This window comes from Bordetella genomosp. 1 (assembly GCF_002261335.1).
Classification (GTDB): Bacteria; Pseudomonadota; Gammaproteobacteria; order Burkholderiales; family Burkholderiaceae_B; genus Bordetella.
Window position 1 is genome coordinate 113348 of record NZ_NEVL01000001.1, and the last position, 55126, is coordinate 168473.

The following is a 55126-nucleotide window of genomic DNA, read 5'->3' on the forward strand; positions in this document are numbered from 1 at the left end:
ACCGCGCGCGCCGCCGCGCAGGCGGCCTCGCCCATGGCGCGGCGCCGTTCCTCGGTCATGCCCGGCGCCGGCGCCTCCTCGATCACCTTCTGGTGGCGGCGCTGCACCGAGCAGTCGCGCTCGAACAGGTAGACGCAATTGCCGTGGGTGTCGGCGAACACCTGGATCTCGATGTGGCGCGGCTTTTGCAGATAGCGTTCGATCAGCACGCGGTCGTCGCCGAAACTGGCGCTGGCCTCGCGCTGGCACGAGGCCAGCGCGTCCAGGAACGCCGCGCCGGACTCCACCACGCGCATGCCCTTGCCGCCGCCGCCCGCGCTGGCCTTGATCAGCACGGGATAGCCGATCGCATCGGCCTGATCCTTGAGAAAGGCGGGATCCTGGTTGTCGCCGTGATAGCCGGGCACCAGCGGCACGCCGGCCGTTTCCATCAGGGCCTTGGCGGCCGACTTGCTGCCCATGGCCGCGATGGCGCTGGCGGGCGGGCCGACGAACACGATGCCGGCCTCGGCGGCGGCGCGCGCGAAGGCCTCGTTCTCCGACAGGAAGCCGTAGCCGGGATGGATGGCCTGCGCGCCGGTGGCGCGCGCGGCCGCGAGGATGGCGTCGGCGCGCAGATAGCTGGCGCGCGGCTCGGCGCCGCCGATATGGACGGCGCTGTCGCAGGCGCTCACGTGGCGCGCGTTGGCGTCGGCGTCGGAATACACCGCCACGGTGCGCAGGCCCAGGCGGTGCGCGGTGGCGGCAACGCGGCAGGCGATCTCGCCGCGGTTGGCAATCAGCAGAGTGGAGAACACGGTGGCTCCTTCAGTTGCGGCGTGCAGACGCCGCGCACGGCATGCGGATGTATGCGGGTTACATGCGGAACACGCCGAACCGCGTGTCCTCTATGGGGGCATTGAGCGCGGCCGACAGGGCCAGCGCCAGCACGCGGCGGGTGTCGGCCGGCGCGATGATGCCGTCGTCCCAGAGCCGCGCCGTGGCGTAATAGGGATGCCCCTCGCGTTCGTACTGGTCGCGGATCGGCGCCTTGAAGGCCTCTTCCTCCTCGCCGCTCCATTGCCCGCCGCGCGCCTCGATGCCGTCGCGCCGCACCGTGGCCAGCACGCTGGCGGCCTGTTCGCCGCCCATGACCGAGATGCGCGCGTTGGGCCACATGAACAGCATGCGCGGCGAATAGGCGCGGCCGCACATGCCGTAGTTGCCGGCGCCGAACGAGCCGCCGATCAGCACCGTGAACTTCGGCACGTTGGCGGTGGCGACCGCGGTCACCATCTTGGCGCCGTGGCGCGCGATGCCCTCGTTCTCGTACTTGCGGCCCACCATGAAGCCGGTGATGTTCTGCAGGAACACCAGCGGAATCTTGCGTTGCGCACACAACTCGATGAAGTGCGCGCCCTTCTGCGCCGACTCGGAAAACAGGATGCCGTTGTTGGCCACGATGCCCACCGGCATGCCGTGGATGTGCGCGAAGCCGGTCACCAGCGTGGTGCCGTAGCGCGACTTGAATTCGTCGAACTCGGAGCCGTCGACGATGCGCGCGATCACCTCGCGCACGTCGTAGGGCTTGCGCGTGTCGGCCGGGATCACGCCGTTGAGTTCGGCCGGGTCGTAGCGCGGCTCGCGCACGTCGGCCAGCGCGAGCTGCTCGGGCTTGCGGCGATTGAGTCGCGCGACGGCATTGCGCGCGAGCTGCAGCGCGTGCAGGTCGTTGGCCGCGAGATGGTCGGCCACGCCCGACAGGCGCGTGTGCACGTCGCCGCCGCCCAGGTCTTCCGCGCTCACTTCTTCGCCGGTGGCGGCCTTCACCAGCGGCGGCCCGCCCAGGAAGATGGTGCCCTGGTTCTTCACGATGATGGACTCGTCGCTCATCGCCGGCACATAGGCGCCGCCCGCGGTGCACGAGCCCATCACCACCGCGATCTGCGCGATCCCGCGCGACGACATCACCGCCTGGTTGTAGAAGATGCGGCCGAAGTGATCGCGGTCCGGAAACACGTCGTCCTGGCGCGGCAGGTTGGCGCCGCCCGAATCGACCAGGTAGACGCACGGCAGGTTGTTCTGCGCGGCGATCTCCTGCGCGCGCAGATGCTTCTTGACCGTGATGGGATAGTAGGTGCCGCCCTTGACCGTCGCGTCGTTGCACACGATCACGCACTCGGTGCCGGCCACGCGGCCCACGCCGGTGATGATGCCGCCGCCCGGCGCCTCGCCCTCGTACATGCCGTGGCCGGCCAGCGGCGACAGCTCGAGGAACGGGCTGCCCGGGTCGATCAGCTGTTCGACGCGGTCGCGCGGCAGCAGCTTGCCGCGCGCCACGTGTTTGGCGCGGGCGGCTTCGTTGCCGCCCAGCGCGGTCTGGGCCAGTTGCCGGTCGAGGTCGTCGAGGGCGGTCTGCATGGCGCGCGCGTTGTCGGCAAAGTCGGCCGAGCGCGGGTCGATGCGGGATTCGATGATGGGCATGGAACCTGCCGTTTCTGCGAGGTTGGACTGCGGCTGCCGCGGCGTGGCGCGGCTTGTCTCGGCGCCGCGCTGACGGACGCAGCCCGTCGCGCGGTGTCTTTCTTTTGCACTGCACGGGCGCGCCGCGCCGGCGTACCGGCACGGCGCGCGCCGCATCACACCATTTCGATGGCCATCGCCACGGCTTCGCCGCCGCCGATGCACAGCGTGGCGACGCCGCGCTTGGCCTTCTTCTGGTGCAGCGCGCCGACCAGCGTGGCGACCAGGCGGGCGCCGGAAGCGCCGATCGGATGGCCCAGCGCGGTGGCGCCGCCGTGCACGTTGACCTTGTCGTGCGGCAGGTCGAATTCCTTCATCGCGGCCATGGTCACCACGGCGAAGGCTTCGTTGATCTCGTAGAGATCGACGTCGGAGGCCTTCCAGCCGGTCTGCTCGAACAGCTTCTTGAGGGCGCCGACCGGGGCGGTCGTGAACCACTGCGGCTCGTGCGAGAACTGGGTCTTGGCCACGATGCGGGCCAGCGGCTTGACGCCGAGCTTCTCGGCGGTGGACGCGCGCATCAGCACCATTGCCGCGGCGCCGTCGGAGATCGACGAGGAGTTGGCGGCGGTCACCGTGCCGTCTTTCTTGAAGGCCGGCTTGAGCGAGGGAATCTTCTCCGGCATGGCTTTTTGCGGGGCCTCGTCGGTATCGATCACCACGTCGCCCTTCTTGCCGGCGACCGTGACGGGCGCGATCTCCCACTTGAAGCTGCCGTCTTCGGTAGCGGCGCGGGCGCGGCGCAGCGATTCGAGCGAGAAGGCGTCCTGCTGTTCGCGCGTGAAGCTGTACTTGCCGGCGCAATCCTCGGCGAACACGCCCATGGCCTTGCCGCGATCGTAGGCGTCTTCGAGGCCGTCGAGCGCCATGTGGTCGTACACGGTGTTGTGGCCGTAGCGGTAGCCCTGGCGCCCCTTGAGCAGCAGGTACGGCGCGTTGCTCATGCTTTCCTGGCCGCCGGCCACCACCACGTCGACCGAGCCCGCGGTCAGCAGGTCGGCGCCGAACATCGCGGCCTTCAGGCCCGAGCCGCACACCTTGTGGATCGTGGTGCAGCCCACCGAATGCGGCAGCCCCGCGCCGAGCGCGGCCTGGCGGGCGGGCGCCTGGCCCTGGCCGGCCTGCAGCACGTTGCCCATGATGACTTCATCGACCTGTTCGGGCTTGATGCCGGCACGCTCGACGGCCGCCTTGATGGCGACGGCGCCCAGCTCGTGCGCGGCCAGGCCGGACAGGCTGCCCAGCATGCCGCCCATCGGGGTACGGGCAACGGAAACAATGACAATGGGATCGGACATGACTTGCTCCTAAAAATCGAGGACGGATGAAGGCGGATCAGGCGGCGTGCGCCGCTTCGGACCGCAGACGCCTGTCGGTATCGTAAGGGAAAAAATCGTCGATCCTGCCGTGCGCGACGCGCGCCTGGCAGGCCTGCCACCACGCCGGCGCGAGCAGCTCGGCATGGTGACGCATGAAGGCGCTCCGCACGCGCGGGTCGCCCAGCAGGAACTGGCTGAACTCCTCGGGAAAGACATCATTGGGACCGACCGAATACCAGGGTTCGTCGGCAAGCTCGGCCTGCTCGTCGGGCGCGGGCGGGATGGCACGGAACTGCATTTCGGTCAGGCGCTGGATCTCGTCGTAGTCGTAGAACACCACGCGGCCCAGCCGGGTCACGCCGAAGTTCTTGTAGAGCATGTCGCCCGGAAAGATGTTGGCGCTCGCGAGCTGGCGGATCGCATCGCCGTACTCGCGCACGGCGCCGTCCACGTGCGTATCGGACGCCTGGCGCAGGTAGAGATTGAGCGGCGTCATGCGGCGCTCGATGTAGACGTGGCGGATGATGATGGTGTCGGCCGACTCCTCGAGCAGGCTGGGCACGGCGGCGCGCAGCGTGTCGAGCAGGCGCGGCGCGAAGCGCGCGCGCGGCAGGGCCACCTGCGAATACTCCCAGGTGTCGGCCAGCCGGCCGACCCGGTCGTGCAGCTTCACCATCTGGTACTTGCGCCGCACCGTGGCCGGCGTCATGCCATCCTTCTCGATACGGTCGCGGATCAGCTTGAACACGTAGGGATACGAGGGCAAGGTGAACACGCACATCACCATGCCCGGGATGCCCGGGGCGAGATCGAACACGTCGTGCGAGTGCGCGAGGTGCTGCAGGAAGTCGCGATAGAACAGCGTCTTGCCCTGCTTCTGCAGGCCGATCATGGTGTAGAGCTCGGCCTTGGGCTTGCGCGGCACCAGGCTCGCCAGGAAGTCCACCACGGCCGACGGCGTTTCGGTGTCCACCAGAAAATAGGCCCGCGTGAACGAAAACAACGCGGAGAGATCGTCCACGCCCATCAGCAGCGCGTCGAGCTCGACCTGGCCGGCGGCGTTGCGCACCAGCGCCACCGCAAACGGATGCACCATGCCCTGGTTCACCACGCGGCCCACGATGTAGGCGGTGGTATTGCGGAAGAACAGCGTCGAGAGCGTCTGGATCTGGCAGTCGGGCGCCAGTCGGGGCGCGCCCCGGCGCGGCAGTTGCGCGCGCAACCGCCGGACCGCGCTGCGCGCCAGCAGCCGCACGTCGCGCGGCAGGTCGGCATAGGGCAGCGCCAGGCCGTACTCGGCCACCATCCGCACCAGGCAGGCCTGCAGGCCGTCGGTGAGCGGATACTGCACCCGCCAGGCCGGCAGCCGGCTGTCGAGGTAATCGGTGGCGACCGCCGGCCGCACGAACAGGAAATCGTTGTGGAAGTAGTCGCGGTGCAGCACCCGGCACGACACCGAGTTGTAGAAGGTCTCGGCGCATTCGGGCTGGCGATGACCGGCCAGCAGGGTCACGTATTCCTGGCGCACCGCCTGCCAGAAGGCCGTGTCGGCGGCCGCATCGGCCTGCGCGGCGCAGGCGGCGAGCGCCTGTTCGGCCTGGTGCGCGCACTCGCGCACGCGCATGTCGTAATACTCGATGCGCTCGCGCGAGAGCTGGGCGATGCCGTGCCAGTCGCCCGACTCGAACAGCGCCTTGGCGCGCTGCGCGCTGTAGCGGAACAGCGCGTAGTGGCGGTCGAAGCCCGCCAGGATCAGGCGCGCCAGCACCGACGGCTCCGGCGCGGGCGCCGGAGCCGGTTCGATGCGCAGCAGGTCGCCCGAGGCGCTCATGGCAGGGTCAGGCCGTCTCGGCGAAGAGTTCGCGGCCGATCAGCATGCGGCGGATCTCGCTCGTGCCGGCGCCGATCTCGTACAGCTTGGCGTCGCGCCACATGCGGCCCACCGGATACTCGTTGATGTAGCCGTTGCCGCCCAGCAGCTGGATGCCCTCGCCGGCCATCCAGGTGGCCTTCTCGGCCGTGTACAGGATCAGCGCCGCGCAGTCCTTGCGCACCTGGCGCACGTGCTCGCGGCCCAGGCGGTCGAGGTTCTTGCCCACGGTGTAGGCAAAGGCGCGGCTCGCCTGCAGCGAGGTATACATGTCGGCGATCTTGCCCTGGATCAGCTGGAACTCGCCGATGGCCTGGCCGAACTGCTTGCGGTCGTGCACATAGGGCACCACCACGTCCATCACGGCCTGCATGATGCCCAGCGGGCCCCCGGACAGCACGGCGCGTTCGTAATCGAGGCCGCTCATCAGCACCTTCACGCCGGCATTGAGCTGGCCCAGCACGTTCTCCTCGGGCACCTCGCAATCCTGGAATACCAGCTCGCCGGTGTGGCTGCCGCGCATGCCCAACTTGTCGAGCTTCTGCGCGATCGAGAACCCCTTGAAGCCCTTCTCCACCAGGAATGCCGTGATGCCGCGCTGGTTGGCCTCGGGGTCCGTCTTGGCATAGACCACCAGGGTGTCGGCGTCGGGGCCGTTGGTGATCCACATCTTGGTGCCGTTGAGCACGTAGCGGTCGCCCTTCTTGTCGGCGCGCAGCCGCATGCTGACCACGTCGGAGCCGGCGCCCGGCTCGCTCATCGCCAGCGCGCCCACGTGCTCGCCGGAGATCAGCTTGGGCAGGTAGCGCGCCTTCTGCGCTTCCGTGCCGTTGCGGTGGATCTGGTTCACGCACAGGTTGGAGTGCGCGCCGTAGGAGAGCGCCACCGAGGCGCTGGCGCGCGAGATTTCTTCCATCACCACCATGTGGGCGAGATAGCCCAGGGCGGTGCCGCCGTATTCTTCGCTCACCGTCATGCCGAGCACGCCGAGGTCGCCGAACTTGCGCCACAGGTCCATCGGGAATTGGTCGTCGCGGTCGATCTCGGCGGCGCGCGGCGCGATCTCGGTCTGCGCGAAATTGCGCACCGCGTCGCGCAGCATGTCCAGGTCTTCGCCCAGATCAAAATTCAGGCCGGGAATATCCATGGGTGTCTCCGTGATAGTGAATACCCACATTCTGGTGGCGGGCTGGTCCCGTGCCGGAGCGCGGATCCCGCAGGATCATGATGCGCCGGCGGCGGGCGCTCGGGCAATGATGCAGTGCAAATATAACGTTTACGTAAACGTAAAGATCACTCGGGTTTTCCCGTAACCGTGGCGCGCGGCGCGGGGCGCCAGGGCGTGGGCCGGCCGCCGGCACGGCCGCACGCTGACCATGGGATGGACGGGAAGGCGGGCGGCCGGTGGCTCAGCCCAGGCGCGCCAGCAGGGCGCGGCAATCGGCCTCCTGCTGCGCGATCTCCTGCAGGGTTTCGTCGATGTCGCGGCGCTGCTGTTCCAGCATCGCGCGGTGCTCGTCCAGCACGCTGAGGTACTGGCGCAGCTGCGGTTCGGTGTCGCCCGGGCCGTCGTACATATCGATGAGACTGACGATCTCCGCGAGCTGCAGGCCCAGCCGCTTGCCGCGCAACGCGAGCTTGAGGCGCGTGCGGTCGCGCGCGCCGTAGACGCGGTTGCGACCTTCGCGCAGCGGGCTCACGATGCCCTGATCCTCGTAGAAGCGGATCGTGCGGGGCGTGATGTCGAACTCGCGGGCGAGCTCCGAGATGGTCCAGGTTGACGAGGGCATGCGGCGTGTGGCAGTTTACGTAAACGTAAATTATGATGGTTCGATGCCACCGTCAAGCTGGAAGAGACAGCCGATGAATCCCAACGAAAGCAAACTGGCCTACCCCTGGGGCGACACCCAGCCCGAACCGGGCCGCGCGCTCGAGGTGGCGCCCGGCGTGAAGTGGTTGCGCATGCCGCTGCCGTTCGCGCTCGACCATATCAACCTCTGGCTGATCCGCGACGAGCGCGATGGCCGCGCCGGCTGGACGGTGGTCGACTGCGGCATCTCGCGCGACGAGGTCAAGGCGCGCTGGGAGGACGTGTTCGAGCACGAGCTCGAGGGCCTGCCCGTGCTGCGGGTGCTGGTCACGCACATGCATCCCGACCACGTCGGCCTGGCCGACTGGCTCTGCGAGCGCTGGAACGCCGAGCTGTGGATGAGCATGACCGACTACATGGTGGCGGTGCTCTGGTCGTCGCGCCGCGGGGATGCGGGCGCCGGCCCCGGCGGCCAGGCCGCCGTCGAGCACTTCGCCCGCCATGGCCTGCTCGATCCCGAGGCGCAGGAGCAGATCCGCCAGCGCGCCAACTATTACCCCGGCCTGGTGCCGTCGATGCCGCGCCGCTACACGCGGGTGCTCGACGGCGACGTGCTGCGCATCGGCGCGCACGGCTGGCGCGCCATCGTAGGCTATGGCCACGCGCCCGAACACATGTCGTTCCAGTGCGATGCGCTGGGCGTGCTGATCTCGGGCGACATGGTGCTGCCGCGCATCTCCACCAACGTGAGCGTGTTCGACTACGAGCCCGACGCGAATCCGCTGCCGCTCTACCTGCGCTCGCTCGACCATTACGAGGGCATCGCCGAGGACACGCTGGTGCTGCCCTCGCACGGCCGGCCGTTCCGCGGCCTGCACGAGCGCATCGCCCAGCAGCACGCGCACCACGCGGAGCGCCTGGCCGAAGTGCTGCAGGCCTGTGCGACGCCGCAGTCCACCACCGACATCGTGCCGGTGATGTTCCGCCGCAAGCTCGATCTGCACCAGCTCACCTTCGCCATGGGCGAGGCGCTGGCGCACCTGCATGCGCTCTATTTCGAGGGCAAGCTCAGCCGCCATACCGATGCCGACGGCATCGTGCGCTTCACGCGGACCTGAGCCGGCGGCGTCCGCCGTCTGCCGGCATGAAGGCCTGCATCCGCAGGCCTTTTTCTTGGCCTCAGCGGCTGGCCGTGGCCAGCCGCACGGCGAGTCCGATGAACACGATGCCGGCCACCCGATTGAGCCAGCGTTGCGCATTGGGCGAGCGCTGCAGCAGCTCGCCGAACGCGCCCGAGAAGAAGGCGATCGCGCCGAACACCAGCAGGGTCGCCACCATGAACACCGCACCGAAGACCGCGATCTGCGTGGCCAGCGGGCCCGCGTCGGGCCGGGTGAACTGCGGCAGGAAGGCGAAGAAGAACAGCAGCACCTTGGGGTTGGTGAGGTTCATGATGATGCCGCGCCGATAGAGCGCGGCCCCCGGCAATCGCGCGGGCCGGGCGGCGTCGTTCGTGCCCACGGGCGCGCGCAGCACCTGCCACGCCAGATAGAGCAGATAGGCGGCGCCCGCCAGCTTGAGCGCCGTGAAGGCCAGCGGCGAGGCGGCGAACACGGCGGCCAGGCCGACCGCCACGGCGGCCGTGTGGCCCAGCAGGCCGGTGCACAGGCCGAGCACCACCAGCATGCCGGCGCGCCGGCCCCACAGGGCCGACTGCATCAGCACGAAGACGTTGTCCGGGCCGGGCGTGAGCGCCAGCAGCACGGCGATGCCGAAGAATGCGATGAGGGTATCCGGAGTGGGCATGGTGAGGTTCGCTCAATGAACAGATCGGCGCCCGCGGGCGCTGCGCGCGGCGCGGGCTGCTGGCATGATACGGTCAAACGCCGCGCAGCCGCGCACCTCACAGGAGACGTCATGAATGCTCGCCCGGACAGCCCGCCCGATGCCGTGCTCGAGCGCCTGCTCACCGAACGCCACAGCTGCCGCGCCTTCCGGCCCGAGCCCGTGCCGCGGGCCGTGATCGAGCGCATCCTGGCGCTGGCGCAGCGCACGGCCTCCTGGTGCAACTGCCAGCCCTGGCGCGTGACGATCGCGAGCGGCGCCGCGCGCGACCGGCTGCGCGAGGCGCTGCTGGCGCGTGCCACCGAAGGCGCCGCGTTCGCGCCCGACTTCGACTTTCCGGCGCAGTATCGCGACGAATACCTGGCGCGGCGCCGCGAATCCGGGTTCCAGCTCTACGGCGCGGTCGGCGTGCCGCGCGGCGACCGCGAGGCCTACCGGCGCCAGGAGCTGCGCAACTTCGCGCTGTTCGATGCGCCCCACGTGGCGGTGATCACCTCGGATGCCGAGCTCGGGGTCTATGGCGCGATCGATTGCGGCGGCTACGTGGCCGACTTTCTGCTCGCGGCCCAGGCCCTGGGCGTGGCGACCGTGCCGCAGGCATCGCTGGCCATGTATCCCGAACTGTTGCGCGCGCAACTCGACCTGCCCGACAGCCACAAGGTGGTGTGCGCGATCTCGTTCGGCTATGAAGACACGGCCCATCCGGCCAATGGCTATCGCACCCGCCGCGCCCCGCTCGACGAGCTGGTGAGCTGGCGCGACGACTGAACTCAGTGGCGGTTGAAGTCGCCCGGCAGCGGCATGCCCTTGCGGGCGTAGGCGTCGCGCATCAGTTCGAACTCGCTCTGGGCCAGGCCGCGGTCGAGCAGCGCGTTGACCAGGCGGCGCAGGTCCGAGCGGGCGGCGCGCTGGCGCGACAGATGGCGCCGGCTCAGCTCCAGGTCGAGCAGTGCCACGTGCACCGTGTCGGCCTCGGGCCGCACGAACACTTCCTTGGGATACAGGTGGCCGTGCTTGCGGCTGGCGCTGTGCAGCGGCGCCAGCGCGTCCAGCACGTGCGTCAGGATGCGGGCGCGCTCGGGCTCGTCCCAGCGATGACAGGAGAAGCCCTCTTCGAGGCTGATGTAGCCGTCGAGCGCGCGGGTGACCAGCATGGCATGCCAGCCGTCGGCCTCGCGGCGCATGTCGAAGGCCACGCCCGGCGCGGTCGGCACGCCCAGCCGCGCGAAGGTCTGCAGGTTGTTCCATTCGCGCAGCAGCGTGGGCGCGCCCAGCGGATAGCGCAGCGAGCGGAACAGGAAGTTGTGCTGCCGCTTCACGTAGTAGGCGTTGCCATCTTCCAGCGTGACGCGTTGCACGCCGCTCATGCCGCCGCGGCGGTAATTGGGCGGCTCGGCCCATTCGCCCTGCACGGTCCACCAGAAGTCCAGCGAGGGGGTGGTGGCGTCGCGCGTCATGAAAGAAGTCTCCGGGAAAGGGCAGCTTGTCTTGGGCGGGCGATGGGGTACCCTCTTGGGGCATCCGGGCCGCGCCTGTGCTGCCGGGGTGATGCGGCACATTATGTAATACTTTTGAAATAGACGACGGCGAATCGCCGTAACCGCTTCCTATTCGCGCTTTTTTCGCCTGAAAAACCGCAGATTCCGCCACAGGTGTCTGTCTCTCGCCACACTATTCCGCCATGTCCAACGACTCGTCCCACCACATCGATACCCTGTTGCAGCACATGGGCACCGCCCCGTTTGATCCCGCCACGGGCGCGGCGCCGGTGAACCTGCCCTCGATGCGCGCCAGCACCGTGCGGTTCCAGAACCTCGCCGCGCTCGAGGCCACCCAGAAGCGCAAGGGCGCGGGCGAACGCGCCGCCACCTACGGCCGCATGGGCATGGATACGCACGCCGCGCTGGAACAGGTGTTCTGCGAGCTCGAAGGCGGCACGCACTGCTACCTGGCGCCCTCGGGCCTGGCCGGCATCACGATGGCCATGATGGCCCTGCTCTCGGCCGGCGAACACGCGCTGGTGGCGGACTGCGTCTATGGTCCGGTGCGCGAGCTCGACGCCGCGGTGCTGGAGCGCATGGGCATCCAGACCACCTACTTCCACGCCACCGAAGACCTCGACGCCCTGGTGCGGCCCAACACCCGCATGCTGTACGTGGAGGCGCCGGGCTCGCTGCTGTTCGAGATGCTCGACATGCCGCGTCTCGCCGACTTCGCGCGCAAGCACAAGCTGATCCTGGTCACCGACAACACCTGGGGCTCGGGCTATATCTACCGCCCGCTCACGCTGGGCGCGCAGGTGTCGGTCATCGCGGGCACCAAATACGTGGGCGGCCACTCCGACCTGATGCTGGGCGCCGTGGTCACCAACGACGAGACCATCGCCCGCCGCCTGAACCGCACCCAGTACGCCATGGGCTATTCGGTGAGCGCCGACGACGCCTGGCTGGCGCTGCGCGGCGTGCGCACCATGCCGATCCGCATGAACGAACACGCCCGCCACGCGCTGCAGGTGTGCGAGTTCCTGGCGGCCCGGCCCGAGGTGGCGCATATCTACCACCCGGCCTGGCCCGGCGACGCCGGCCACGCGCTGTGGCAGCGCGACTGCACCGGCTCGAACGGCATGCTGGCGGTGCAACTGCGCTTCGATCCGGCCCAGGCGCGCCGCTTCGTCGACGCACTCACCCTGTTCGGCATCGGCTTCTCGTGGGGCGGCTTCGAAAGCCTGGTGCAGCTGGTCACGCCGGGCGAGCTGGCGCGCCATGCCTACTGGAAGGGCGGCAGCGACGCGCTGGTGCGCCTGCACATCGGCCTGGAATCGCCGGCCGACGTGATCGCCGACCTGGGCCAGGCCCTGGCGCGCGCGGCAGGCTGAGGCCGCGCGGCGCCAAAGAAAAAGGCGGGTGCATCGCTGCACCCGCCTTTTTTGTTGCGCGCGAAACGGCTTACTGGGCGCGCGCCAGCGGGATCAGGCGGTCGATCTCCTTGATCGCGCCCTCGTAGCTGTTGCCCGCCAGGACCGGCGAGGTCATGAACTTGCCGCCGACGGCGAACGAGGGCGTGCCCTCGATGCGGTAGGCCTGGGCCAGCTGGTTGGCGCGTTCGACCTGGGTCTGCACGCTGAACGAATCGAACACGGCGTCGAAGCGGGCGCGGTCGACGCCTTGCGCGGCGGCCCATTCACCCATCGCCTTCTTGTCGAACAGGCGCTTGCGCTCGCCGTGGATCGCGGCGAACACCTTGTCGTTCAGGTCGAGGCGATCGAGCGCGGCCAGCGTGTAGTACAGCTGCTGCAGCGGCTTCATGCCGGCGTTGAAGGCGATCGGCACCTGCTTGAGCACCACGTCGGCGGGCTTGGTCTTGGCCCAGTCTTCGACCATGGGCTGCATGGCGGCGCAGTGGGGGCACGAGTAGGCGAAGAACTCCAGGACTTCGATCTTGCCCGGGGTGTCGGACGGCAGCGGCGGGTTGATCGCCACGTATTGCTGCGCGGTGCCCTGTGCCTGGCTGACGGGGGCGAACAGGCTCGCCGCGGCCAGGGCGGTGACGGCCAGCAGGCGGGAGAACAGAGTGGACTGCATCGAGCGTTTTCCTGAGAAAGAGTGTGACTGGTGACTGACCAGCGGACCGGGCCGGAAGTTCAATCCGGCCCGCCCGCCCTACTGCCGCACCACGGCGGATTCGATTTTATTTTCACCCAGGCGGCTGCGCGCCCGGTTCATGTCGTCGAGCTTGGCGAACGGACCGACGCGGACCCGGTTGACCTGCACGCCATTGACCTCGGCCTTGGTCACGTTGACCGGCAGCCCGAGCATCAGGATGCGGGCCTTGAGCGCATCGGCGTCTTCCGTCTTGCGATAGGCGCCCGCCTGCAGGAAATACGTGCCGGAGCCGGAGGCCGACGGGGCGGCGCTGGCCACCGCCGCCGGCTTGTTCGGCGCCGGCTTGGCGGCCGGTTTGTCGGCGCCGGACAGCGAGGTGCCGGTGCCGGGCGCCGCCGGGGCCGGCTGGGCCGGCGCCTGGGTGCTGCCGGGCAGCGTGGCGATCAGCGCGCCGAGGTCGTCGATCGGGCCGGTGCGCGGCGTGTCCGGCGTGTCGGGCAGCGGCGCGGGCGAGGTCGCGGTCGGGCCCGTGGGCGCGGTGCCGGCCGGGCCGTCGCGGCCGTACAGGCCCTGGTTGGGATCGGGCGCGTTGCGCGGGTCGGGCTGCTTGGTGTTGTCCGGCGTGCCGCGCGAGGCGCGGTCGACGAACGGCATCGGTGCCTTGGTGACGTAGAACGCCACCGCGGCCGCCACGACCAGACCGATCAACAGTCCGGCCAGGACGCCATACAGGGTGCTGCCGCCTTGGCTGGAGCGCTTGCTGGTCTTGCGTTTGGTCGCCATGAATCCTTTTACATCCGTTGCGGCGCGCTCAGGCCCAGCAGGGCCAGGCCATTGGCCAGGACCTGACGGGTGGCGGCCGCCAGACGCAGGCGCGCGAGCTTGAGCGCCTCGTCGTCGATCAACACACGTTCCGCGTTATACCAGCCGTGGAAGTCGGCGGCGCAATCGCGCAGCCAGAAGGCGATATGGTGCGGGGCCAGTTCCTGGGCGGCGAGCTTGATCACCTGCGGGAACTCGGCCAGGCGTTGCAGCAGCGCGAACTCCGACGGCGCCGTCAGCAGCGCGGTGTCGGCGGCGGCCACGGCGGCCTCGTCCATCGCGGCGTTGGCGATCATCGTGCAGATGCGGGCGTGCGCATACTGGATGTAGAAGACCGGGTTCTCGTCGCTCTTGGACAGGGCCAGGTCGATGTCGAACACGAATTCCGTGTCGGCGCGGCGCTGGATCAGGAAGTAGCGCACCGCATCGCGGCCGACCCAGTCGATCAGGTCGCGCATGGTGACGTAGCTGCCGGCGCGCTTGGAGATCTTCACCTCTTCGCCGCCCCGCATCACCTTGACCATCTTGTGCAGCACGTAGGCGGGAAAATCCTTCGGGATGCCCTCTTCCAGGCCCTGCAGGCCGGCGCGCACGCGCGCCACGGTGCCGTGGTGGTCGCTGCCCTGGATGTTCACGGCCTGGTGGAAGCCGCGCTCCCACTTGGCCTTGTGATAGGCCACGTCGGGCACGAAGTAGGTGTAGCCGCCTTCGCTCTTGCGCATGACGCGGTCTTTGTCGTCGCCGGTGCCGAGCTCGGTGGTGCGCAGCCACAGCGCGCCGTCCTGCTCGTAGGTGTGGCCCTTGGCGATCAGCGCCTGCACGGTCTGTTCGACGCGGCCCGACGAATACAGCGAGCTCTCGAGGAAGAAGTTGTCGAACTTCAGGCCGAAGGCCTGCAGGTCGAGATCCTGCTCGCGGCGCAGGTAGGCCACCGCGAACTGGCGGATGTCTTCGAGGCTGTCGACGTTGCCGCTGGCCTGCACCGGCTCGCCGTCGGAGGCCTGCACCGACTTGCCGGCCTTGAAATCGTTGGCGATGTCGACGATGTAGTCGCCCTTGTAGCCGTCGGCGGGCCACTCGGGGCTGTCGGGGCCCTGGCCGCGCGCACGGGCCTGCACGCTGATGGCGAGGTTGTCGATCTGGTTGCCGGCGTCGTTGTAGTAGAACTCGCGCGTCACGTCGCAGCCGGTGGCGTCGTAGAGACGGCAGATCGAGTCGCCCAGCGCGGCCTGGCGGGCGTGGCCCACGTGCAGCGGGCCGGTGGGGTTGGCCGACACGAACTCGACCAGCACCTTCTCGCCGTTGCGGGCGGCGCGGCCGAACTCGGCGCCCTGGGCGTCGATGGCGGCGATCACGGCCTGGCGCGCGGCCGGCGTGACGCGCAGGTTGATGAAGCCGGGGCCGGCGATCTCGGCGGCGTCGATCAGACCGCGGGCGGCGGGATCGGCGGCCAGCGCGTCGACGATGGCCTGGGCCAGCTCGCGCGGATTGCGCTTGGCCGGCTTGGCCAGTTGCATGGCCACGTTGGTGGCGAAGTCGCCGTGCGCGGCGACTTTCGGACGCTCGAGCTGGATGTTGGGCGTGGCGTCGGGCAGGCTCTGCGCAACGGCGGCCTGGATCAGTGAAATCAGTTGTTTCTGTTGCTCGGGGAGCATGTGCTGTCGTCGTTAGTGGCGGCAGCCGGCTGCGCGGGGCGCCGGGGCTGCCGGAAGCCGGTTGGCCGGGCCGGGTTGGCGCCGCGGCCGATGGGCGGGGCGCGGGATGGCGCCACGGGCGGGCCCGGCGGTCTGGGAGATGCCTAGATCATAGCGTGAAATGGCTGGTTTCCCCTGCAACAAGGCCGCAAGGCGGCTCGGTTGGCAGGCCTTCCCGCTTGGGGTAGTGTATGAAATCTTCCCCGAACGGAGACCATAAGATGCTGATCACCTTTCACTCCAAAGCTGCGCCCGAAGTGTTGATGCGTTCCGAAGACGCCCTGCCCCTGCTCAAGGCGGCCGGCAAGCAGATCAGCGGCACCATCCCCGAGCGCGGCGTGTTCACGCCCGACCAGCTCAAAGTGGCCATTGCCGGCCTCGAAGCCGCCGTGCGTGCCGACGGCGGCAGCCACACCGCCGAAGACGAGGAAAACCCCGACAAGGAACCCGTTCATCCGGTCGACCGCCCCGTGGGCCTGTCGCAGCGCGCCTTCCCGCTCATCGACATGATGAAGCAGTCGCTCGAGGGCAACGCCGACCTGACCTGGGAACTGAGCCGCGGCTGGTGATCCGCCGGGCCCCGCCTGCGCCAATGTCGCAGGCCTGACAGTCGAGGGCGCCGGATTGCGGCATACTGCCGCGCCGGCGCCGCTTTCTTTGCCCGACCGCGCGGATGGCCATTCCCGTTGCCCGTCCGGATTCAGCGCTCGGTTTGCCCGGATTGCACGCCGCATCACGGCCACCCAGGAGACCTCCCCCATGCGCAGCGACGTCACCGTCATTTTCGATTCCCGTCACAAGCTCGATTTCACCGTCGAGGTGACGACCTCGCCGCAGGCCGCCGACGCCGCGCGCGACTGGTTCGACAGCGCCTGGGAAATGCTGGGCTGCGAGCCGTTGCGGCCCAGCGGCAAGGTGCTGCTGCTCGACAAGATCATGGGCGTGGCCGACGCGCTGGGCTACGACACCCTGTCGGGCGACGAGAAGGAAAGCCGCGAATTCGCGCAGCAGGCCGCCCTGGCCCTGGGCCGTCCGCGCATCACGATCGACCTGCCCGGCCTCACCGTGGGCTACTGAGGCCGGCGCCGGACGCAAAAAGGGTTGCCCGCGGGCAACCCTTTTTTTTGCGCGCGGCCGGGTTCAGCGGATGCCGGCGCGCATGAACGACTGCACGAACTGGCGCTGGAACAGCAGGAAGGCGATCAGCAGCGGCGCGGCCGACAGCAGCGTCGCCGCCGTGATCACCGACCAGTCGATGCCCTGGTCGGTGGACGAGAACACCTGCAGACCCACCGTGAGGGGGCGCGACTCCACCGAATTGGTGATGATGAGCGGCCACAGGAAGTTGTTCCAGTGGTGGCTCACCGACACCAGCCCGTAGGCGACGTAGATCGGCTTGGCCAGCGGCACGTACACCTTCATCAGGATCTGCCATTCGCTCGCGCCCTCGACGCGCGCCGCCTCCTCCAGCTCGCGCGGCACGGTCTTGAAGGTCTGGCGCAGCAGGAAGATGCCGAAGGCCGAGGCGAAGTACGGCAGCCCGACGGCGAACACCGTGTCGCGGATCCCCAGCAGGCTCATCGTGCGGTAGTTTTCCACCAGCAGCACGTCGGGCATGATCATCAGCTGCAGCAGCACCAGCATGAACACGAAGTCGCGGCCGCGGAACTCGAAGCGGGCGAAGGCGTAGCCGGCCAGCGTCGACAGCACGAGCTGGGCCGCCAGCACCATCGTCACCAGCAGGAAGGTGTTGAGGAAGTAGCGCGGAAACGGCGCGGACTGCCAGGCGCGCACGAAGTTCTCGAGCGTGAGCGGCGAGAACAGATCGAAGCGCGTGGCGTAGGCCGGCGGGTGGAACGCGGCCCACACCGCGTAGGCCAGCGGCAGGATCCAGAGCAGCCCCAGGACCCACGCGCCCAGGGTATCGAGCAGGTCGGTTTTGGTGTTCATTGGTAGTGCGTCCTGCGGTCCAGTACGCGGAACTTGACCAGCGCCGTCACGGCCAGCAGCACCAGCAGCACCACGGTCAGCGTCGCGGCATAGGCCGTGTCCCAGAAGCTGAAGCCCACCTGGTAGATGTAGTAGAGCAGCAGCGTGCTGGCGTTGTCGGGGCCGCCGCGGGTCATCACCACCACATGGTCGACCAGGCGGAAGGCGTTGATCAGCGCGTTGACCAGCACGAACAGCGTGGTCGGCATCAGGAGCGGCCACAGCACCCGGCGGAAATACTGCCAGCGCGACGCGCCCTCCAGCATCGCCGCTTCGCGCAGCGAGGGCGAGACGGTCTGCAGCGCGGCCAGGTAGAAGATCATGAAGAAGCCGGATTCCTTCCACACCGTCACCAGCATCAGCGCCGGCAGGGCCGTGTCGCGGCTGCCGAGCCAGTTGGGGCCGGGCATGCCGAAGGCCTGCATCACCTGCGCGATCAGGCCGTATTGCGGGGTGTAGAAGAAGAGCCAGATGTTGGCCACGGCCACCATCGGCAGCACCGTGGGCGTGAAGTAGGCCAGGCGCAAAAAGCCGCGGCCGGCCAGCTTGCGGTTGACCCACAGCGCCATGACCAGCGCGATGGCGATCGAGGTCGGGATGGTGCCGAGCGCGAACCACAGGTTGTTCCAGAGCGATTGCCAGAACACCGGGTCGTCGCGCATCACGGCGTAGTTCTCCAGCCCCACGAACACCGCCGGGCGCTTGCCCTTCGGTGTCGTGAAGAAGCTGTGCCACAGGGTGGCCAGCGCCGGATAGTGCGTGAAGGCGGCGAGCAGCACGACGGCTGGCAGCAGGAGCAGCCAGCCGTAGATCGCCTGACGGGTGCGATGCATCGTGCTGCCGCGCTTACTTGTACGAACGCAGGATGCGTTCGGACTCGCGCTGTGCGTCGGTCAGCGCCTGCTTGGCCGGCTTCGCGTCGGTCAGGATGGCCTGCAGCGCGTCGTTCAGCACCTTGGTCACGCGCTGGTTCTCGTGGGTCGAGAACTCGGCCACGCTCACGTCGAGCTGGTCGCGCGCCACGGCGGCGGCCGGCACTTCCTGCGCGTACTTCTTCATCTTGTCGGTTTCCCAGGCCGCCGGCGTCACCGCCACGTAGCCCGTGGCGATGCTCCAGTCGGCGGCGCGCTCGGGCGTGGTGGCCCATTGCGCGAACTTCAGCGCGGCCTGCTGCTGCTCGGGGGTGCCGCTCTTGAAGATATAGAAGTTGCCGCCGCCGGTCGGGCTGCCGCCGCGCTTCTGCTTGGGCATCATCGCCACGCCGAACGGGAAGTCGGCGTTCTTGCGGATGTTGGTCAGGTTGCCGGTGGTGGTCCAGATGATGGCGGCCTTCTTCTCGAGGAAGTCCTTGGGCGTGGTGCCCCAGTCGATCGTGCCCTTGGGCATCACGCCGTGCTTGGCCGACAGGTCGTGCCAGTATTGCGCGGCCTCGATCACCTCGGGCTTGTCGAGGTAGGTCTGGTTGCCGGCCTCGTTCATCAGGATGGCGTTGTTGGGCGTGGTGAGCGCCTGGAACAGCCAGTAGGCAAACGCGCCGCCCGACGGGATCTCGACGCCCCATTGGGTCACGTTGCCGGCGGCGTCTTTCCTGGTGAGCTTCTTGGCGGCCTCGACCAGCTCGGCCCACGTGCCCGGCGCGCGCTCGGGATCCAGGCCGGCCTGCTTGAACAGGTCCTTGTTGTAGTACATCACGATGGTCGAACGCTGGAACGGCACGCCCCAGACGTGACCGCCGGTGCGGCTGTTCTGCATGAAGGCGTCGTAGAAGCCGCCCAGCCATTTCTTGTCGGCGTCGCTCTTGGCCAGGCCGTCGATCGGCACGATCGCGTCTTCGTCGATCAGCGTGAACATGTCGGTCGACAGCAGCACGGCCAGCTGCGGCGGCGTGCCGCCCTTGAGCGCGGTCAGCGCCTTGGCGATCGAGTCCTGGTAGGAGCCGGCATAGATCGGCTTGATCCTGATGCCGGGGTTTTCCTTCTGGAAGTCGGCGACCATGTCGTCGACGATCTTGGTGATCGGGCCACCCACGGCGACGGGGTAGTAGAACTCGACCTCCACGGGCTTCTGCGCGAGCGCGGGCAGCGTGAAGAGCGCGCCGGCCACGCCGGCAACCAGGGTTTTGAGAACGGTGCGTCGCATGTGAGCGGTCCTAGTGAGGTGCGGTGTTGCGCAGGATGCCCGCCGGCTCAGGCCGGTTGGCGGATTGCCGCTTGATCCGCGGCGAAGAAATGCTGTCTGTCGGCGGGCCAGGCCAGGCCCACGCGCATGCCGGGCTCGGCGCGCAGGTGGCCGTTGACGCGCACCGCGATGCCGCCGGCCGAGCCGATGCGGCAGACCGCGATCGAGTCGGCGCCGAAGTACTCGACGCTCTCCACCTCGGCCGCGTGGCCGTCGGCGGAGATCGTGATGTGCTCCGGGCGCACGCCCAGCGTGGCGGCGTGGGCCGGCGCCTGGGCGATGGCGGCGCCGTGCGTGCCGGCGATCACGCGCTGGCCGTGCAGGTCGTCGAGCTTGATCAGATTCATCGGCGGCGTGCCGATGAAGCGCGCGGCGAATTCGGTAGCCGGTTGCGCGTACAACAGATCGGGGCTCGCGAGCTGCTCGATGCGGCCGCCGCGCAGCAGCACGACCTGGTCGGCCATGCTCATGGCCTCGGTCTGGTCGTGGGTGACGTACACCATGGTGATGCCGAGCTCGCGCTGGATCGCGCGGATCTCGCGGCGCATCTCGTGGCGCAGCTGCGCATCGAGGTTGGACAGCGGCTCATCCATCAGGCAGACCGGCGCATCGGAAATGATGGCGCGGCCGAGCGCCACGCGCTGCTGCTGGCCGCCCGACAGTTGCGAGGGCTTGCGATCCAGCAGCGCCGACAGGCCCAGCAGGCTGGCCACGCGGTTCAGGCGCCGGTCGTGGTCGCGCGCGGGCTCCTTGCGCACCTTCAGGCCGAACAGGATGTTCTCGCGCACCGACAGGTGCGGGAACAGCGCGTACGACTGGAACACCATCGAGATGCGGCGCTTGGACGGCGGCAGCGCGGTGACGTCCTGGTCGCCGATCAGGATGCGGCCGCCGGTGGGCGTGTCCAGGCCCGCGATCATGCGCAGCGTGGTGGACTTGCCGCAGCCGGACGGGCCGAGCAAGACGGTGAAGCTTCCCGCGGGCGCGGAGAAGCTCACGCCCTGTATGGCGGCGGCATCGCCATACTGCTTGGTCAGGTTGTCTAGGACGAGCGTGGACATGTGCTTTTCTTTTTCTGACGCGGATTTGCCATTCTGGCGGCAAATGAAATCCTTTTCATTCTGCGCTGCAAACATGACGCAGGCGTTGCAGGCCGAGACCTCACTCGTCGATAAGGCCGCCGCCTTCTTCGTGAAACGGATACGGACCAGGGTATTCCCCGATATAGGCGTGATGCGTGTTCAGCACGCCGTCGAGGTAGTGGTGCACGTGGAAGGCCGGCGGCTCCATGACGAAGGCCGACGGGCCGCCGGGCCGCAGGTCGAGCGCGACCTGGTGGGCCGGGCTCGGGCAGGTCGAGGCGATGGTGCCGCCGAAACGGCGGTAGATGGTGCGGTGCAAATGGCCGCACATGATGCGCTCGATGTTGTCGTGGCGCGAAACCAACGCTTCGAGCTCGGGCGCGCCCGCCAGCAGGCCGATCGCGTCCATGTGGTCGATGCCGGTGGCGAACGGCGGATGGTGCATCACGATCACGGTCGGACGGCCGGGCTGCTCGGCCAGGCGGTCGGCCAGCCAGCCGAGCCGTTGCGCGCACAACGACCCGTGGCTCTGCAGCGGCACCACGGTGTCGAGCACGATGATGCGCAGCGGCCGGTCTTCGATGGTGTATTGCAGGAACTCCCCGGCCTCGGCCAGGTAGGCGTGATCCGGGAAGGCATCGCGCAGGCCTTCGCGCGCGTCGTGATTGCCGGGCAGCAGGAAGTACGGCATGCGCAGGTGTTCGAGCATGGCGCGCAGATGGGCGTATTCCTGCGGCCGGCCGAAGTCGGTCAGGTCGCCGCTGATCATCACCAGGTCCGGCACCGGGTCGAGCGCGTTGAGCGCGACCACGGCGGGCGGCAGGTACTGATCGGTCTCGACCACGCGATAGGCCTTCTGGCCGGGCATGCGGATGTGCAGATCGGTGATTTGTGCGATGAACATGGTGGATGGCGTGCGCAGGGGAATGTTCAGTGGCCGGCCAGCGTCACGCTGACGTGCTGGCCGCGTTGGAAGGGGCTGTCGGGACTGGCGATGGCGCTCAGGCGCTGGCCGTCGGCCAGGCCGATCTCGTAGCGCACCGAGCCGCCCAGGAAGAAGCGCGCCAGCACCTCGGCGGGCGCGGCGCCGGCCTGCGGCTCGCCGAGCGCGACGTGGTGCGGACGAAAGCGCAGTTCGTCGCCGCCGGGCAAGAGCAGGCCGGCGCGCGTCGCGCCGCGCACCTTGCACAGCGTGCCGAGGAACTCGCCCACGAACTCGGTCTCGGGCTGGCGGTAGAGCGTCTCGGCGTCGCCGATCTGCTCCAGCCGGCCCGCCGACATCACCGCGATGCGGTCGCCCAGCATCATGGCCTCGTCCTGGTCGTGGGTGACGATGATGGTGGTGATGCCGAGCTGGCGCAGCATCTGTGACAGCTCCACCCGCAGGTGCTCGCGCAGCTTGGCGTCGAGCGCGGTGAGCGGCTCGTCGAGCAGCAGCACGCGCGGCTCGATGGCGAGGGCGCGCGCCAGCGCCACGCGCTGGCGCTGGCCGCCCGAGAGCTGGCTGACGCGGCGCGTCGCGAACGCGTCCATGCGCACCAGCTCCAGCATCTCGAGCGCGCGCCGGTTGCGCGTGGCGGCATCCTGGCCGCGCACGCGCAGGCCGTAGGCCACGTTGTCCTGCACGCTCATGTTGGGAAACAGCGCATAGCTCTGGAACACCACGCCCACGCCGCGCGCCTCCGGCGCGAGCGCGGTGACGTCCTCGTCGCCGTAGCGGATGGTGGCGCCGGCATCGGCCTGCTCCAGCCCGCAGATCAGGCGCAGCAGCGTGGTCTTGCCGCAGCCGGAGGGGCCGAGCAGCGCGAGGATCTCGCCGCCGGGGATGTGCAGGTCCAGCGGTTGCAGCGCGCGGGTGCCGTCGGGCCAGGTCTTGCCGCACTGGCTCAGGGTGATGGAAACGGGGGCTTTCATGTCAGTGTCCTTGGTTCTGGGCGGCCTGGCGCTGCTGCGCGCGGGCCCGGCGTTCACCGCGCGCGGCCAGCCATTGCAGGCCCACCAGCAGCGGCATCAGCATGAGCAGGAAGACCAGGGTGTAGGCCGACGCGACTTCGAGCCGCATCGAGGCATAGCTGTCGGCCAGGCCGACGGGCAGGGTCTTGGTGAGCGGCGTGTGCAGCAGCCAAGTGAGGTTGAATTCGCCGATCGACAGCGTCAGCACCGTGAGCGCGCCGGTAACGATGCCGGGCGTGGCATTGGGCACCACCACGGTGAGGAAGCGCCGCATCCGGCCCGCGCCCAGCGTGGCGGCGGCCTCGTCGAGCACCGCCAGGTCCGCGCCCGCCATGCTGGCGCGCGCGGCGCGCACCATGAAGGGCAGCGTGAACAGCACGTGGCCGATCACGATGAACCAGAGGCTGCCGCGCAGGCCCGAGACCGTGCCCCACGAGATGATCAGCGCGAGCGCCGAGGCCAGGCCCGGCACCGCCACGGGCAGCGTCAGCAGCTCTTCGAGCGCGCGCGCGGCGCGGCCGCGGTGCAGCGTGAGGACCCACGCCGCCGGCACGCCCACCAGCACACAGACGGCCAGGGTGAGCAAGGCGACGGCGAACGAGCGCCAGATGGTGTCGGCGTAGAGCTCCCAGACCTGCTCGATCCAGCGCAGCGTGAAGCCGCTGGACAGGCCGACGAAGTAGTTGCGGGTCAGGCCCGCCAGGATCGACAGCACGACCGGGCCGATGAGAAAGGCGGCCACGGCGAGCGTGGCGGCCAGGCCCAGGCGCATGTCGGTGCGTGAATGGAGTTGGGTCATGACGCGAGGCCTCAGGCGGCGGCGCCGGCACGCGTGCCCGCGACGCTGTGCGCCACGTAGAGCACGGCCCAGGTGACCAGGCCCAGCACGATCGACAGTGCGGCGGCCACCGGGATGTTGGCGTAGTTGGTGAATTCGTTGTAGATGGTGATCGGCAGCACGTCGATCTGCGTGGCCAGCGTGAACGCCGTGCCGAACGCGCCCATGCTGGTGGCGAAGCTCATCGCGCCCGCGCCCAGCAGCGCCGGCATCAACGCCGGCAGCTCGATGTCCGCGAAGCGGCGCCAGCCCGAGGCGCCCAGCGTGCGCGCGGCTTCCAGCAGGCTGGTGTCGATCTGCTCGGCGGCGGCCGAGATCATGCCGATCGTGCGCGGCAGCGAGAAATACAGGTAGCCGAGAAACAGCCCGCCCATGCCATAGGCGAACACCACGGGCTCGGCGCCCAGCCATTCGGAGATCGCGGCGGCCACGCCCTGGCGCCCGGCCAGCAGGATGATGAGGAAACCCACCACCACGCCGGGAAACGCGAGCGGGAACATCAGCAGCGCGACCAGCGCGCGGCGGCCCGGAAATTCACGATGCCAGGCCAGGAAGCGGCCCACCGGCAGCGCGACCAGCAGCGTGGCGAGCGTGGCGGCGAGCGACAGCGCCACCGTGTTGCCCAGGCTGCGCCAGTACTGCACGCTGGTGAGCACGGTGACGTAGGCCGAGTGGCCCTCGGCGGTGCGCGCCCCGGTCAGGGCGAGCGCCGCCATGGGCAGCAGCCAGAACGCGAGAAACAGCGCCGCGGCCGGCGCGGCGAACCAAAGCCATCCGCGGCGCGCCATCTCAGTTCACCTCTTTGCTGTAGCGCTCGGAGAAGCCGCGCTGCGCGGCGGCCATCTGAGCGTAGTCCACCGTGCCGGCACGGGCGTAGTCGGCCGCCGGCAGGAACTTCTTCTGCGCCTCGGCCGAGATCGTCTCGGCGCGGACCGGGCGCAGGAACGCGTTGGCCCAGATCGCCTGGCCGGCGTCGGACAGCGTGAAGTCCAGCACCTTGCGACCGTTGTCGGCGTGCGGGGCGTTCGCCACCAGGCTCATGGTGTAGGGCACGGCGATGGTGCCCTCCTGCGGGATCACGAAGGCCACGTTGGCCTCGTCCTTGTACTTCGCGCGATAGGCATTGAAGTCGTAGTCGATCAGGATCGGGATCTCGCCGGACAGCACGCGCGCATAGGCGGTCTGCTTGGGCACGATGGGCTTGTTGGCCTGCATCTTCTTGAACCAGCCGATGGCCGGATCGAAGTTGTCGAGCGTGCCGCCGAGCGCGCGGTTCATCGCCACGGCACCGACATAGCCCACGAAGGCCGAGGCCGGATCCAGATAGCCGACCATGCCGCGGTACTCGGGCTTGAGCAGGTCGTTCCACGATTGCGGCACCGGCTTGCCGCGCAGCGCGTCGACGTTGACCATGAAGCCCAGCGTGCCCGAATGGATGGCGAACCACTTGCCGTTGGGATCCTTCATGCCGTCGGGAATCTTGTCCCAGTTGGCGGGCTTGTAGGCCTGGATCAGGTTGTCCTTGTCGGCCTGGATGCCGAAGGTCACGCCGTAGTACACGACGTCGGCCACCGGGTTGGCGCGCTCGGCGGCCAGCGAGGCCAGGGCCTGGCCGGAGTTCTTGTTGTCGCCCGGCACGGTGATGCCGGTGGCCTGCTTGATGGCTTTGATCTGCGTGGCCCAGTCGGCCCATTCGGGCGGGCAGTTGTAGCAGATGGCGGATTGCGCCTGGGCGGCGCCGGCGCCCAGCGCGAGCACGGCCAAGGTGGCGCGCGTGAGGTTCTGGAGGAATCGTTTCATGCTTGCGGGATCCTGACGGAGGACGGTTTGGCGGGAGCGGCAGCAACCGTGCCGCCGGGGAAAACACGGTGCGCCAGGCGCACCGATTCGAGAGGGGTGTCGTGCTGCATGAAGTCCAGCAGCCGCGCGCAGGCCTGCGCGCCGATGTCGCGGCTCGGCTGCGCCACGGTGGTGAGCGGCGGCATCATCAGCGCGCCGATGGCCACGCCGTCAAAGCCGCACACCGAGATGTCCTGCGGCACGCGCACGCCGAGGCCGGCGAGCTGCGACAGCACCGAGCTGGCCAGCAGATCGTTGGAGCAGAACAGCGCGGTGGGCGCATCCTTGCGCGTGAGCGCCATGCGCAGCACCGTGAGGTCGGATTCGGTATGGGCCGGCATGGCGAGGTGGCCGATCGCCGGCAGGCCCAGCTTGCGCGCACAGGCCCGTGCGCCTTCGAGGCGGCGGCGGGCCCGGTCGGAGGCGGCCAGCGGGCCGGTGACCAGTGCGATGCGCTGGTGGCCGAGGTCGGCCAGCCGCTGCACCATCTCGCGCGCCGCGGCGCGATTGTCCACCGACACGAAGGGATGGTCGGCCGATTCGTTATAGGCCAGCACATGCGGCATGCCGGTGTGCTGCAGGAAGGCGAGCGTGGCGTTGTCGGCCGGATTGCCCACCGTGAGGATCAGTCCATCCACCTGGTGGTCGATCAGCTCGCGCACCACGCGTTCCTCGATTTCGGGCTGGTAGCCGGTGGTGGCCATCATCACGCTGTAGCCGGCCTCGCGCGCGAATTGCTCCGCGCCTTCGAAGCAGTCGGCGAACACCGGATTGGTGAGGGTGGGCAGCATCAGGCCGATGGTGCGGGTGCTGCCGTTGCGCAGCGACCGGCCCACGCGATTGGGCCGGAAGCCGCTGCGCTGGGCCACGGCCTCGATGCGCGCCAGGGTCTCGGGCCGCAGCAGCTCGGGCTGGTTGAACGCGCGCGACACCGTGGCGGGCGATACGCCCGCCTTGCGTGCAATCTCGATGATCGAGGGCCGGCTCGGCGCTTTGTGGCTCACGGCAATCCTTGGCTGCGAATCAGGGGCCGGGTTGGCTCCATGAAAACGATTTCATTCTAGGAGTGCTGCATGACAGCGATATGTCATGCGGCGAACTTAGAGCAAAGTGCGCGGCTTGCCCACCGCATCTTGTGACGCGCTGCGGTAGATGCAGCGCGGCATCCGATCCGGCCGCGTCAGCATGTCCGGGGCGTGTTTCAACGGCGTTTCATCGGTGAACCGGCGAGTCGGTTGCGTACGCAACTCATGCCTGCGGCGCAGCAACGGCGTCTGCGGCAGCCAGCAAACACGGGGTTTTCCCGCAACCTGCCTTCCGGTTCTTTGCATATCCCCCGCGCTTGCTTCTACACTGGCCTGGATACGTCCGCGTTCCGGGCCGCAACATCGCCCGGCAATACACATACGCCAAGATAGACGTACAGCCGTTGAACTGGGGAACATTGGGGATGGCGATAGCCTTGAATCAACTCGGCGCGCTCGAAGCGGCGCGCCGGCTCAATCGCCGCGAACTCACCGCGGTGCAGATGGTGCGGGCCTGCCTGGCGCGCATCGAACAGCGCGAGCCGCAGGTGCAGGCCTGGGCCACGCTCGATCCCGCCCATGCCCTGGCGCAGGCGCAGGCGCTCGACAACGGCCCCGTGCGCGGCGTGTTGCACGGCTTGCCGCTGGGCATCAAAGACATGTTCGACACGCATGATCTGCCCACGCGCTATGGCTCCGGTGTCTACCAGGATCATCAGCCCGCGGCCGACGCGGCCGTCGTCGCGCTGTGCCGCGAGGCCGGCGGCGTGGTGCTGGGCAAGACCGTGACCACCGAATTCGCCGGCTACCAGCCCGGCCCCACGCGCAATCCGCGCAACGTCGCCTACACGCCCGGGGGCTCGTCGAGCGGCTCGGCCGCCGCGGTGGCCGACGAGATGTGCCCCCTCGCGCTGGGCACCCAGACCGCCGGTTCCATCATCCGCCCGGCCGCGTATTGCGGCGTGGTCGGCTTCAAGCCCACGGCCGGCCGCATCGCGCGCGCCGGCCTCAAGTCCACCGCCGAATCGCTCGACACGATCGGCGGCTTCGCCCGCAGCATCGACGACATCGGCCTGTTCGCCTCGGTCCTGATGCGCGACGCGCGCCTGCGCCAGCTCGATTACGATGCGCGCCCACGCGTCGGCATGCTGCGCACCTTTCAGTGGCGCCTAGCGCAGACCGAAAGCCGCGACGCCTTCGAGCAGGCCGCGCTGGTGCTGGCGCGCGCCGGCGCCGACGTGCGCGAAGCGGCCCTGCCCACCGAAGACTGCGCGCTGGTCCAGCTGCACTCCGACGTGATGGCCTACGAGGCCGCCAGCGCACTGAGCTTCGAGCGCACCACGCGGCGCAACCAGCTCAGCACACGGCTCGTCGCGATGCTGGACGCGGGCGCGGAGATCGAGACCGTGGCGCACGAAGAGCGGCTGGCGCGCGCGGCCAGCGCCCGCCAGCGGGCGCTGCGCTGGTTCGACGAATTCGACGTGCTGCTGGTGCCCAGCACCACCGGCGAGGCGCCCTTCTTCGACCAGGGCACGGGCGACCCCCTGTTCTGCCGCGTCTGGACGCTGCTCGGCTTTCCGACGCTGCATCTGCCGTTCGCGACCGGCCCCCAGGGCCTGCCGGTGGGCCTGCAGGCGGTGGGCGCGCCGGGCCACGACCAGCGGCTGCTGGCGGTGGGCCGCTGGATGCACCGGGTGCTGCTCGAGGGCTGAGGCCGGCATCCGCCACAAAAACGAAACCCGGCGATAGCCGGGTTTTTTTCGGGTGCCGCGCCGGTCAGCCTCGTGGGCCCGGGCTTGCCGCGGCCGCGCGCACGGTACGTGCGGCGCGGCCTTCTTGCGTGATGATCAGGCTGCCTCGGCTTCGGCCACCGGCACCTCGCCGTGCTCGGCGATGTGCCGGTTGACCGCGCTCAGCACGGCGCGGAACGAGGCCGTGACGATGTCGCGGTCGATGCCCACGCCGAAGCCGGTGGGCGCATCGCCCACGCGCATTTCGACGTAGCTGGCGGCGCGCGTGTCGGTGCCGGTGCCGATGGCGTGCTCGTGGTAGTCCATGATGCGCACCGGCACGCCGATGGAGGCCACGAAGGCCGAGATCGCGCCGTCGCCGGAGCCGGTCACGGTGCGGCGTTCGCCGTTGTATTCGAGCTCGGCCTGGATGCTGAACTGCTTGCCTTCACCGGCGCTGGGATCGCCGTCGATGCGATGGCGGATCAGCTTCCACGGGGTGCTCTGGTCGAGGTATTCGCTCTGGAAGATCGAATGCACGTCGGCGGCGTTGACTTCGCGGCCGGTCTCGTCGGTCACGCGCTGGATGGCGCGGCTGAATTCGATCTGCAGGCGGCGCGGCAACACCAGGCCGTGTTCCTGTTCGAGCAGGTACGACACGCCGCCCTTGCCCGACTGGCTGTTGACGCGGATCACGGCATCGTAGCTGCGGCCGAGGTCGGCCGGGTCGATCGGGAGGTACGGCACTTCCCATACGGCATCGGCCTGTTGCAGCGCGAAGCCCTTCTTGATGGCGTCCTGGTGCGAGCCCGAGAACGCGGTGAAGACGAGGTCGCCGGCATAGGGATGGCGCGGGTGTACCGGCAACTGGTTGCAGTACTCGGCACAGCGGCGCACTTCGTCGATGTCGGAGAAGTCCAGGCCCGGATGGATGCCCTGGGTGTAGAGATTGAGCGCGAGCGTGACGAGGTCGACGTTGCCGGTGCGCTCGCCGCTGCCGAACAGGCAGCCTTCGATGCGGTCGGCGCCGGCCATCACGGCGAATTCGGCGGCCGCGACGGCGGTTCCGCGATCGTTGTGCGGGTGCACGCTCAGGATGATGCTGTCACGACGCTCGAGGTTGTTGTGCATCCACTCGATCTGGTCGGCGTACATGTTGGGCGTGGTCGCCTCGATGGTGGCCGGCAGGTTGAGCGTGAGCTTGCGGGCCGGCGTGGCGTCCCACTCGCGCGCCACGGCGTTGGCGACGTCGAGCGCGAATTCCGGCTCGGTGGTCGAGAACACTTCGGGCGAGTATTCGTAGCTCCATTGCACCTCGGGGTGACGCGCCATGTGCTTCTTGACCAGCTGCGTGCCGGTCACGGCGATGTTCTTGATCTCGTCCTTCGACATGTTGAACACCACCTTGCGGAAGGCGGGGGCAACGGCGTTGTAGAGGTGGATCATGGCCTGCCTGGCGCCCGCGGCGGCGTCGGCGGTGCGCGAGATCAGGTCTTCGCGCGCCTGCGTCAGCACGATGATCTTGACGTCGTCGGGGATGCGCTTTTCTTCGATGAGCTTGCGCACGAAATCGAAGTCGGTCTGCGACGCCGAGGGAAAGCCGACCTCGATTTCCTTGAAGCCGATCTTCACGAGCTGCTCGAAGAAGCGGAGCTTGCGCTCGACGCTCATCGGCTCGATCAGGGCCTGGTTGCCGTCACGCAGGTCGGTGCTCATCCAGATCGGCGGCTGCTCGATGCGGCGGCTGGGCCAGGTGCGCTCGGAGAAATCACGGGCGAACGGCTTGAACGGTACGTATTTGGTGGCGGGGTTGGCGAGCATCATCAGTACACCTCGGTCGGTATCTTGTGAATCCCGGGAACGTTCCCTTGCGCGGCGACCAGGATGGCGGTCGGACGTGCGGTGGCCAGGGTGCAGGCCGGATTCAGTTTTAACGCGGTTTGTGGGGTCGGCGCGGGTGGGCCGGGGGAGTGCGTGGCAAACACCTAGACGAACGCAAATTGACGAACGTCTGGCTGCCGAGCTACCACTGGGGCTCTAGGCCCGGCAACCGATCGGTAGGCGTAGCGATAGCGATAGGGCGCGCGCGGCGGCGGGGGCCGGCAGGGCCGAGAAGGACGAACGCAGGCCACCTGCCGAAGCGCGGAAGGCTTCGGGGGTTTGCGCGAAAGTGCGCGAGGGGCGGGTGCGTTGAGCGGCCATAGACGCTAGTCAAACACATTTTTCCGCGCCGCGCAATTCTGCCGGGCGCGCCGGGCGGGTGCCGTGCCCCGGAAAATCGGCGACGTACCGTGCCGATCGCGGCGGATTCGGCGGCGATGGCGGCGCTTTTAGCGCCGGGTCAGCGCTGGCAGGGACACGGCCCGATCCCGGCGGGCCGGGTAGCAGGCGAAAAAAAGCCGGCGTGCGCCGGCCTTTCGCGGGTGCCGCGGGGCGAGCGGCTCAGCGATCGGGCCCCAGGTGCGGCTCGACGTAGCGGCCCGACGGGCGCACCCGATCGGCGTCGCGCGCGCGGCGCGGGGCGTCGTCGTCGTGCACCGGCGTGTCGAGGATCGCGGACTGCTCGGCCACGGCGGCGAGCTTGCCCACCCGGTTGTGACGCAGTTCGCGATGGGCGCGTTGCAGATCCCCAACGGTGAAGGGCTCGTCACGCTCGCCCCACGACCAGCGCAGCACCGCCACCGATTCCTCGGCCAGTTGCGGGCGCAGCTGCGCCAGCACGGCGGGCGGCAGCATGCGGGCACGGGTCGAGGCCATGTCGGCGTAGAGCCACGAGCGCAGCGCGAAGAACACGATCAGCGTCCACACCGCGACCACGCCCCACCAGAAGGCCGGGTTGTAGCGGGTGATGAGCGAGACGGTCTGCTCGCCCAGCGAGTGCAGGCCTTCGAAGGTCAGGGACCGCCCGAAAGCCAGCAGCCACGAGGCTGCGAGCAGCCAGATGACCACGGCGATGGCGATCACGATCGCCCGGACGGTGAGGCGGGGGGCCGCAAGTTTCAGCAAGGTTTGGCCGATGAGACGGCTGTCCTGGCGAATGCGTTCGGGCGAAGTGGGATTCATCATGCAAAATATTGTACCTATGACTCGTCCCGCATTAGAACTGCGTCCGGGCCAGCATTTGACGCTGACCCCCCAACTGCAGCAGTCCATCCGGCTGCTGCAGCTGTCGTCGCTCGAGCTCGAGGCGGAGATTTCTCAGGCTTTGGCTGAAAATCCGTTGCTGGAACGCGACGAAGATACGGCTGCGCAGGCCGAAACCGCCGATCCGCAACGCGAGGCCAGCGTCGAAAACGACGATGCGCCCGACACCGAGCTGCGCGTCGACGAGATGCCGGGCTCGGGCGGCGTCTACCCTGACGACGACAGCGAGATGCCGCAGCAGGCGCGCGACGACACCCTGCGCGAACACCTGCTGGCCCAGCTCGCCCTCACGCGCGCCGAGCCGCGCGACACCGCGCTGGTGTCGCTGCTGATCGATGCGCTCGACGACAACGGCTATCTCGATGCGCCGCTCGACGAGATCCTGGGCTGGCTGCCGCCCGAACTCGAGGTCGACGAAGACGAACTGCGTGCCGCCCTCACCCTGCTGCAATCCTTCGACCCGCCGGGCATCGGCGCGCGCGACATGGCGGATTGCCTGCAATTGCAGCTGCGCCACCCCGATATCGTGCGCATGCCGGAGGCCGCCAATCCGGCCGTGCTGGCCTGTGCCCGCGCCATCTGCGCGCACCACCTCGCCCTGCTGGCCGCCGGCAACCCGGCACGGCTGCGCGAGGCGCTGCAGATCGACGATGCCACGCTGCGCGCGGCGCACGCGCTGATCCTGCGGCTCGAGCCGCGGCCGGGCCGCGCCTGGACCGTGCCGGCGGCCGAATACGCCATTCCGGATGTGATCGTGCGGCGCGGCCGCAACGGCTGGCAGGTGGTGCTCAACAGTGCGGTCATGCCGCGGCTGCAGATCAACAGCATGTACGCGCAGATGCTCGGCAATCAGCGCGAGGCCAGCCATGCCGGCCTGCAGGCCCAGCTGCAGCAGGCGCGCTGGATGATCCGCAATGTCGAGCAGCGCTTCGACACCATCCTGCGCGTCTCGCAGGCCATCGTCGTGCACCAGGAGGCCTTCTTCAGCCAGGGTCCGGCCGCGATGCGTCCGCTGATCCTGAAAGACATCGCCAGCGAACTGGGGCTGCACGAATCCACGATTTCGCGCGCCACCACGCAGAAGTTCATGCTCACGCCGTTCGGCACCCTCGAACTCAAGCGCTTCTTCGGCAGCGGGCTGGCCACCGAGAGCGGCGATTCGGCCTCGGCCACGGCGGTGCAGGCCCACATCCGCCAGATGGTGGCGGAAGAGAATCGCGCCAAGCCGCTGTCCGACAGCCAGATCATGCAGCGCCTGGCCGACCAGGGCATCGTGATCGCGCGCCGCACGGTGGCCAAGTATCGCGAGGCGCTGCGCATCGCCCCGGCGGCCGTGCGCAAGGCCCAGGCGTCGGCCCGCTGAGGGCGCGCGCCGCCGCGTCCGGGCGGTGGGCAGGCGGCCACCGCCGCGAAATCGCCGCCGAATCCGACCAAATGGGGGCATAGCGGGCACGAGATGAGGGACGCATCCCTCCGGCTTTCCGCGCACTTTCGTCCCTGTTTTCAAGGACATAGCGCCGAAACCCGTTGCAATTATTTCGTCGCAAAGGGCTTGCGTCCGTGCCGTTTATTTTCGATAATCATTCGCATGTACGTTTGTATCTGCAACGCGGTTACCGAACGCCAGATCCGCGCATGCGTGGATTCCGGAGCCGCTACCCTGGGCGATCTGCAATTCGAGCTGGGCGTCGCATCCTGCTGCGGGTGCTGTGCCGCCACGGCCACGGAATACCTGCCGGGTGGCCGCGCGTCCAGCGTGTGCGACGTGCGCTCGCTCGCGGTGCCGGTCAACACGCCGTCCGCCTTGGTCGATGCGGAGCCGCTCGCCGCCGAGCCGGCCGCCAATTCGCCGCTGCGTCCGTTCCCGGTTCCGCTCGTCGCCGCCGCCTGAGCCCCCTGGCCCCTGTCGCTGCGCATCCATCGATGCGCCGCGGGCGCCGCCGTCTCCCCGCCGTCTTCCCCGAATCCTTTGAATTCCGCGCCCCATTTCGATGGCATGGGCGCAGGCGCGGCCGTGCGCGCTGCGCTCAGGCAACCTGCCGCAGGGGCGTCCAGCCCAGGTCGTCCTCGCAGAACTGGCGGATGCGTTGCGCCAGCGCCAGGGCGGCCGGACCGGCCTCGCGGCCGGTGCATAGCGCCAGTTCACTGGGGGCCGGCGCGGGCAGCCGCTCGTCGCGGCGCAGGCCCGCGGTCTGGCAGCGCACCTCCAGCAGGGCCACGCCCATCCCGCCCTCCAGCGCCGCCTGGATGCCGTGCAGGTTGGGGCTCTCGTAGCAGATGCGCCAGCGCAGGCCGGCCGATTCGAGCGCGTGAATCGCGCGATTGCGATACAGGCAGCCCTGCGGAAACACCACCAGCGGCACCGGATCGGCCAGCGCGGCGTGTGCGCCATGCTCGCCGTGCATCCAGTGCAGGCGTTCGGGCCACGCCGCCACGCACGGCCCGCCCTGCGGGTCGCGCTTGACCAGCGCCACGTCGAGGTCGCCGCGATCCAGCGCGCGCGCCAGCGCCACGCTGAGGTCGCAGCGCACGCTCAGGCGCGCCTCGGGATGCGCGCGGGCAAACGCCGCCACCTGGCTGGTGAGGGCGGCGACCGCGAAGTCGTCGGGCACGCCCAGGCGCACGACTTCGGCGCGCTGCTGGCCGCTGACCGCCACCCGGATCTCGGTGGATAGCGCCAGCATCCGGCGCGCGTAGCCCAGCAGGCGTTCCCCGTCTTCGGTGAGGCGCACCTGGCGGCCGTCGCGCACGAACAGGGCGCAGCCGAGGTTTTGCTCGAGCTTGCGGATCTGTTGGCTGACGGTGGACTGGGTGCGGTGCACGCGTTCGCCGGCGCGGGTGAAGCCGCCCGCGTCGACGACCGAAACAAAGCTGTGCAGAAGGTCGAGATCCATGCGCGATCATCCATCGATTTTTCAAATACTTTTGATCGGAATAAAGCGTTTGTCAATGGATCGGGGGCGGCACAGAATGGCCCTTCCTTCACGTCCTGCGGGCGTGGCCGCGCTCCGGCGGCCATGGCGCCGGCGTGCTTCTGCCGACCCCGCTCATGAAAACGCCCGCGCTGTCTTCCGCTCCCGCCCCGTCCGTGTCCGCCGCGCCCCAGGCCGCGACGGCGTGGGGCCTGATCGCGCTGTTCTGCGTGCTGTGGAGCTCGGCCTTTGCCGCGGCCAAGATCGCGCTGCGCGACTGCCCGCCCCTGACGCTGCTGAGCATCCGCTTCGCGATCGCCGGGGTGCTGATGCTGGGCGTGGCGATGCTGGCGGGACGCTGGCGCATGCCGCGCTGGCGCGACCTCGCAGTGCTGGCCGGCCTGGGCGCGCTCAACAACGGCATCTATCTCGGGCTGAGCTGGAGCGGCATGGCGACGGTGTCGTCGGCCTTCGCCGCCGTGCTCATCAGCACCAACCCCTTGCTGATCGGCATCCTGGCCGGCCCGATGCTGGGCGAGCGGCTCACGCTGCGCAAGCTGGCGGGACTGTGCCTGGGCCTGCTGGGCGTGATCATCGTGCTGCGGTCCCGGCTGCAGGGCGGCCACGAAGACCTGCACGGCACGCTGATGGTGTGCGGTGGCCTGCTGGCGCTGGTGCTGGGTACGCTCTGCTACAAGCGCGCGCGGCCGAGTGTGGATCTCTGGACCGCGACCGGCGTGCAATCGATCGCGGGCTGTCTGGTGGTGCTGCCGTTTGCGCTGGCCACCGAATCGATCGCCGACGCGCGCCTCACGACCTCACTCGTGCTGAGCATGGCCTACACCATCGTCGCGGTGTCGATGGGCAGCTACTACCTGTGGTTCCGCATCCTGGGTCGCAGCAGCGCGACCTCGGCCAGCGCCTTGCACTTCCTGATGCCGCCGCTGGGGCTGCTGTTCGGCTGGCTGGTGTTGCGCGAACCGGTGAGCTGGATCGACCTGATCGGGATCGTGCCGATCGCGCTCGGCATCTGGCTCGCCACGCGCAGCCGCACCTGAGCGCCGATCGTCCGACTGTGGGCCCGCGCCAACGAAAAAAGTTTGCGCGCAATTGCAGCGGATTCTGGCTGCGCGCGAGGCGGCGTCGGGCATGAGGCGCGCGGATTTCTGCGCGCCAATCGGCGTGGCGGCGCGCGTGAGGCCCGCATGATTGCGTGCGCAATCAATCATTGCATCACGCATGCAAACTCATTCTCATTATCCTGTCGCTTTCCGATAGCGGTCGCAAAGCGGTTTACCAAATGCGCGCAAACGCTGGCATTTGGCCCTTTGGCGGTGGTAGTCTGCCGGGGTTGCGCATGCCGCAAGCCGCATGCGTAGTTCTCACGCGTGGCTCGAGCACGCGCCAGACCGCATAAGGAGTGCATCATGAAAGGCGACAAAATCGTCATCCAGTTCCTGAACAAGCAACTGACCAACGAACTGACGGCCATCAACCAATATTTCCTGCATGCACGCATGCTGAATCACTGGGGCCTGAAGAAGCTGGGCAAGAAGGAATACGAAGAATCGATCGGCGAGATGAAGCATGCCGACCGTCTGATCGAACGCATCTTCATGCTCGACGGCCTGCCCAATCTTCAAGACCTGCACAAGCTGCTGATCGGCGAAGACGTGCCGGAGCTGCTGTCCTGTGACCTGAAGCTGGAGCAGACCGCCCAGCAGACCGTGAAGGACGGCATCGCCCACTGCGAGTCGGTGCGTGACTACGTGTCGCGCGACCTGCTGCAAGACATCCTCGACGACACCGAAGAACACATCGACTACCTCGAGACCCAGATCGGCCTGATCGATCAGGTAGGCCTGCAGAACTACCTGCAGAGCCAGATGGAAGTCGAGGAATAATTCGACGCGTCGCAGCCCGCGGCGCCGCCAGGCCCCCGTGTCTCGATGAGGCCGGGGGCCTTGTCTTTGGTGGCGCGCCGGCGCGACAGGCCGGGCTGCCCTTGCGCGGGCCGCGCAAACAAAAAACCCCAGGCGCGTACCTGGGGTTTTTTGTTTGGGCGAACGCGATCAGGGCCGCGACGGGCACTCTTCGATGGTGCCCCAGGCGCGGTTGGGCGCGCAGTATTTGTTGCGGGCGTTCCATGAGCAGCTCGGGCGGTCGAAGAAGCCCTGCTTGGCGCATTCGGCCAGCTCGGCGCGCAGCTGCCCTTGCCAGGCCGCGGCACCCGGGCGATTGGGCATCGAGACCGGCGGGTTCTGCAGCGCGACGGGCGGATTCTGCTGCACCTGGTTGCCGCTGGACGGAATCTGCGGCACCGGGATGGAGAGCGGATTCTGCGACTGCACGTCGAGCGTGGTGACATCGGACGGGCCGGTGGGCAGGGGCACGTCGGAGTTGGCCGCGATCTCGCGGGCCCGATCCATCGAGATGGAGTCGCGCGAGATCTGGACGTTGGGATTGCTGTTGGTGTCGAACAGCGACACCGTGTTCACCTGCCACTCGCGCGCACCGGCTTGATCCGGCACGCCGAGCGTGCCGTCGACGCGGGGCTGCGGCGGCTGGGCGGTGTAGGGCCTGCCGTTGGCATCGAGCACGGGCTGCGAGCCGTCTTCATCCTGCCCAGGAGCAGGCGCGGCCACGGGGGCATGCGCCACCAGCCAATCGCCGAATTGAATGCCGCCCCAGGCGGCTGCGCCCAGAGCGATCAGAAGCGTTGCGAACAAAAAACGCCAGGACATTGCTACCCTCTTCCTTCACGTACGACCGGGTCAGGCCTTGTCTCCGAAAACCTTGCCGCCGTGCTCGCGCATGGCGTGGAATTTCACATCCGGATACAGCTCTTCGGCGACCCGCAGTTGCGCGGGCGACCCAATCAGGAATGCCGCGGCATCGACCACATCATAGGCGATGTGGGCAGCGTTGGCATCCATGAACTTGCGCAGCGCACGGGGATCCTCGGAGGTGATCCAGCGCGCCATCGTGTAGCGCGAAGGCATCATGCGCGCCTCCACGCCGTATTCGGTTTTGAGCCGATGCGCCACCACTTCGAACTGCAGCTGGCCGACCGCGCCGAGCAGCAGCGAGCCGCCGGCGGCTTCGGGACGGAACACCTGGATGGCGCCCTCCTCGCCGAGCTGGGTCAGGCCCACGCGCAGCTGTTTGGTGCGCAACGGATCTTTGACTTCGACCGCCTGGAACAGTTCCGGCGCGAAGAACGGCAGGCCGGTGAAGTGCAGGCTCTCGCCTTCGGTGAGCACGTCGCCGAGTTGCAGCACGCCGTGGTTCGGAATCCCGATCACGTCGCCGGCATAGGCCTCGTCGAGCAGCTCGCGGCGTTGCGACAGGAACGACACCACGTTGTTGGGCCGCATTTCCTTGTTGGTGCGGGCCACCTTCAGGCGCATGCCGCGCTCGAAGCGGCCCGAGCTCACGCGCACGAACGCGACGCGGTCGCGGTGGGCGGGGTCCATGTTGGCCTGCACCTTGAACACCACGCCGGTGAACTTGGGTTCTTCCGGCTTGACCTCGCGTTCGAGCGCGGCGCGCGCGCCCGGGGGCGGCGCCATCTCGACCAGGGCGTCGAGCACTTCCTGGACGCCGAAGTTGTTGATGGCCGAGCCGAAGAACACCGGCGTCTGCTGGCCCGCGAGGAACGCCTCGTGGTCGAAGGCGGGCGCGGCTTCGGTGATCAGCTCGATCTCGCCCGAGGCCTGTTCGAAGGCCTGGCCGAAGCGCTCGGCGATGGCCGGGTTGCCCAGGCCTTCGATGAATTCGTCGTCGTCGCCGCGGCGCTCCTGGCCGGCGCGGAACAGGCGCATGCGGTCGCGGCGAATGTCGAACACGCCGCCGAACGCCTTGCCCATGCCCACGGGCCACGAGAACGGCACCGCGTCCATGCCGAGGTGCGATTCGATTTCCGACAGCAGCTCGAGCGGCTCCCGCACCTCGCGGTCCATCTTGTTGATGAACGTGATGATGGGCGTGTTGCGCGCGCGGCAGACCTGCAGCAGACGGATGGTCTGCGGCTCCACGCCGTTGGCCGCGTCGATCACCATCAGCGCCGCGTCGACCGCGGTGAGCACCCGATAGGTGTCTTCGGAGAAGTCCTGGTGACCCGGGGTGTCGAGCAGGTTGATGACGCAGTCGCGATACTCCATCTGCATCACCGACGAGGCCACCGAGATGCCACGCTGCTTTTCGATCTCCATCCAGTCGGACGAGGCATGGCGGGAGGCCTTGCGTGCCTTCACGCTGCCGGCGATCTGGATCGCGCCTGCGAACAGCAGGAGCTTTTCGGTAAGCGTGGTCTTGCCCGCGTCGGGGTGGGAGACGATGGCGAACGTGCGTCGCCGCGCGACTTCTTGGGGAATGTTCATGGTCGGTGGATTGTACAGAGGCGCTCTGTGCGCCCCTCACGGCAACTCAGCTCAGGAATGGCGGCGGAACGAAGCAAGAAACACACCCGCCACGATGAACAGCGAGCCGAACACGCGATTCATCCAGCGGATGTGGCGCGCTTCGCGCAGCAGGCGCAGCACCTTGGCCGCCAGCAGCGTGTACACGCCCATGGCCACCAGATCGGTGAAGGCCAGCGTGCCGGCCAGCGCCGCATACTGCGCGGTGAGCGGCTGGCCCGGGTCGACGAACTGCGGCACCACGGCCAGCAGGAACACCGTGCCCTTGGGATTCATCGTGTTGATCAGGAAGCCCCGCAACACCAGCTCGCGGATCGAGGCGCGCTTGGGATCGCCCGCATCGACGGCCACCGGGGCGGCGTCGGTGCGGATCTGGCGCCAGCCCAGATAGATCAGGTAGGCCACACCGAGATACTTGACGACGGTGAACGCCAGCTCCGACGTGGCCAGCACCGCGCCCAGGCCCACCGCCACCACCAGGAACTGGAACAGGATGCCGGCGATCAGGCCGGCCGTGTTCCAGTAGCCGCGGGCGAAGCCGTACTTCAGCCCGGACGACATGGCCGAGATGGCGCCCGCGCCGGGCGAAAACGAGATCGCCCAGGAGGCGACAAAAAAGGTCAGCCAGGTGGATAGCGTCATGTGGGACTCGGGACTGGGTGTGGGGTCGGGGCTGCGATATTACTTGCCCAGCAACACGCCGCGGCCGGGGCCACGGTTGTTGCCGCCACCGCGCGGCGCATCGCTGCGCGCGCCGGCCGGACGGGCGCGGGCGGCATCGCCACCTTGCCCGTGGCGCGGCGCCGCGGCGCGGCCGCCATCGCGGGGAGCGTCATGGCGGCGATCGCCACCCTGGCCCGCCGGACGGGCCGCGGGCTTGCCCTGACCCTGGCCCTGGCCCTGACGGGCCTGGCCTGCCGGGCGCCCTTCGCCGCGCGGCGCGCTCGAACGCTGGCCACGGCCGGCGTCGCGGCCACCGCGGCCACCGCCCGGTCGGCCACGGCCAAAGCCGCGCTCTTCGTCTTCGTCGTCGCGCTCGCGTTCGGCCGACACGCCCACGGGCGGGGTCCAGTCGGGCACGGTCTTGCGTTCGATGGTCTTCTTGATGAGGCGCTCGATGGCCTTGAGCAGCTTCACTTCGCTCTCGTCGACCAGCGACACGGCGGCGCCGGTCGCGCCGGCACGGCCGGTGCGGCCGATGCGGTGCACGTAGTCTTCCGGCACGTTGGGCAGTTCGAAGTTCACGACCTGCGGCAGCTGGTCGATGTCCAGGCCGCGGGCGGCGATGTCGGTGGCCACCAGCACGGTGACCGTGCTGTCCTTGAAGCCGGCCAGCGCGCGGGTGCGGGCCGACTGGCTCTTGTTGCCGTGGATCGCGGCGGCGGTCAGGCCGTCCTTGACCAGCTTTTCGGCCAGGCGGTTGGCGCCGTGCTTGGTGCGGGTGAACACCAGCACCTGGTGCCAGCCGCTTTCGCGGATCAGATGGCTGACCAGGTCGCGCTTGTGGTGCTGGGCGACCATGTGCACGGTCTGGGTCACCAGCTCGGTGGCGGTGTTGCGCGGCGTGACCGAGACTTCGCCCGGATTGCGCAGCACGCCGTGGGCGAGCTGGCGGATCTCATCGGAGAACGTGGCCGAGAACAGCAGGTTCTGGCGTTGCTTGGGCAACAGCGCGAGCACCTTGCGGATGTCGCGGATGAAGCCCATGTCGAGCATGCGGTCGGCTTCGTCCAGCACCAGGATCTCGACGCCGGACAGGTCGACGGTCTTTTGACCGGCATGGTCCAGCAGGCGGCCGGGGGTGGCCACCAGGATGTCGAGATTCTTGCGCAGGGCCGAGATCTGCGGATTGATGTTCACGCCGCCGAACATGACCATCGAGGTCAGGCCGGTGTGCTTGCCATAGACCTGCACCGATTCGGCCACCTGGGCGGTCAGCTCGCGGGTGGGCGTCAGGATCAGGCAGCGCGGGCGGCCGGGCTTGCGCAGCGCCGGCTTGCTGTTCGAGAGCAGGTGCAGGATGGGCAGCGTGAAGCCGGCGGTCTTGCCGGTGCCGGTCTGGGCGGCGGCGAGCAGGTCGCCGCCTTGCAGCACCAGCGGGATCGCCTGGGCCTGAATGGGCGTGGGGGCGGTATAGCCGGTATCGGCGATCGCGCGCAAAAGCGAATCAGCCAGCCCGAGGTCGGCGAAAGTGGAAGAGGTAGTCAAAAACAACTCCAGCGGCAGCCTGTCGCTCAAGTTGAGTGACTCCAATCCAGGCAACGTGTGAGGAGATAAAAGGAGGATCCGGCCTGTGCCGGACGGGGCGGCGGGGCGCCCCGAATGACGTGTGCCGATTGGCACTGCACACGGGGTCGAATTGTAGCCGAAGCCCGGGCACGCGCCACGGCGGCGGCGCCACATTTGTAACCATGCAAGACCGGAAGGCATGATCCGGCGCGCCACGGTGCGGCAATTGGGGGCCGACGCCACGGCGGCCATGCCGCCGTGGCGGTCGGGTCCGCGCGATACCGAAGGTAACCAGCGCCGTTTGCGGGGGCCGCGGCGGCAGGTGAGAATCCCGCGCAGCCGGCGTGACCCGTGTGCGCCGCCGACCCCGCTCTTGCCCGAGGATGCTCTCTTGTCTCGTACGCTGGCACGTCGCGCCTGGTGCGCATCGCTGTTCCTGGCCGGCGCCGCCTGCGCGGCCGCGCCCGTCATGGCCGCGGCGGCCGCCGCCGCACATTCCGCCGCGCAGCCGGCGCACGTCGTGGTCGACACCGGCCACACGCCCAAGCGGCCCGGCGCGACCGGCGCGAGCGGCCGGGTCGAATACCTCTACAACCTGGACCTCACCAACGCGATCGCCCGGGAGCTCACCCTGCGCGGCGTGCGCGTCTCGCGCGTGGCGGCCGACGGCAAGGAGATCGCCCTGACCGAGCGCGCGACCCGCGTGCCCGGTGCGGACTTCTTCCTGTCCGTCCATCACGACTCGATGCAGCAGCACTACATCGACGCCGGGCGGCAGCGCGAGTTCGCCGGTTTTGCGATCTTCGTGTCGACCCGGAACCCGCGCTACGAGGAGAGCCTGCGTTGCGCGCGGGCGATCGGCGAGCAGTTGCTGGCGGCCGGGGAAAAGCCGTCTGAATACCACGCGGAGCCGATCGAGGGCGAGAACCGTCCGTTCGTCGATCGGCGGCTTGGCATCCACCGTTACGACGGCCTGGCCGTGTTGCGCACCGCGCCGATGGCGGCGGTGCTGGTGGAGGCGGGTGTGATCGTCAACCCCGACGAGGAAGCGCGGTTGGCCCGGCCGGACACCATCGAGACGCTGGCCGGCGCGGTCGCGCAAGGCGCGGCGGCCTGCCAGGCCTCCTGAACGCGGCGGCCGTGCCGCGATGCCGTGCCGTCGCCGGGACCATCGCGGCCATCGCCCGCCTCGTGTCCGCGGCCGGCCGCGCTGGTCAGGCCTCGACCTCCAGACCTTCCTGCGACATGGCCTGCAGCTTGGGCATGAGCCCGAGCAGATGCTGGCTGTAGGGATGCTGGGGCGACTCGAACAGCGTTTCGGTGTCGGCCACCTCCAGCAGTTCCCCGTGGCGCATCACGCCGACGCGATCGCACATCTGCCGGATCACCGGCAGGTCGTGGCTGATGAACAGCATGGTCAGGCGCAACTGCTCCTGCAGGTCCTTGAGCAGGTTCAGGATCTGCGCCTGGATCGACACGTCGAGTGCCGAGGTCGGCTCGTCGCAGATCAAAAAGCGCGGCCGCGTGGCGAGCGCGCGGGCGATGCAGATGCGCTGGCGCTGGCCGCCCGAGAACTCGTGCGGATAGCGCAGCGCGGCCTGCGCGCCCAGCCCCACCACGTCGAGCAGGTCGGCCACGATGCGGCGCGCCTCGGCTTCGCTGGCGGCCAGCCTGTGGAAGCGGATCGGCTCGGCCACGATGTCCAGCACCCGCATGCGCGGATTCAGCGATGAATACGGATCCTGGAACACCATCTGGATCTGGCGCCGGAAGGCGTTGAGCTTGCGCTCGTCCTTCAGGCCGGTGAGTTCGGTGCCGGCAAAGCGCACCGTGCCTGACGTGGGCGTGTACAGGCCGCTGATGAGCCGCGCCACCGTGGACTTGCCCGAACCCGATTCGCCCACGAGGCCGAACACTTCGCCCTCGCCGATGGCCAGGTCGAGATGCTTGACCGCATCGAGCGAGCGCCGGTTGCGCGGCAGCAGGGCCTGGCGCAGCAAGAAGCGCATGCCGAGATCCTGCACCTGCACCAGCGGGCCGTCGTGCGGCTGGCCGAAGTCGCGCCGCTGGCCGAGCCAGTGCGTGGCCAGGTCGATCTCCACGCGGGCATGGCGCACGTCCTCGATGTAGGTCACCAGCGGGAAGCGGCGCAGCTTCACGTCGGGCCGGGGCACGGCCGAGATCAGGCTGCGCGTGTAGGGGTGATCGGGATTGCCCAGGATCTTGCGCGTGGGGCCCTGCTCCACCAGCTTGCCGCGATACAGCACGGCCACGCGGTCGGTGATGTCGGCGATCACGCCCATGTCGTGGGTGATGATGATCATGCCGACCTGCTTCTTCTTGCAGAGCTTGCGCAGCAGGTCGAGGATCTGCGCCTGGATCGACACGTCGAGCGCGGTGGTGGGCTCGTCGGCGATGATGACCTCGGGCTCGCAGCACAGCGCGAGCGCGATCACCACGCGTTGGCGCATGCCGCCCGAGAACTGGTGCGGATACTGTTGCACGCGCAACTCGGGCTGGTCGATGCCGACCTGCGTCAGCAGGTCCACCGCGCGGGCGCGGGCCTGCTCGTGGGTCAGGTCCAGGTGCACGCGCATCGTCTCGACCAGCTGGCTCTCCACCGTCTGCAGCGGATCGAGCGAGGTCAGCGGGTCCTGGAAGATCATGCCGATGCGGCGGCCGCGCACCTTGCGCTGTTCGGCCGGCTTGAGCGCGTCGATGCGGCGTCCGTCGAGGTTTACCTCGCCGGCGGTGAGGCGCCCGGGCGCCTCGAGCAGCCCGATCACCGCGTTGCCGATGGTGGACTTGCCCGCGCCGGACTCGCCCACGACGCCGAGGATCTCTCCTTTTTCCAGCGCGAGCGAGACGTCGTCGATCGCCACCAGCGTGCCGCGGCGGCTGGGGAATTCGATGCGGATGTGGTCGATGTTGAGCAGAGCCATGCGCGTTCCTGCTGCGTCAGCGCAGTTTGGGGTTGAGCGCGTCGCGCAGCCAGTCACCGAGCAGGTTGACCGACAGCACCAGCGCCACCAGGGCGATGCCCGGGAAGATCGAGATCCACCACATGCCCGAGAACAGATAGCTGTTGCCGATGCGGATCAGCGTGCCCAGCGAGGGCGCCGTGGGCGGCACGCCCACGCCGAGAAACGACAGCGTCGCCTCCGTGATGATGGCCACCGCGAGGTGGATGGTGGCGATTACCAGCACCGGGCCCATCACGTTGGGCAGGATGTGGCGGCGCAGGATCGTGAACGGGCGGATGCCGATCAGGCGCGCCGCCTGCACGTATTCCTTGTTGCGCTCGACCAGGGTCGAGCCGCGCACGGTGCGCGCGTACTGCACCCAGCCGGAGATGCCGATGGCGAAGATCAGCACGTAGAGCGCGAGCTGGTCATGCATGTCGCGCGGCAGCAGGCCGCGCGCCACGCCATCGATCAGCAGCGCCACCAGGATGGCCGGGAACGACAGCTGCACGTCGGCCACGCGCATGATGAAGCTGTCGACGCGGCCGCCGGCGTAGCCGCTGATGAGCCCGAGCGTCACGCCCAGCACCATCGAGAACAGCACGGAGGCGAAGCCCACCAGCAGCGACACGCGCGCGCCGTAGAGGATGGCCGACAGGATGTCGCGGCCCTGGTCGTCGGTGCCGAGCAGGAAGGCGGCGCTCCCTTCCTCGGCCCAGGCCGGCGGCGTGTTGGCGTCCATGATGTTGAGCGACGCGAGGTCGAACGGGTTGTGCGGCGCGATGAGGGGCGCGCATACGGCGCCCAGCACGATCAGCAGGGTGACGCTGGCCGAGATCACGGCGCCGGGCGAGCGCTTGAAGCTGTGCCAGAGGTCGCTGTCGGCGGCGCGCGCCAGCCACGAACTCAGGCGCGAAGGGGCGGCGATGGGAGTGGTCATGGCGTGTCCTTATTTGCTTTGCACGCGCAGCCGCGGATCGACGGCGAAGTACAACAGGTCGACGATCAGATTGATCACCACGAAGAAGAACGCGATCAGCACCAGGTAGGCGGCCATGACCGGAATGTCGACCATGCTGATCGCCTGGATGAACAGCAGCCCCATGCCGGGCCACTGGAACACCGTCTCGGTGATGATGGCGAAGGCGATGATGGAGCCCAGCTGCAGGCCGGTGATGGTGATCACCGGCACCATGGTGTTTTTCAGCGCGTGGCGCACGTTGATGAGGCGTTCGGGCAGGCCGCGCGCGCGGCAGAACTTGATGAAATCGGTGCGCAGCACCTCCAGCATCTCGGCCCGCACCAGGCGCATGATGAGCGTCATCTGGAACAGGGCCAGCGTGATCGCCGGCAGGATCAGCGCGGCGAGTCCCGACGGCGTCAACAGCCCGGTCGTCCACCAGCCCAGCGACAGCACCTCGCCGCGGCCGAAGCTCGGCAGCCAGCGCAGCTGCACGCCGAACACCAGGATCAGCAGGATGCCGATCAGGAAGGTGGGCAGCGAGATGCCCGCGAGCGACAGCGCCATGAAGGCCTTGGACAGCACGCCATGGCGTCGCAGCGCGGTGTAGATGCCCATCGGAATGCCGAAGGCCAGCGCCATCAGCGCCGACACGAACGAGAGCTCGAGCGTGGCGGGCAGGCGCTCTTCGATCAGGTCGGACACCGGCCGCCGGTGGCGATAGGAGATGCCGAAGTCGCCCTGCGCTGCGTTGGCGACGAAGCGGGCGTACTGCACCACGAAGGGATCGTTCAGCCCGAGCTGCTGGCGCAACTCCGCGCGCTGCGCGTCGGTGGTGTCCTGGCCGACCATGCTGGCGATCGGGTCACCCACGTAGCGGAACATCGAGAAGGCGATCAACGCGACCGCCAGCATGACCAACAGCGACTGGAACAGGCGCCGCGCAATGAAACCTAGCATCTATCGGGCCCTGGAAAGAAGAGACGGCGGTCCGCGGCGCGGCGCCGCGGACCCTTACCCTGCGTGCCGCCTTACGGCATCACGACGCTGCGCAGGTCCAGCACGTCGTCGGGACGCTGGGTCACCTGCACGCCTTCCTTCACGCCCCAGGACATCGGCTGCTGGTGCAGCGGCAGATAGCCGAAGTCCTTGCGCACGATCTCGAAGGCTTCCTTGATCATGGCATTGCGCTTGGTCTGGTCGGTTTCGGCGCCGATCTTGCGGGTGAGTTCGTCGACCTGCTTGTTGCAGTAGCCGCCGAGGTTGAACTGCCCCGCGGCCGACTTCGCGTCGCGGCAGGCGGCGAGGTTGAGCAGCGCGTTGTGCGCGTCGCTCGAGCTCGGCGTCCAGCCCAGCATGTACATGCTGGTCTGGTTGCCCGCCTGCAGCAGGATCTTGCCGAAGTACTTCGACTTGGTCTGGGCCAGCAGATTGATCTTGATGCCCACGCGCGCCAGCATGCCGGCGACCGCCTGGCACACCTTTTCGTCGTTGACGTAGCGATCGTTCGGGCAGTCGAGCGTGACGGTGAAGCCCTTGGGATAGCCCGCCTCCGCCAGCAGTTTCTTGGCGCGGTCGACGTCGGGCTTGAACGGCGCACCGTAGGAGTCGTCGTAGCCGTTGATGGCGGTGGCGACCAGCGAGCCGAGCGGCTTGGCGGCGCCGCGCATGATCTTGTCGTTGATGGCCTTGGTGTCGACCGCGAGCACCACGGCCTCGCGCACCTTCGCATCCTTGAAGGGGTTCTTGCCCTTGACGTCGGAGAACAGCAGCTCGTCGCGGTCCTGGTCCATGCCGATGAAGATCGCGCGCGCCTCGGGCGCGGTGAGCGGCTTCACGCCCTTGGCGTCTTCGAGCCGCTTCCAGTCCTGGACCGGCACCGGCTGCACCACGTCCATCTCGCCGGAGATCAGCGCGGCCACGCGCGTCGCTTCCTGCGCGATGGGCTGGAAGATGACCTCGGTGACGTTGGTCTTGATGTCCTTGTTCCAGTAGCCGTCGAAGCGCTTGAGCGTGGTCTTCACGTCGGGCTGGCGTTCGCCCAGCACGAACGGGCCGGTGCCGTTGGCGTGCAGGTTGGCGTAGTTGCCCTGGTTGTCGCCCTTCACGTTGGTGGCTTCGGTGGTCTTGTTTTTCTCGGACCATGATTTGCTCATGATGTAGAGAAAGGTCCACTCGCGCGGCAGGATCGGGTTGGGCGTGGGCGTGGTGACTTCGATGGTGTGGTCGTCGATCTTGCGGATGTCCGACGCCTTCGCGCCGTAGCCCTTCATGTCGGAGCCCGGCGTGAGGCTGCGCTTCCACGAGAAGATCACGTCGTCGGCCGTGAACGGCGAGCCGTCGTGGAACTTGACGTTTTTGCGCAGCTTGAAGATCCACTTGGTGGGCTCGGGATTCTCCCAGCTCTCGGCCAGCATGGGCGTGAGCTTGAGGTTGCCGTCGTAGCCGGCCAGCGTCTCGTAGATGTTGCCCTGGAACCCCAGCGTGAAGGTTTCGTTGAGGGCCATCGGATCCATCGACGTGGCGTCGCCCTGGTATGACCAGCGCAGCGTCTTGGCCTCGACCTGGAATGCCAGGCCGGTGCAGGCACACAGCGCCAGGGCCATGGCCGTTCGCTTCATGTTCGGTTTGATACGCATAGCCCTCGTACTCCGTGATGCCGCGGCGGCGCGGCTGGATTGGCAGAGCCCGGCCTGCGCACGTGCGCGGCCGGGGTATGGCGTACAGCTAGGGAACGGGGAAGAAAGACGACAAGACAGGGAGGAAGACGGCCGCGCGTGCGAGACGGGACCGTGGGGCGTGCATGGGCGCTGCGCAGGACTTCGACGACACGATGTACCCAACCCCTTGAATGACGAAGGATCCCTTGTCCTCGTCGTGTAGGCGCATCTTATCGATGCGCTCGTTTAAGCGTCAATCGTTTTGGATTGGGGTTATCACTGGGTATTCGCGCTGCTTTCGCTCGCGTTTTCGTTCGCGCTTTCGCGCGACAGGACGCATGCGAGGGCCGCCACGCATTGCTTGCGGCGCTCGTCGTCTTCGTGTCCTTGCGCGAGCGCCGACCACTCGGGTCGTCCGCGCGCTTCCTTGAGCGGTGCGGGCAGCGGGCCCTTGCGCCAGGCGTCGTCGCTGGCGGCGTCGAGCCGCATGGGTTCGCGCGCGGCGTGGCCGCGCCGTTCGAGGCCGCCGATGAGCTGGCGCGCGCGCAGCGCAAGCAGGCGCAGCACGGCATCGTCGACGCTGAGCTCGCGATAGCCGCGCAGCTTGCCGGCCAGGCGCCGGCCATAGCGTTCCACGCCCTGCCACAGGCCACCCGCCGCCGCGCCGATCAACATGCCGGTGCCCAGGCTCAGGCCCGCGGACAGCAGGTCGACGGCGGCGCCCGCCATCGCGCCGGCGGCCGCACCCATGCCCACCTGCACGCCCATGTGCTTGAGGGCCTGCGGATGAAACAGATCCATGCCGAAACGTTCGCCGGCGAGCGGCAGGTCCTGCGCGCGATAGTCGTCGGGGCGGAAGTTGTAGAGCGCCAGCAGCGCCGTCACGCAGGCCTGCTCGCGTTCGCGCACGCGGTCGCGCAACTGGGCGGCCGTGGCCGCGAGCGCGGCCTCGTCGTTGGCGCTGCTCAGGCGCAGCGCCGCCACGTCGACCAGCAGTTCCGCGGCCAGGCGCAGCGCCGTGTCGTGGCGCGCCTGGCGGTCCTGCGCCAACTGGCGCGCCAGCCCCTGCAACACCGCCGCGTGGCCGTCGAGCAGGATGGCGAGCCGCGCGTAGAGCTGCTGTTCGCCGTCGAGCGGTGGCGCGATGGTGTCGAACTCCAGCACGGCGTGCAGGCCGAGCCGCGCCATCGCCTCGCGCCAGGCCGCGGCGCGGTGTGCCGGCGCATTCACGAAATTCAGCACCGGCAACAGCGGCCGGCCGCAGGCGGCCAGCAGCGCGAGCTCGTCGCGGTGCTTGGCCAGCACCGGATCGCGCGCGTCGATCACATAGAGCGCGGCGTCGCAATCCAGCAGCTTGGCCAGCACGCGCGCCTCCTGCTCGAAGCGGCCGTGCGCCTCGGGCGAATCGAGAAAGCGGCGGATGCGCGCCGGGCCGTCGAGCCGCTCGCCCGGCGCGTCGAGCTGCTCGGCGTATTCGAGCAACGCGATGCTGTCCTCCATGCCCGGCGTGTCGAACCATTCCAGCGTGCCGCCCTGGGCGATCGACAGGCGTGCACCCTCGACGTGGCGGGTCGTGCCCGGCTGGTCGGCCACCTCGCCGAAGCGCGGGTCGCGTGTCAGCGTGCGCAGCAGCGAGGTCTTGCCGGTGTTGGTGTGGCCGACGACCGCGATGCGCAGGGGCTCAGCCATGGCCGGTCTCCAGCCAGCGCAGGGCCGCGCCGGTGTGTTCGTAGAGCGATGCGCCCGACAGGCCCGCGGCCTCCAGGCGTGACTGCCAAAGCGCGCGGCGCGTGGCGCTGGCCGCGCCGTCGGTTGCGGGCGCAACCAGCAGCACGCGCGTCTGTGCCGCCTGCGCCGACAGGCTCGACAGCAAGGCGAGCGTGCCGCGGTCCGGCGTCTGGCGCGCGTCGCAGGCGAGCAGCAGGCGCGGCACCGGCGACGCCGCGAGCGCGTCCAGCAGCGCGTTGCGCTGCTCGCGCGTGTCGAGGTTGCCGGCCACGAAGACCTCGGCCTGTTCGGCGAGTGCGGGCGGCCACGGCAGGTCGTCGGGCAGCTCGAGCGCGGCCAGCACGGGGCGCTGGCCCAGGTCGGGCAGCGATTGCCGTTCGGTGACGCGCGGTGCGTGCAGCGGATCCGCCGGGCGGTCGATGCCGGTGTGCTCGGCGGGGGGCTGCAGGCGGTCGCGCAGCGCGGCATAACCGGGCAGGCTGGTGTCGATGTGCACGGCACGCGCGCGGCGCAGGCACATGAACAGGCACCAGGCGGCGGCGACGAGACGCGGCAGCACGCCCCAGCACACCACCATGCCGATCAGCCACAGTGACCACTGCACCTGCGCGACGGCCGGCAGCGCGGTGCTGCCGTCGCTGGCGGCGACGAAGGCCGCGTCGGGCAGCGCAAAGCCGAGCCGCGCCGGCAGCCAGCCCAGGAGCGTCGTGAGCTGCACGAAGCTTTGCGGATCCAGCAGCGTGGTGGCCCAGACGAAGCGGTAGCTCTGCGTCGACAGAATGGTGAGCAGCGTGGCCAGCGCGGCCAGCAGCGCCGCCAGCCAGAGCAGATGGCTGACCGCGCCGAACAGCCAGCGCAGCACGCCGGCGCGGCCCAGCAGATTGAGCAGCGCCTGCGGGATCAGCGCGGCGTCGGGGCCGCGCGCCACCTTGCGGGTGGCCCACAGCCAGAACCTGCCGAGCCCGGTCGCGCCCTTGGGCAGCGGCAGCAGCATGCCGGCCAGCCACAGCAGGAACATCAGGGCGTGCACGCCGAGCAGCGCGCCCAGGGCCCAGAGTATGTTGACGGGTCGGGTGCCGTCGCCCAACGCGCCGACGGCCGTGGCGGCGCCGGCGCCCAGCACCAGCAGGGTGAGGACCAGGAAGGCCATGGTGGCGGCCTGGCGCCAGCGTGCCAGCAGCGTGTCCAGCCCTTCGCGCCGGCCCAGCAGCGCCGCGCGCAGCAGGATGCGATCGGGCAGCGTGGGGGCCTTGCGCGCCAGCCTGACGGCGCTGCCGTCTTCGAGCGGACCCCAGTGTTCCTCGCGCAGGCGGATGGCCTCGGCCAGCCAGTAGGCGCCGAGCGCGGGCCGCGCGGTGGGCGTGGCGGCGCGTGCCGCGGGATCAGCCGGCACGGGACGGGGCGTCCGCCGGGGCGCCTGCCGGGGCGCCCGCCGGGCCGAACCAGCCGGCCATGCGGTCGCGCGCCTGGCGCTTGACCTCGTCGTTGATCGTGAAGGCCACGGTGGCCAGCGCCGCCGTCATCACGCTCAGGTCGTCGGTGTAGCCCACGAGGGGCGCGAGGTCGGGGATCGCGTCCAGGGGCAGGATGAAGTAGCCCAGGGCGCCGTAGATCACGCGGCGGGCCCATTTGGGCGTGTCGGGGTTCTGCAGCGCATAGTAGAGCCACAGCGACTTTTCGAGCGCCTGGCGGCCTGCCGCCGTGGCGTGGCCGCCGAGCTTGCGCCAGAAGCGCCGCTCGGACCAGGCCTTTTCGTAGATTGCGTCCAATGCCATATCGTCTCCCGGGGTGTCTGGCCGCGACCGTCGGATCGCGCCGGGGGGATGGATCATTGTATAGGGCGCGCCGGCCTCAGGCGCCGGTGGCGTGGCGGCGGTACTGGCCCGGCGTCACGCCCACGCTGTGGCGGAATGCGCGGCTCAGGTGGCTCGCGTTGCCGAAGCCCGCCGCCTGCGCAACGCCGGCCAGGTCGGGGCCGCCGGGCTGGCCGAGCAGCGCGCGCGCCCGGGCGATGCGGCGCTGGTGCACCCAGGCGTGCGGGCTGGTGCCGAACGACACCGTGAACATGCGGGCGAAATGGTAGGTGGAGAGCGCGGCCTCGCGCGCCAGGTCCGGCAGCGTGAGCGGGGCGTCCAGGTGCGCCTCGATGTGATCGCGCACGCGCCGCCGCACCGCCGGCGCCAGCCCGCCGCGCAGGGGCGCATTGGCGCGCGCGGTATGGGGCAGCAGGTGGTGCAGCACCTGCTCGGCGGCGCTGCTGGCCGCGAGCCGGTCGGCCGGCGCGCTCCAGTCGTGGTGCAGCAGCACGCCGCAGGCCTGAGCCAGCTCGGGCGCGTCGATGTAGGTGCGGTCGCGCAGCTCGATCGTGCGCGGGTCGCGATCGAGGCGCAGCACCGCCTCGCTGGCGAGCCGTTCGGGCGCGATGTAGAGGTGCAGGAAGTGCACCCTGTCGTTCATGTTCCAGCACGAATAGTGTTCGGACGGCAGCACGCAGAACTTGCCGGCGCCGCCGAAGCCGGGCCCGCCCACGCGGAACGACTTTTCGCCGCCGTGCAGGTAGAGCGACACCGTGTGGTGGCCGGGCGATTCGTAGGCGATCACCTCATGCCCGTCGCGGTTCCAGATCGCGGCCGCGAGGCCGTCGCCCAGGCCGCTGGCGCGGGTGAGCCTGGCGCCCGCCTGGCGCGAGAGCGTGCCGAACACCTTGAAGCGCGTCAGGGCGTCGGCGTCGGCGGTCGGGAAGGCGGGCGTGGACATGATGTGGCTATGCTAGCCCTTCGCGCGCAACCAAGTGTTGGTCCGAGGTCGCGCCGACCGAAAAAGCGCAAGATTCGGCATTTTCGGGCCGGCCGGCGGGCGCAGACTGGGCGCCTCTCCTTTCCCGCCCGATGCCATGAATGCCGCCCTCTACCTGTCGACCGTGCTGATCTGGGGCACGACCTGGATCGCGATCAAGCTGCAACTGGGGATCGTGGCGATCCCGGTGTCGGTGTTCTACCGCTTTGCCCTGGCCGGCCTGCTGCTGTGGGCACTGCTGGCCGTCACCCGCAAGCTCCAGCCGCTCGACCGGCGCGGCCACCTGCTCTGCCTGGGCCAGGGGCTGTGCCTGTTCTGCCTCAACTTCCTGTGCTTCTACACCGCCACCCAATGGATACCCAGCGGGCTCATCTCGGTGGTGTTCTCGGCCGCCACGATCTGGAACGCGATCAATGCGCGCATCTGGTTCGGCACGCCGATCTCGCCGCGCGTGGTGCTGGGCGGCGCGTTTGGCCTGGCCGGCCTGCTGCTGCTGTTCTGGCCCGAGCTGGCGGCACGCGAGGCGAGCCACGAGACCTGGCTGGGCCTGGGCCTCGCCCTGCTGGGCACCCTCTGCTTTTCCACCGGCAACATGCTGTCGAGCGCGCAGCAGCGCATCGGTATCCGGCCGCTCACCGGCAACGCGTACGGCATGCTTTACGGCGCGGGCCTGCTGCTGGCGGGCTGCATCGCCAGCGGCCAGCCGTTCGCGTTCGACACGTCGGGCGCCTACGTGGGCGCCCTGCTGTACCTGTCGGTGATCGGCTCGGTGGTGGGCTTCACGGCCTACCTGACCCTGGTGGGTCGCATGGGCCCGGCGCGCGCGGCCTACTGCACGGTGTTGTTCCCGGTGGTGGCGCTGTCGATCTCCAGCGTGGTCGAGGACTACCACTGGACGGCGACCAGCCTGGCCGGCCTGGCGCTGGTGATGAGCGGCAACGTGCTGGTGTTCGCGCGCCTGCCGCGGCGGCGCCTGCAGGCGGCCTGATTCGCGCGGTGCGCGCTGCATGCGTTGCGCCGCAAGCGCCGCGCAAATGAAGAAGGCCTGGCTGCATGCGCAACCAGGCCTTCAAATCTTGGCTCCCCGAGCTGGGCTCGAACCAGCGACCTGCGGATTAACAGTCCGTCGCTCTACCGACTGAGCTATCGGGGAACAGGTAGAGGGGCGCAATTATGCACGAATTTTTGAATTTGTGCAGAATGCGTTGCAACGGGCGTGTGAGCTGCGCAAAATCTGCGCAGAATCGCGCTTTTCAGACGATGCGCTCGCGCGCAGGGGCCCAGTGGCGCCGGGAGACCGACCGGCGCGAGGCCCGACCGTGATGCGCTACGCAGGCCCCGGGGGCAGGATCGGCAAGGGCCCGCTCAGGCAGGCGCTGCCGTCTTCACGGGCACCAGGCGCCCGTCGGGCCCGATCTCGTGGCACACGCTGGACGTGCCCAACACGCGCCGCCCTTCGTCGGTGAGGTGCAGGCGTTTGACCACGATCAGGGCCCCCTCGGGTGACACGATCTCTTCGTGGGAGACCAGCGGCGGCATGGGTGGGCGTTCGGTGGGTCGAGTCATGGGCGGTACCTTTCGTGGATGTAGTGGTTGACCCCATCACATAGCGCCATGATGGCTTGATAGGCGCCAGGTTCGTCGAACAGCCCTCTGAGGTCGGAATCAAAATACACCACCGCGATAGGAAGGTGTCCAGGTCCGTCCCCTATCGGCACGGCGAGGGCCGAGTAGCGACCGGGCAACCGCTCCCGTGCCTGCGTGGCGGTGTAGCCCCAGGTCACCACCAGCTCACGACGGTGTTCCTCATCCGAACCCGCGGCGCTCGAAAGCAGATGAGGCTGGTTGGTTCGCACTGCAGCGCCCGTGAGGCCGGTACTGACGGAAAACGTTCTGCCCGCCCCGTTGCGGTTGCCGCCCACGTAGTTCACGACCTGCTCGATGTGCGTGGGCGCTTCGAGCGGCGGCACGACGCGATGAAACGTCACGCGCAGATGCTGCGAGACGCGTCCGGGCGCGATGCCGCATGCCTGGGCGGTGGCGGCATGGAGCACATGCATCGCCGCACGAATGCCATCGAGTGCGCGGTCTGGCGTTTCATCGTTGTCACTGCGTAGGGCCAGGAAGACTTTGAAGACGCAAGCCAGAATCATCCAAAAGGAAACGAACATCGCGCCTTGCAACCACCATCCCGGATGCTCGGTGTCGGTCCACAGGCGGATGGCGCCCAGCGTGGCCAGGATGGCGGGCGGCAACCCGGTCAGGACTTCGACGCACCACCGTCTGCGCCATGCCGGCGCGGGCGTGATGCCAGGGATGGGTTCGTGCTTCATGGGCGCGGGTCTGCGATCGTGGCCGACCTGTCAGGAAGGATCAACGACTTGATAGCAGTTGCGCAAAGCGATGGGCAAGACCGGGTGGCACAGGATTGCCACGGTGTGCGGGCGGGTTCAACCCGGGGAGCGAAGGAAGCGCCGATGCCCGGCCGCAGCGCATGAGCCTGCGGCGGCGGTGGGAAACGAAAAAGGCCGGTCACGAGGGAGCCGGCCTGTATCGCTGAATCTGATGGTGCCGGTGAAAGGAATCGAACCCTCGACCTTCTCATTACAAGTGAGCTGCTCTACCAACTGAGCTACACCGGCACGCCGTTCGCGGCGCCGGGTGGCGGCGCGAAGGGGTTGTATTGTACGTAAAGATGCGCGGGCTTTGCGCCCGCGCGGCTCATTTGACGATGGTGAGGTGGGGCCGCTTGGCCTCACCGCCCTCGTCGCCCTCGGCGGGCGCGGCGCCTTCGGGCGCCGGAGGTTCGTCGGCCACGGCTTCGCCCTCTTCGCGCACCGGCGGCTCGTAGGGCTGCACTTCGAAGCCCATGCCCGCGCCGGTTTCGCGCGCGTAGATGGCGCTGACGGCGCCGATCGGCACCAGCACGTTTTCGGTCACGCCGCTGAAGCGGGCCTGGAATTCGACGAATTCATTGCCCAGCAACAGCTTGTTGGTGGCCAGCGTGCCGATATTGAGCGTGATCTGACCGTCGTGCACGTGGGCCATCGGCACCATCGTGTGTTCATCGACCTGCACGGTGATGTACGGCGTGTAGCCGTTGTCGGTGCACCACTCGTGCAGGGCGCGGATCAGATACGGTTTGGTCGAGGTCTCGCCCATTTCCCTGCCTTAGCGACGCATGACTTTTTCGGAGGGCGTGAGCGCCTCGATG

At 68.8% G+C, this 55126-nt stretch carries 52 protein-coding genes and 2 tRNA genes (2 of these 54 cut by a window edge); 12 read left to right on the forward strand and 42 right to left on the reverse strand.

What is annotated here, in order from left to right; genetic code table 11:
- From CEG14_RS00490 to CEG14_RS00515, 6 genes are all read right to left on the reverse strand, one after another.
- A protein-coding gene (locus tag CEG14_RS00490) for an acetyl/propionyl/methylcrotonyl-CoA carboxylase subunit alpha (protein WP_094824399.1) crosses the window boundary here: on the reverse strand, positions 1 to 797 show its start. The gene continues 1240 nt to the left of window position 1, outside the view; only the first 797 of its 2037 coding nucleotides appear in the window; it begins with the start codon at positions 795 to 797; its stop codon lies off the left edge, out of view.
- A gap of 58 nt (positions 798 to 855) precedes the next feature.
- Positions 856 to 2463, reverse strand: a complete 1608-nt coding sequence (locus tag CEG14_RS00495) for a carboxyl transferase domain-containing protein (protein WP_094824400.1) — start codon at positions 2461 to 2463, stop codon at positions 856 to 858.
- 155 nt (positions 2464 to 2618) lie between these two features.
- The gene (locus tag CEG14_RS00500) at positions 2619 to 3800 is read right to left on the reverse strand and encodes an acetyl-CoA C-acetyltransferase (RefSeq protein WP_094824401.1); all 1182 of its coding nucleotides are present in this window, start codon (positions 3798 to 3800) and stop codon (positions 2619 to 2621) included.
- 37 nt (positions 3801 to 3837) lie between these two features.
- The gene (gene aceK, locus CEG14_RS00505; RefSeq protein ID WP_094824402.1) at positions 3838 to 5652 is read right to left on the reverse strand and encodes a bifunctional isocitrate dehydrogenase kinase/phosphatase; all 1815 of its coding nucleotides are present in this window, start codon (positions 5650 to 5652) and stop codon (positions 3838 to 3840) included.
- A 7-nt stretch (positions 5653 to 5659) separates the two neighbouring features.
- Positions 5660 to 6838: an isovaleryl-CoA dehydrogenase gene (locus CEG14_RS00510; RefSeq protein ID WP_094824403.1), complete on the reverse strand. Its 1179-nt coding sequence runs from the start codon at positions 6836 to 6838 to the stop codon at positions 5660 to 5662.
- A gap of 262 nt (positions 6839 to 7100) precedes the next feature.
- Positions 7101 to 7481, reverse strand: coding sequence for a MerR family transcriptional regulator (locus CEG14_RS00515; RefSeq protein ID WP_094824404.1), 381 nt, complete (start codon positions 7479 to 7481; stop codon positions 7101 to 7103).
- Between the two features lie 73 nt (positions 7482 to 7554).
- Here CEG14_RS00515 and CEG14_RS00520 point away from each other — a divergent pair, with 73 nt between their 5' ends.
- Positions 7555 to 8619 (forward strand): MBL fold metallo-hydrolase, encoded by a 1065-nt coding sequence (locus CEG14_RS00520; RefSeq protein WP_094824405.1) that lies wholly within the window; start codon positions 7555 to 7557, stop codon positions 8617 to 8619.
- Between the two features lie 61 nt (positions 8620 to 8680).
- Here CEG14_RS00520 and CEG14_RS00525 read toward each other — a convergent pair whose 3' ends face one another.
- Positions 8681 to 9307, reverse strand: a complete 627-nt coding sequence (locus CEG14_RS00525) for a LysE family translocator (protein ID WP_094824406.1) — start codon at positions 9305 to 9307, stop codon at positions 8681 to 8683.
- A gap of 111 nt (positions 9308 to 9418) precedes the next feature.
- On the opposite strand from CEG14_RS00525, the gene CEG14_RS00530 reads away from it, so the two are divergent.
- Entirely contained in the window at positions 9419 to 10114 is a 696-nt protein-coding gene (locus CEG14_RS00530; protein WP_094824407.1) for a nitroreductase, read from the forward strand.
- Positions 10115 to 10116: 2 nt separating this feature from the next.
- On the opposite strand, the gene CEG14_RS00535 is transcribed toward CEG14_RS00530, so the two are convergent.
- Positions 10117 to 10803: a lipopolysaccharide kinase InaA family protein gene (locus tag CEG14_RS00535; protein ID WP_179280518.1), complete on the reverse strand. Its 687-nt coding sequence runs from the start codon at positions 10801 to 10803 to the stop codon at positions 10117 to 10119.
- 224 nt (positions 10804 to 11027) lie between these two features.
- Between CEG14_RS00535 and metC the strand changes: the two genes are divergently transcribed.
- A complete protein-coding gene (gene metC, locus CEG14_RS00540; protein ID WP_094824409.1) occupies positions 11028 to 12221 on the forward strand; it encodes a cystathionine beta-lyase in 1194 nt (397 codons plus the stop codon).
- A 70-nt stretch (positions 12222 to 12291) separates the two neighbouring features.
- On the opposite strand, the gene CEG14_RS00545 is transcribed toward metC, so the two are convergent.
- The 3 genes from CEG14_RS00545 to argS all read right to left on the reverse strand — a co-directional run bounded on the left by CEG14_RS00545 (position 12292) and on the right by argS (position 15425).
- Entirely contained in the window at positions 12292 to 12927 is a 636-nt protein-coding gene (locus CEG14_RS00545; RefSeq protein ID WP_094824410.1) for a thiol:disulfide interchange protein DsbA/DsbL, read from the reverse strand.
- 78 nt (positions 12928 to 13005) lie between these two features.
- The gene (locus CEG14_RS00550) at positions 13006 to 13731 is read right to left on the reverse strand and encodes an SPOR domain-containing protein (RefSeq protein WP_094824411.1); all 726 of its coding nucleotides are present in this window, start codon (positions 13729 to 13731) and stop codon (positions 13006 to 13008) included.
- Between the two features lie 8 nt (positions 13732 to 13739).
- On the reverse strand, positions 13740 to 15425 hold the full coding sequence (gene argS / locus CEG14_RS00555; RefSeq protein ID WP_094824412.1) for an arginine--tRNA ligase: 1686 nt from the start codon (positions 15423 to 15425) through the stop codon (positions 13740 to 13742).
- A 260-nt stretch (positions 15426 to 15685) separates the two neighbouring features.
- On the opposite strand from argS, the gene CEG14_RS00560 reads away from it, so the two are divergent.
- Both CEG14_RS00560 and CEG14_RS00565 read left to right on the forward strand, forming a co-directional pair.
- Positions 15686 to 16033, forward strand: a complete 348-nt coding sequence (locus tag CEG14_RS00560; protein ID WP_094824413.1) for a DUF1840 domain-containing protein — start codon at positions 15686 to 15688, stop codon at positions 16031 to 16033.
- A gap of 190 nt (positions 16034 to 16223) precedes the next feature.
- Positions 16224 to 16541, forward strand: coding sequence for a hypothetical protein (locus tag CEG14_RS00565; RefSeq protein ID WP_094824414.1), 318 nt, complete (start codon positions 16224 to 16226; stop codon positions 16539 to 16541).
- A gap of 63 nt (positions 16542 to 16604) precedes the next feature.
- Here CEG14_RS00565 and CEG14_RS00570 read toward each other — a convergent pair whose 3' ends face one another.
- From CEG14_RS00570 to CEG14_RS00615, 10 genes are all read right to left on the reverse strand, one after another.
- Positions 16605 to 17414, reverse strand: coding sequence for a carbohydrate ABC transporter permease (locus CEG14_RS00570; RefSeq protein WP_094824415.1), 810 nt, complete (start codon positions 17412 to 17414; stop codon positions 16605 to 16607).
- Positions 17411 to 18286, reverse strand: a complete 876-nt coding sequence (locus tag CEG14_RS00575; protein WP_094824416.1) for a carbohydrate ABC transporter permease — start codon at positions 18284 to 18286, stop codon at positions 17411 to 17413. The genes CEG14_RS00570 and CEG14_RS00575 overlap by 4 nt, the downstream gene beginning before the upstream one ends.
- A gap of 13 nt (positions 18287 to 18299) precedes the next feature.
- Positions 18300 to 19592: an ABC transporter substrate-binding protein gene (locus CEG14_RS00580; RefSeq protein ID WP_094824417.1), complete on the reverse strand. Its 1293-nt coding sequence runs from the start codon at positions 19590 to 19592 to the stop codon at positions 18300 to 18302.
- A 47-nt stretch (positions 19593 to 19639) separates the two neighbouring features.
- On the reverse strand, positions 19640 to 20692 hold the full coding sequence (locus CEG14_RS00585; RefSeq protein ID WP_094825233.1) for an ABC transporter ATP-binding protein: 1053 nt from the start codon (positions 20690 to 20692) through the stop codon (positions 19640 to 19642).
- Positions 20693 to 20792: 100 nt separating this feature from the next.
- Positions 20793 to 21617 carry a phosphodiesterase gene (locus CEG14_RS00590; RefSeq protein ID WP_094824418.1) on the reverse strand — a complete coding sequence of 275 codons (825 nt, stop codon included), beginning with the start codon at positions 21615 to 21617 and terminating at the stop codon, positions 20793 to 20795.
- A 26-nt stretch (positions 21618 to 21643) separates the two neighbouring features.
- Positions 21644 to 22627 (reverse strand): ABC transporter ATP-binding protein, encoded by a 984-nt coding sequence (locus CEG14_RS00595; RefSeq protein WP_094824419.1) that lies wholly within the window; start codon positions 22625 to 22627, stop codon positions 21644 to 21646.
- A 1-nt stretch (position 22628) separates the two neighbouring features.
- Positions 22629 to 23465: an ABC transporter permease gene (locus CEG14_RS00600; protein WP_094824420.1), complete on the reverse strand. Its 837-nt coding sequence runs from the start codon at positions 23463 to 23465 to the stop codon at positions 22629 to 22631.
- An 11-nt stretch (positions 23466 to 23476) separates the two neighbouring features.
- The gene (locus CEG14_RS00605; protein ID WP_094824421.1) at positions 23477 to 24292 is read right to left on the reverse strand and encodes an ABC transporter permease; all 816 of its coding nucleotides are present in this window, start codon (positions 24290 to 24292) and stop codon (positions 23477 to 23479) included.
- 1 nt (position 24293) lies between these two features.
- On the reverse strand, positions 24294 to 25304 hold the full coding sequence (locus CEG14_RS00610) for an ABC transporter substrate-binding protein (RefSeq protein WP_094824422.1): 1011 nt from the start codon (positions 25302 to 25304) through the stop codon (positions 24294 to 24296).
- Positions 25301 to 26347: a LacI family DNA-binding transcriptional regulator gene (locus tag CEG14_RS00615; RefSeq protein WP_094824423.1), complete on the reverse strand. Its 1047-nt coding sequence runs from the start codon at positions 26345 to 26347 to the stop codon at positions 25301 to 25303. Before CEG14_RS00615 ends, CEG14_RS00610 begins: the two co-directional genes overlap by 4 nt.
- Before the next feature lie 446 nt (positions 26348 to 26793).
- On the opposite strand from CEG14_RS00615, the gene CEG14_RS00620 reads away from it, so the two are divergent.
- Complete coding sequence (locus CEG14_RS00620; protein ID WP_094824424.1) at positions 26794 to 28080, forward strand: amidase; 1287 nt, start codon at positions 26794 to 26796, stop codon at positions 28078 to 28080.
- Between the two features lie 135 nt (positions 28081 to 28215).
- On the opposite strand, the gene leuA is transcribed toward CEG14_RS00620, so the two are convergent.
- Complete coding sequence (leuA, locus tag CEG14_RS00625) at positions 28216 to 29922, reverse strand: 2-isopropylmalate synthase (RefSeq protein ID WP_094824425.1); 1707 nt, start codon at positions 29920 to 29922, stop codon at positions 28216 to 28218.
- A 618-nt stretch (positions 29923 to 30540) separates the two neighbouring features.
- Complete coding sequence (locus tag CEG14_RS00630; protein WP_094824426.1) at positions 30541 to 31164, reverse strand: hypothetical protein; 624 nt, start codon at positions 31162 to 31164, stop codon at positions 30541 to 30543.
- Between the two features lie 16 nt (positions 31165 to 31180).
- Here CEG14_RS00630 and rpoN point away from each other — a divergent pair, with 16 nt between their 5' ends.
- Complete coding sequence (gene rpoN, locus CEG14_RS00635) at positions 31181 to 32605, forward strand: RNA polymerase factor sigma-54 (RefSeq protein WP_441299861.1); 1425 nt, start codon at positions 31181 to 31183, stop codon at positions 32603 to 32605.
- 225 nt (positions 32606 to 32830) lie between these two features.
- Complete coding sequence (locus CEG14_RS00640; protein WP_094824428.1) at positions 32831 to 33133, forward strand: (2Fe-2S)-binding protein; 303 nt, start codon at positions 32831 to 32833, stop codon at positions 33131 to 33133.
- A 136-nt stretch (positions 33134 to 33269) separates the two neighbouring features.
- Here CEG14_RS00640 and CEG14_RS00645 read toward each other — a convergent pair whose 3' ends face one another.
- Entirely contained in the window at positions 33270 to 34136 is an 867-nt protein-coding gene (locus CEG14_RS00645; protein WP_094824429.1) for a LysR family transcriptional regulator, read from the reverse strand.
- A 155-nt stretch (positions 34137 to 34291) separates the two neighbouring features.
- Between CEG14_RS00645 and CEG14_RS00650 the strand changes: the two genes are divergently transcribed.
- Positions 34292 to 35212 carry a DMT family transporter gene (locus CEG14_RS00650; protein ID WP_094824430.1) on the forward strand — a complete coding sequence of 307 codons (921 nt, stop codon included), beginning with the start codon at positions 34292 to 34294 and terminating at the stop codon, positions 35210 to 35212.
- Positions 35213 to 35581: 369 nt separating this feature from the next.
- Positions 35582 to 36058, forward strand: coding sequence for a bacterioferritin (gene bfr / locus CEG14_RS00655; RefSeq protein WP_094824431.1), 477 nt, complete (start codon positions 35582 to 35584; stop codon positions 36056 to 36058).
- 168 nt (positions 36059 to 36226) lie between these two features.
- On the opposite strand, the gene CEG14_RS00660 is transcribed toward bfr, so the two are convergent.
- Genes CEG14_RS00660 through CEG14_RS00675 form a run of 4 tightly spaced genes read right to left on the reverse strand, consistent with a single transcriptional unit; the run spans position 36227 to position 40783 of the window.
- A complete protein-coding gene (locus CEG14_RS00660) occupies positions 36227 to 36898 on the reverse strand; it encodes a hypothetical protein (RefSeq protein WP_094824432.1) in 672 nt (223 codons plus the stop codon).
- A 30-nt stretch (positions 36899 to 36928) separates the two neighbouring features.
- Positions 36929 to 38536: a peptide chain release factor 3 gene (locus CEG14_RS00665; RefSeq protein ID WP_094824433.1), complete on the reverse strand. Its 1608-nt coding sequence runs from the start codon at positions 38534 to 38536 to the stop codon at positions 36929 to 36931.
- A gap of 51 nt (positions 38537 to 38587) precedes the next feature.
- Positions 38588 to 39217, reverse strand: a complete 630-nt coding sequence (locus CEG14_RS00670) for a LysE family translocator (protein ID WP_094824434.1) — start codon at positions 39215 to 39217, stop codon at positions 38588 to 38590.
- A 39-nt stretch (positions 39218 to 39256) separates the two neighbouring features.
- On the reverse strand, positions 39257 to 40783 hold the full coding sequence (locus CEG14_RS00675) for a DEAD/DEAH box helicase (protein ID WP_179280519.1): 1527 nt from the start codon (positions 40781 to 40783) through the stop codon (positions 39257 to 39259).
- A 490-nt stretch (positions 40784 to 41273) separates the two neighbouring features.
- Between CEG14_RS00675 and CEG14_RS00680 the strand changes: the two genes are divergently transcribed.
- Positions 41274 to 41933 (forward strand): N-acetylmuramoyl-L-alanine amidase family protein, encoded by a 660-nt coding sequence (locus CEG14_RS00680; protein WP_094825234.1) that lies wholly within the window; start codon positions 41274 to 41276, stop codon positions 41931 to 41933.
- Between the two features lie 85 nt (positions 41934 to 42018).
- Here CEG14_RS00680 and CEG14_RS00685 read toward each other — a convergent pair whose 3' ends face one another.
- From CEG14_RS00685 to CEG14_RS00720, 8 genes are all read right to left on the reverse strand, one after another.
- The gene (locus CEG14_RS00685; protein WP_094824436.1) at positions 42019 to 43746 is read right to left on the reverse strand and encodes a dipeptide ABC transporter ATP-binding protein; all 1728 of its coding nucleotides are present in this window, start codon (positions 43744 to 43746) and stop codon (positions 42019 to 42021) included.
- Between the two features lie 16 nt (positions 43747 to 43762).
- On the reverse strand, positions 43763 to 44707 hold the full coding sequence (locus CEG14_RS00690) for an ABC transporter permease (protein WP_094824437.1): 945 nt from the start codon (positions 44705 to 44707) through the stop codon (positions 43763 to 43765).
- A gap of 9 nt (positions 44708 to 44716) precedes the next feature.
- The gene (locus tag CEG14_RS00695; RefSeq protein WP_094824438.1) at positions 44717 to 45688 is read right to left on the reverse strand and encodes an ABC transporter permease; all 972 of its coding nucleotides are present in this window, start codon (positions 45686 to 45688) and stop codon (positions 44717 to 44719) included.
- Positions 45689 to 45759: 71 nt separating this feature from the next.
- Positions 45760 to 47349 (reverse strand): ABC transporter substrate-binding protein, encoded by a 1590-nt coding sequence (locus CEG14_RS00700; protein WP_373454157.1) that lies wholly within the window; start codon positions 47347 to 47349, stop codon positions 45760 to 45762.
- Positions 47350 to 47664: 315 nt separating this feature from the next.
- On the reverse strand, positions 47665 to 49077 hold the full coding sequence (locus CEG14_RS00705) for a GTPase/DUF3482 domain-containing protein (protein WP_094824440.1): 1413 nt from the start codon (positions 49075 to 49077) through the stop codon (positions 47665 to 47667).
- Positions 49070 to 50509 carry a DUF2868 domain-containing protein gene (locus tag CEG14_RS00710; RefSeq protein WP_094824441.1) on the reverse strand — a complete coding sequence of 480 codons (1440 nt, stop codon included), beginning with the start codon at positions 50507 to 50509 and terminating at the stop codon, positions 49070 to 49072. Before CEG14_RS00710 ends, CEG14_RS00705 begins: the two co-directional genes overlap by 8 nt.
- Positions 50499 to 50891 carry a YkvA family protein gene (locus CEG14_RS00715; RefSeq protein WP_094824442.1) on the reverse strand — a complete coding sequence of 131 codons (393 nt, stop codon included), beginning with the start codon at positions 50889 to 50891 and terminating at the stop codon, positions 50499 to 50501. Before CEG14_RS00715 ends, CEG14_RS00710 begins: the two co-directional genes overlap by 11 nt.
- A 76-nt stretch (positions 50892 to 50967) precedes the next feature.
- Entirely contained in the window at positions 50968 to 51873 is a 906-nt protein-coding gene (locus CEG14_RS00720; protein WP_094824443.1) for an AraC family transcriptional regulator, read from the reverse strand.
- A 136-nt stretch (positions 51874 to 52009) separates the two neighbouring features.
- Here CEG14_RS00720 and CEG14_RS00725 point away from each other — a divergent pair, with 136 nt between their 5' ends.
- Entirely contained in the window at positions 52010 to 52900 is an 891-nt protein-coding gene (locus CEG14_RS00725; protein ID WP_094824444.1) for a DMT family transporter, read from the forward strand.
- Positions 52901 to 52989: 89 nt separating this feature from the next.
- On the opposite strand, the gene CEG14_RS00730 is transcribed toward CEG14_RS00725, so the two are convergent.
- From CEG14_RS00730 to CEG14_RS00750, 6 genes are all read right to left on the reverse strand, one after another.
- Positions 52990 to 53065 (reverse strand) — tRNA-Asn (locus CEG14_RS00730).
- Positions 53066 to 53277: 212 nt separating this feature from the next.
- Entirely contained in the window at positions 53278 to 53478 is a 201-nt protein-coding gene (locus tag CEG14_RS25605) for a hypothetical protein (protein ID WP_141243269.1), read from the reverse strand.
- The gene (locus CEG14_RS00735) at positions 53475 to 54245 is read right to left on the reverse strand and encodes a hypothetical protein (RefSeq protein WP_094824445.1); all 771 of its coding nucleotides are present in this window, start codon (positions 54243 to 54245) and stop codon (positions 53475 to 53477) included. The genes CEG14_RS25605 and CEG14_RS00735 overlap by 4 nt, the downstream gene beginning before the upstream one ends.
- 233 nt (positions 54246 to 54478) lie before the next feature.
- A tRNA-Thr gene (locus CEG14_RS00740) sits at positions 54479 to 54554 on the reverse strand.
- Between the two features lie 79 nt (positions 54555 to 54633).
- Positions 54634 to 55074 (reverse strand): ClpXP protease specificity-enhancing factor, encoded by a 441-nt coding sequence (locus tag CEG14_RS00745; RefSeq protein ID WP_094824446.1) that lies wholly within the window; start codon positions 55072 to 55074, stop codon positions 54634 to 54636.
- A 9-nt stretch (positions 55075 to 55083) separates the two neighbouring features.
- On the reverse strand, positions 55084 to 55126 hold the 3' portion of the coding sequence (locus CEG14_RS00750) for a glutathione S-transferase N-terminal domain-containing protein (protein WP_094824447.1). Its footprint extends 569 nt past the window's final position; only the last 43 of its 612 coding nucleotides appear in the window; its start codon lies off the right edge, out of view — the gene reads right to left on this strand; the stop codon is at positions 55084 to 55086.

What these genes read in the sequence shown, in the direction of transcription:
- leuA (WP_094824425.1), bottom strand. Translation starts at nt 29,922, where the DNA reads ATGATGCTCGCCAACCCCGCCACCAAATACGTACCGTTCAAGCCGTTC.
- CEG14_RS00620 (WP_094824424.1), top strand. Translation starts at nt 26,794, where the DNA reads ATGGCGATAGCCTTGAATCAACTCGGCGCGCTCGAAGCGGCGCGCCGG.
- CEG14_RS00500 (WP_094824401.1), bottom strand. Translation starts at nt 3,800, where the DNA reads ATGTCCGATCCCATTGTCATTGTTTCCGTTGCCCGTACCCCGATGGGC.
- CEG14_RS00560 (WP_094824413.1), top strand. Translation starts at nt 15,686, where the DNA reads ATGCTGATCACCTTTCACTCCAAAGCTGCGCCCGAAGTGTTGATGCGT.
- CEG14_RS00660 (WP_094824432.1), bottom strand. Translation starts at nt 36,898, where the DNA reads ATGTCCTGGCGTTTTTTGTTCGCAACGCTTCTGATCGCTCTGGGCGCA.
- CEG14_RS00575 (WP_094824416.1), bottom strand. Translation starts at nt 18,286, where the DNA reads ATGCATCGCACCCGTCAGGCGATCTACGGCTGGCTGCTCCTGCTGCCA.
- CEG14_RS00550 (WP_094824411.1), bottom strand. Translation starts at nt 13,731, where the DNA reads ATGGCGACCAAACGCAAGACCAGCAAGCGCTCCAGCCAAGGCGGCAGC.
- CEG14_RS00670 (WP_094824434.1), bottom strand. Translation starts at nt 39,217, where the DNA reads ATGACGCTATCCACCTGGCTGACCTTTTTTGTCGCCTCCTGGGCGATC.
- CEG14_RS00695 (WP_094824438.1), bottom strand. Translation starts at nt 45,688, where the DNA reads ATGCTAGGTTTCATTGCGCGGCGCCTGTTCCAGTCGCTGTTGGTCATG.
- CEG14_RS00600 (WP_094824420.1), bottom strand. Translation starts at nt 23,465, where the DNA reads ATGACCCAACTCCATTCACGCACCGACATGCGCCTGGGCCTGGCCGCC.
- CEG14_RS00520 (WP_094824405.1), top strand. Translation starts at nt 7,555, where the DNA reads ATGAATCCCAACGAAAGCAAACTGGCCTACCCCTGGGGCGACACCCAG.
- CEG14_RS25605 (WP_141243269.1), bottom strand. Translation starts at nt 53,478, where the DNA reads ATGACTCGACCCACCGAACGCCCACCCATGCCGCCGCTGGTCTCCCAC.
- CEG14_RS00510 (WP_094824403.1), bottom strand. Translation starts at nt 6,838, where the DNA reads ATGGATATTCCCGGCCTGAATTTTGATCTGGGCGAAGACCTGGACATG.
- CEG14_RS00595 (WP_094824419.1), bottom strand. Translation starts at nt 22,627, where the DNA reads ATGAAAGCCCCCGTTTCCATCACCCTGAGCCAGTGCGGCAAGACCTGG.
- CEG14_RS00680 (WP_094825234.1), top strand. Translation starts at nt 41,274, where the DNA reads ATGGCCGCGGCGGCCGCCGCCGCACATTCCGCCGCGCAGCCGGCGCAC.
- CEG14_RS00715 (WP_094824442.1), bottom strand. Translation starts at nt 50,891, where the DNA reads ATGGCATTGGACGCAATCTACGAAAAGGCCTGGTCCGAGCGGCGCTTC.
- aceK (WP_094824402.1), bottom strand. Translation starts at nt 5,652, where the DNA reads ATGAGCGCCTCGGGCGACCTGCTGCGCATCGAACCGGCTCCGGCGCCC.
- CEG14_RS00545 (WP_094824410.1), bottom strand. Translation starts at nt 12,927, where the DNA reads ATGCAGTCCACTCTGTTCTCCCGCCTGCTGGCCGTCACCGCCCTGGCC.
- CEG14_RS00525 (WP_094824406.1), bottom strand. Translation starts at nt 9,307, where the DNA reads ATGCCCACTCCGGATACCCTCATCGCATTCTTCGGCATCGCCGTGCTG.
- CEG14_RS00535 (WP_179280518.1), bottom strand. Translation starts at nt 10,803, where the DNA reads ATGACGCGCGACGCCACCACCCCCTCGCTGGACTTCTGGTGGACCGTG.
- metC (WP_094824409.1), top strand. Translation starts at nt 11,028, where the DNA reads ATGTCCAACGACTCGTCCCACCACATCGATACCCTGTTGCAGCACATG.
- CEG14_RS00725 (WP_094824444.1), top strand. Translation starts at nt 52,010, where the DNA reads ATGAATGCCGCCCTCTACCTGTCGACCGTGCTGATCTGGGGCACGACC.
- CEG14_RS00665 (WP_094824433.1), bottom strand. Translation starts at nt 38,536, where the DNA reads ATGAACATTCCCCAAGAAGTCGCGCGGCGACGCACGTTCGCCATCGTC.
- CEG14_RS00630 (WP_094824426.1), bottom strand. Translation starts at nt 31,164, where the DNA reads ATGATGAATCCCACTTCGCCCGAACGCATTCGCCAGGACAGCCGTCTC.
- CEG14_RS00650 (WP_094824430.1), top strand. Translation starts at nt 34,292, where the DNA reads ATGAAAACGCCCGCGCTGTCTTCCGCTCCCGCCCCGTCCGTGTCCGCC.
- CEG14_RS00745 (WP_094824446.1), bottom strand. Translation starts at nt 55,074, where the DNA reads ATGGGCGAGACCTCGACCAAACCGTATCTGATCCGCGCCCTGCACGAG.
- CEG14_RS00580 (WP_094824417.1), bottom strand. Translation starts at nt 19,592, where the DNA reads ATGCGACGCACCGTTCTCAAAACCCTGGTTGCCGGCGTGGCCGGCGCG.
- CEG14_RS00720 (WP_094824443.1), bottom strand. Translation starts at nt 51,873, where the DNA reads ATGTCCACGCCCGCCTTCCCGACCGCCGACGCCGACGCCCTGACGCGC.
- CEG14_RS00705 (WP_094824440.1), bottom strand. Translation starts at nt 49,077, where the DNA reads ATGGCTGAGCCCCTGCGCATCGCGGTCGTCGGCCACACCAACACCGGC.
- CEG14_RS00590 (WP_094824418.1), bottom strand. Translation starts at nt 21,617, where the DNA reads ATGTTCATCGCACAAATCACCGATCTGCACATCCGCATGCCCGGCCAG.
- CEG14_RS00565 (WP_094824414.1), top strand. Translation starts at nt 16,224, where the DNA reads ATGCGCAGCGACGTCACCGTCATTTTCGATTCCCGTCACAAGCTCGAT.
- CEG14_RS00685 (WP_094824436.1), bottom strand. Translation starts at nt 43,746, where the DNA reads ATGGCTCTGCTCAACATCGACCACATCCGCATCGAATTCCCCAGCCGC.
- rpoN (WP_441299861.1), top strand. Translation starts at nt 31,181, where the DNA reads ATGACTCGTCCCGCATTAGAACTGCGTCCGGGCCAGCATTTGACGCTG.
- CEG14_RS00610 (WP_094824422.1), bottom strand. Translation starts at nt 25,304, where the DNA reads ATGAAACGATTCCTCCAGAACCTCACGCGCGCCACCTTGGCCGTGCTC.
- CEG14_RS00690 (WP_094824437.1), bottom strand. Translation starts at nt 44,707, where the DNA reads ATGACCACTCCCATCGCCGCCCCTTCGCGCCTGAGTTCGTGGCTGGCG.
- CEG14_RS00515 (WP_094824404.1), bottom strand. Translation starts at nt 7,481, where the DNA reads ATGCCCTCGTCAACCTGGACCATCTCGGAGCTCGCCCGCGAGTTCGAC.
- CEG14_RS00570 (WP_094824415.1), bottom strand. Translation starts at nt 17,414, where the DNA reads ATGAACACCAAAACCGACCTGCTCGATACCCTGGGCGCGTGGGTCCTG.
- CEG14_RS00495 (WP_094824400.1), bottom strand. Translation starts at nt 2,463, where the DNA reads ATGCCCATCATCGAATCCCGCATCGACCCGCGCTCGGCCGACTTTGCC.
- CEG14_RS00605 (WP_094824421.1), bottom strand. Translation starts at nt 24,292, where the DNA reads ATGGCGCGCCGCGGATGGCTTTGGTTCGCCGCGCCGGCCGCGGCGCTG.
- bfr (WP_094824431.1), top strand. Translation starts at nt 35,582, where the DNA reads ATGAAAGGCGACAAAATCGTCATCCAGTTCCTGAACAAGCAACTGACC.
- argS (WP_094824412.1), bottom strand. Translation starts at nt 15,425, where the DNA reads ATGCTCCCCGAGCAACAGAAACAACTGATTTCACTGATCCAGGCCGCC.
- CEG14_RS00585 (WP_094825233.1), bottom strand. Translation starts at nt 20,692, where the DNA reads ATGTCCACGCTCGTCCTAGACAACCTGACCAAGCAGTATGGCGATGCC.
- CEG14_RS00640 (WP_094824428.1), top strand. Translation starts at nt 32,831, where the DNA reads ATGTACGTTTGTATCTGCAACGCGGTTACCGAACGCCAGATCCGCGCA.
- CEG14_RS00530 (WP_094824407.1), top strand. Translation starts at nt 9,419, where the DNA reads ATGAATGCTCGCCCGGACAGCCCGCCCGATGCCGTGCTCGAGCGCCTG.
- CEG14_RS00645 (WP_094824429.1), bottom strand. Translation starts at nt 34,136, where the DNA reads ATGGATCTCGACCTTCTGCACAGCTTTGTTTCGGTCGTCGACGCGGGC.
- CEG14_RS00735 (WP_094824445.1), bottom strand. Translation starts at nt 54,245, where the DNA reads ATGAAGCACGAACCCATCCCTGGCATCACGCCCGCGCCGGCATGGCGC.
- CEG14_RS00700 (WP_373454157.1), bottom strand. Translation starts at nt 47,349, where the DNA reads ATGAAGCGAACGGCCATGGCCCTGGCGCTGTGTGCCTGCACCGGCCTG.